The organism is Pantoea sp. FN0305, assembly GCF_050113845.1.
Classification (GTDB): Bacteria; Pseudomonadota; Gammaproteobacteria; order Enterobacterales; family Enterobacteriaceae; genus Mixta; species Mixta alhagi.
Genome location: NZ_JBNJSN010000006.1, coordinates 166,711 through 224,381, shown reverse-complemented (window position 1 = coordinate 224,381; position 57,671 = coordinate 166,711). Strand labels below are relative to the sequence as shown.

The 57,671-nt window shown below is 50.0% G+C and carries 45 protein-coding genes, 1 tRNA gene and 1 pseudogene (1 of these 47 running past the window's edge); 31 read left to right on the top strand and 16 right to left on the bottom strand.

The features are described from left to right. The first annotated feature begins 20 nt into the window (after positions 1-20). Entirely contained in the window at positions 21-659 is a 639-nt protein-coding gene (locus ACQE3Y_RS13905; protein ID WP_085069746.1) for an RpiB/LacA/LacB family sugar-phosphate isomerase, read from the top strand. A gap of 88 nt (positions 660-747) precedes the next feature. Here ACQE3Y_RS13905 and ACQE3Y_RS13900 read toward each other — a convergent pair whose 3' ends face one another. Continuing rightward, positions 748-1,617 carry a nucleoside-specific channel-forming protein Tsx gene (locus tag ACQE3Y_RS13900; RefSeq protein WP_426981910.1) on the bottom strand — a complete coding sequence of 290 codons (870 nt, stop codon included), beginning with the start codon at positions 1,615-1,617 and terminating at the stop codon, positions 748-750. A 445-nt stretch (positions 1,618-2,062) separates the two neighbouring features. On the opposite strand from ACQE3Y_RS13900, the gene ACQE3Y_RS13895 reads away from it, so the two are divergent. The 6 genes from ACQE3Y_RS13895 (at position 2,063) to ACQE3Y_RS13870 (ending at position 5,781) form a co-directional block, all read left to right on the top strand. After that, positions 2,063-2,644: a TetR family transcriptional regulator gene (locus ACQE3Y_RS13895; protein ID WP_426981909.1), complete on the top strand. Its 582-nt coding sequence runs from the start codon at positions 2,063-2,065 to the stop codon at positions 2,642-2,644. Positions 2,645-2,656: 12 nt separating this feature from the next. Then, entirely contained in the window at positions 2,657-3,013 is a 357-nt protein-coding gene (locus ACQE3Y_RS13890; protein WP_426973179.1) for a helix-turn-helix domain-containing protein, read from the top strand. Positions 3,014-3,341: 328 nt separating this feature from the next. Further along, a complete protein-coding gene (locus ACQE3Y_RS13885; protein ID WP_085069752.1) occupies positions 3,342-3,524 on the top strand; it encodes a general stress protein in 183 nt (60 codons plus the stop codon). A 323-nt stretch (positions 3,525-3,847) separates the two neighbouring features. After that, a complete protein-coding gene (locus ACQE3Y_RS13880) occupies positions 3,848-4,354 on the top strand; it encodes a ferritin-like domain-containing protein (RefSeq protein WP_352412391.1) in 507 nt (168 codons plus the stop codon). A gap of 72 nt (positions 4,355-4,426) precedes the next feature. Then, positions 4,427-5,326: a manganese catalase family protein gene (locus ACQE3Y_RS13875; protein ID WP_426973180.1), complete on the top strand. Its 900-nt coding sequence runs from the start codon at positions 4,427-4,429 to the stop codon at positions 5,324-5,326. A 107-nt stretch (positions 5,327-5,433) separates the two neighbouring features. After that, positions 5,434-5,781, top strand: a complete 348-nt coding sequence (locus ACQE3Y_RS13870; RefSeq protein ID WP_426973182.1) for a LysR family transcriptional regulator — start codon at positions 5,434-5,436, stop codon at positions 5,779-5,781. Positions 5,782-5,863: 82 nt separating this feature from the next. On the opposite strand, the gene ACQE3Y_RS13865 is transcribed toward ACQE3Y_RS13870, so the two are convergent. From ACQE3Y_RS13865 to tssF, 8 genes are all read right to left on the bottom strand, one after another. Then, entirely contained in the window at positions 5,864-8,263 is a 2,400-nt protein-coding gene (locus tag ACQE3Y_RS13865) for a glucose/quinate/shikimate family membrane-bound PQQ-dependent dehydrogenase (RefSeq protein ID WP_426981908.1), read from the bottom strand. An 808-nt stretch (positions 8,264-9,071) separates the two neighbouring features. Continuing rightward, positions 9,072-9,563 carry a DcrB-related protein gene (locus tag ACQE3Y_RS13860; protein WP_426973184.1) on the bottom strand — a complete coding sequence of 164 codons (492 nt, stop codon included), beginning with the start codon at positions 9,561-9,563 and terminating at the stop codon, positions 9,072-9,074. 20 nt (positions 9,564-9,583) lie between these two features. Beyond that, positions 9,584-11,410: an OmpA family protein gene (locus tag ACQE3Y_RS13855; protein WP_426981906.1), complete on the bottom strand. Its 1,827-nt coding sequence runs from the start codon at positions 11,408-11,410 to the stop codon at positions 9,584-9,586. Further along, positions 11,404-12,768, bottom strand: a complete 1,365-nt coding sequence (locus tag ACQE3Y_RS13850) for a GlcNAc-transferase family protein (RefSeq protein ID WP_426981905.1) — start codon at positions 12,766-12,768, stop codon at positions 11,404-11,406. Before ACQE3Y_RS13850 ends, ACQE3Y_RS13855 begins: the two co-directional genes overlap by 7 nt. Positions 12,769-12,780: 12 nt before the next feature. Beyond that, positions 12,781-13,797 (bottom strand): fimbrial protein, encoded by a 1,017-nt coding sequence (locus tag ACQE3Y_RS13845; protein ID WP_426981904.1) that lies wholly within the window; start codon positions 13,795-13,797, stop codon positions 12,781-12,783. A gap of 3 nt (positions 13,798-13,800) precedes the next feature. After that, positions 13,801-14,877, bottom strand: coding sequence for an ImpA family type VI secretion system protein (locus ACQE3Y_RS13840; RefSeq protein WP_426981902.1), 1,077 nt, complete (start codon positions 14,875-14,877; stop codon positions 13,801-13,803). 51 nt (positions 14,878-14,928) lie between these two features. Further along, positions 14,929-15,930, bottom strand: coding sequence for a type VI secretion system baseplate subunit TssG (tssG, locus tag ACQE3Y_RS13835; RefSeq protein WP_426973191.1), 1,002 nt, complete (start codon positions 15,928-15,930; stop codon positions 14,929-14,931). Further along, positions 15,927-17,807, bottom strand: a complete 1,881-nt coding sequence (gene tssF / locus ACQE3Y_RS13830) for a type VI secretion system baseplate subunit TssF (protein ID WP_426973193.1) — start codon at positions 17,805-17,807, stop codon at positions 15,927-15,929. Before tssF ends, tssG begins: the two co-directional genes overlap by 4 nt. Before the next feature lie 475 nt (positions 17,808-18,282). Here tssF and tssH point away from each other — a divergent pair. The 20 genes and pseudogenes from tssH to ACQE3Y_RS13730 form a co-directional block, all read left to right on the top strand. After that, positions 18,283-20,886 (top strand): annotated as a pseudogene (tssH, locus tag ACQE3Y_RS13825) (type VI secretion system ATPase TssH); the annotation flags it as partial. Positions 20,887-21,085: 199 nt separating this feature from the next. After that, on the top strand, positions 21,086-21,619 hold the full coding sequence (locus ACQE3Y_RS13820) for a fimbrial protein (protein WP_426973195.1): 534 nt from the start codon (positions 21,086-21,088) through the stop codon (positions 21,617-21,619). A gap of 101 nt (positions 21,620-21,720) precedes the next feature. Then, positions 21,721-22,494 (top strand): fimbria/pilus periplasmic chaperone, encoded by a 774-nt coding sequence (locus tag ACQE3Y_RS13815; RefSeq protein WP_426973197.1) that lies wholly within the window; start codon positions 21,721-21,723, stop codon positions 22,492-22,494. Between the two features lie 165 nt (positions 22,495-22,659). Next, entirely contained in the window at positions 22,660-25,227 is a 2,568-nt protein-coding gene (locus ACQE3Y_RS13810) for a fimbria/pilus outer membrane usher protein (protein ID WP_426973199.1), read from the top strand. Beyond that, positions 25,218-25,805 (top strand): fimbrial protein, encoded by a 588-nt coding sequence (locus ACQE3Y_RS13805; protein ID WP_426981901.1) that lies wholly within the window; start codon positions 25,218-25,220, stop codon positions 25,803-25,805. The genes ACQE3Y_RS13810 and ACQE3Y_RS13805 overlap by 10 nt, the downstream gene beginning before the upstream one ends. 89 nt (positions 25,806-25,894) lie before the next feature. Beyond that, on the top strand, positions 25,895-26,422 hold the full coding sequence (gene tssB, locus ACQE3Y_RS13800) for a type VI secretion system contractile sheath small subunit (RefSeq protein ID WP_426973203.1): 528 nt from the start codon (positions 25,895-25,897) through the stop codon (positions 26,420-26,422). 15 nt (positions 26,423-26,437) lie between these two features. Next, positions 26,438-27,937, top strand: a complete 1,500-nt coding sequence (gene tssC, locus ACQE3Y_RS13795; protein ID WP_426973205.1) for a type VI secretion system contractile sheath large subunit — start codon at positions 26,438-26,440, stop codon at positions 27,935-27,937. 186 nt (positions 27,938-28,123) lie between these two features. Beyond that, entirely contained in the window at positions 28,124-28,609 is a 486-nt protein-coding gene (locus tag ACQE3Y_RS13790) for an Hcp family type VI secretion system effector (protein ID WP_426973206.1), read from the top strand. A 153-nt stretch (positions 28,610-28,762) separates the two neighbouring features. Then, positions 28,763-29,248 carry a type VI secretion system lipoprotein TssJ gene (gene tssJ, locus ACQE3Y_RS13785; RefSeq protein ID WP_426981900.1) on the top strand — a complete coding sequence of 162 codons (486 nt, stop codon included), beginning with the start codon at positions 28,763-28,765 and terminating at the stop codon, positions 29,246-29,248. A 2-nt stretch (positions 29,249-29,250) separates the two neighbouring features. Continuing rightward, a complete protein-coding gene (gene tssK, locus ACQE3Y_RS13780) occupies positions 29,251-30,597 on the top strand; it encodes a type VI secretion system baseplate subunit TssK (protein WP_426973208.1) in 1,347 nt (448 codons plus the stop codon). Further along, positions 30,597-31,964, top strand: coding sequence for a type VI secretion system protein TssL, long form (gene tssL / locus ACQE3Y_RS13775; RefSeq protein WP_426981899.1), 1,368 nt, complete (start codon positions 30,597-30,599; stop codon positions 31,962-31,964). Before tssK ends, tssL begins: the two co-directional genes overlap by 1 nt. Before the next feature lie 47 nt (positions 31,965-32,011). Then, positions 32,012-35,809 carry a type VI secretion system membrane subunit TssM gene (gene tssM / locus ACQE3Y_RS13770; protein WP_426981897.1) on the top strand — a complete coding sequence of 1,266 codons (3,798 nt, stop codon included), beginning with the start codon at positions 32,012-32,014 and terminating at the stop codon, positions 35,807-35,809. 28 nt (positions 35,810-35,837) lie between these two features. Then, entirely contained in the window at positions 35,838-36,527 is a 690-nt protein-coding gene (locus ACQE3Y_RS13765) for a T6SS protein Cts1T (RefSeq protein ID WP_426973214.1), read from the top strand. 27 nt (positions 36,528-36,554) lie between these two features. Then, entirely contained in the window at positions 36,555-39,155 is a 2,601-nt protein-coding gene (locus ACQE3Y_RS13760; protein WP_426981896.1) for a type VI secretion system Vgr family protein, read from the top strand. 68 nt (positions 39,156-39,223) lie between these two features. Then, positions 39,224-39,487: a PAAR domain-containing protein gene (locus ACQE3Y_RS13755; protein ID WP_426973218.1), complete on the top strand. Its 264-nt coding sequence runs from the start codon at positions 39,224-39,226 to the stop codon at positions 39,485-39,487. A gap of 4 nt (positions 39,488-39,491) precedes the next feature. Further along, entirely contained in the window at positions 39,492-40,334 is an 843-nt protein-coding gene (locus ACQE3Y_RS13750) for a TagK domain-containing protein (RefSeq protein ID WP_426973219.1), read from the top strand. 17 nt (positions 40,335-40,351) lie between these two features. After that, the gene (locus ACQE3Y_RS13745) at positions 40,352-41,149 is read left to right on the top strand and encodes a type VI secretion system accessory protein TagJ (protein ID WP_426981895.1); all 798 of its coding nucleotides are present in this window, start codon (positions 40,352-40,354) and stop codon (positions 41,147-41,149) included. After that, positions 41,106-41,627, top strand: a complete 522-nt coding sequence (locus tag ACQE3Y_RS13740; RefSeq protein ID WP_426981894.1) for a type VI secretion system baseplate subunit TssE — start codon at positions 41,106-41,108, stop codon at positions 41,625-41,627. Before ACQE3Y_RS13745 ends, ACQE3Y_RS13740 begins: the two co-directional genes overlap by 44 nt. A gap of 1,107 nt (positions 41,628-42,734) precedes the next feature. Next, on the top strand, positions 42,735-43,343 hold the full coding sequence (locus tag ACQE3Y_RS13735; protein ID WP_426981893.1) for a helix-turn-helix transcriptional regulator: 609 nt from the start codon (positions 42,735-42,737) through the stop codon (positions 43,341-43,343). 25 nt (positions 43,344-43,368) lie between these two features. Continuing rightward, positions 43,369-46,230 carry an autotransporter outer membrane beta-barrel domain-containing protein gene (locus tag ACQE3Y_RS13730; protein ID WP_426981892.1) on the top strand — a complete coding sequence of 954 codons (2,862 nt, stop codon included), beginning with the start codon at positions 43,369-43,371 and terminating at the stop codon, positions 46,228-46,230. A gap of 199 nt (positions 46,231-46,429) precedes the next feature. Here the strand turns inward: ACQE3Y_RS13730 and ACQE3Y_RS13725 are convergent. From ACQE3Y_RS13725 to aspA, 6 genes are all read right to left on the bottom strand, one after another. Continuing rightward, positions 46,430-46,505 (bottom strand) — tRNA-Phe (locus ACQE3Y_RS13725). 109 nt (positions 46,506-46,614) lie between these two features. Next, a complete protein-coding gene (dicD, locus tag ACQE3Y_RS13720; RefSeq protein WP_426973225.1) occupies positions 46,615-47,193 on the bottom strand; it encodes a division control transcriptional repressor DicD in 579 nt (192 codons plus the stop codon). Between the two features lie 75 nt (positions 47,194-47,268). Next, on the bottom strand, positions 47,269-49,008 hold the full coding sequence (locus ACQE3Y_RS13715; protein WP_426981891.1) for a protein-disulfide reductase DsbD: 1,740 nt from the start codon (positions 49,006-49,008) through the stop codon (positions 47,269-47,271). After that, entirely contained in the window at positions 48,984-49,307 is a 324-nt protein-coding gene (gene cutA / locus ACQE3Y_RS13710) for a divalent cation tolerance protein CutA (RefSeq protein ID WP_426981890.1), read from the bottom strand. Before cutA ends, ACQE3Y_RS13715 begins: the two co-directional genes overlap by 25 nt. Before the next feature lie 106 nt (positions 49,308-49,413). Further along, positions 49,414-50,715 (bottom strand): anaerobic C4-dicarboxylate transporter, encoded by a 1,302-nt coding sequence (locus ACQE3Y_RS13705; protein WP_426981889.1) that lies wholly within the window; start codon positions 50,713-50,715, stop codon positions 49,414-49,416. A gap of 123 nt (positions 50,716-50,838) precedes the next feature. Further along, positions 50,839-52,275, bottom strand: a complete 1,437-nt coding sequence (aspA, locus tag ACQE3Y_RS13700) for an aspartate ammonia-lyase (RefSeq protein ID WP_250650988.1) — start codon at positions 52,273-52,275, stop codon at positions 50,839-50,841. A gap of 386 nt (positions 52,276-52,661) precedes the next feature. Here aspA and ACQE3Y_RS13695 point away from each other — a divergent pair, with 386 nt between their 5' ends. The 4 genes from ACQE3Y_RS13695 to ACQE3Y_RS13680 all read left to right on the top strand — a co-directional run bounded on the left by ACQE3Y_RS13695 (position 52,662) and on the right by ACQE3Y_RS13680 (position 55,866). After that, positions 52,662-53,123 carry an FxsA family protein gene (locus ACQE3Y_RS13695; RefSeq protein WP_250650987.1) on the top strand — a complete coding sequence of 154 codons (462 nt, stop codon included), beginning with the start codon at positions 52,662-52,664 and terminating at the stop codon, positions 53,121-53,123. Between the two features lie 218 nt (positions 53,124-53,341). Beyond that, positions 53,342-53,635, top strand: a complete 294-nt coding sequence (locus tag ACQE3Y_RS13690) for a co-chaperone GroES (protein WP_275555655.1) — start codon at positions 53,342-53,344, stop codon at positions 53,633-53,635. Between the two features lie 46 nt (positions 53,636-53,681). Then, positions 53,682-55,328: a chaperonin GroEL gene (groL, locus tag ACQE3Y_RS13685; RefSeq protein WP_085069825.1), complete on the top strand. Its 1,647-nt coding sequence runs from the start codon at positions 53,682-53,684 to the stop codon at positions 55,326-55,328. Between the two features lie 190 nt (positions 55,329-55,518). Beyond that, a complete protein-coding gene (locus ACQE3Y_RS13680) occupies positions 55,519-55,866 on the top strand; it encodes a DUF4156 domain-containing protein (protein ID WP_085069827.1) in 348 nt (115 codons plus the stop codon). Between the two features lie 77 nt (positions 55,867-55,943). Here ACQE3Y_RS13680 and ACQE3Y_RS13675 read toward each other — a convergent pair whose 3' ends face one another. Next, positions 55,944-57,671, bottom strand: partial view of a fimbria/pilus outer membrane usher protein gene (locus ACQE3Y_RS13675; protein WP_426981888.1) — the 3' portion only. 225 nt of this gene lie beyond the right edge of the window; 1,728 of the gene's 1,953 nt are visible here — the last part of the coding sequence; its start codon lies beyond the right edge, outside the window; the stop codon is at positions 55,944-55,946.

Below are 57,671 nucleotides of genomic sequence, written 5' to 3'. Positions count from 1 at the left end.
AGGTAATAAGAGGATAAACGATGAAAATTGCTCTGATGATGGAGAACAGCCAGGCGGCAAAAAACGCCGTGGTGCTAAAAGAACTGCAGCAGGTCGCTAACGGTCTGGATTATCCGGTATTTAACGTGGGCATGAGCGATGAGCAGGATCATCATCTGACCTATATTCACCTGGGTATTATGGCCAGCATTCTGCTGAATTCAAAAGCCGTGGATTTTGTTATTGCTGGCTGTGGCACTGGCCAGGGTGCCCTGATGTCGCTAAATATTCATCCGGGCGTCGCCTGTGGTTACTGTATCGATCCGGCGGATGCCTATCTGTTTGCCCAGATTAATAACGGTAACGCGCTGGCGCTGCCTTTCGCCAAAGGTTTCGGCTGGGGTGCGGAGCTGAACCTGCGCTTTATCTTTGAAAAAGCCTTTAGCGGCGAAAAAGGCCAGGGCTATCCGCCGGAGCGTAAAGAGCCACAGGTGCGCAACGCCGGTATCCTTAATCAGGTCAAAGCGGCAGTGGTGAAAGATAACTACCTTGATACACTGCGCGCGATCGATCCCGAACTGGTGAAAACAGCGGTCAGCGGTCAGCGTTTCCAGCAGTGTTTCTTTGAGAACTGCCAGGATAAAGAGATTGAAAACTTTGTCCGTGAAATGCTGGGCTAAGTAAACAAAAAGCCAGCCTCCGTAAAGATGGCTGGCTTTTTTGTCTTCAGGCGGCGGGGCCGGGGGTTAACTCCTGCCCTGCTTGCTATTAGAAGTTATAACCCACAACCAGATAGTAACCCCAGCCGGTTGATTTCACTTCAAACGGACCGTCGCCGAAGTTCGGATGGGCACCATCCGCCCACTGACCGCCGTTATGGAAGTAACGCGCCACCACCGAGTAGTGCCAGTGATCGTAGCCCAGCGCGAGGATATGGCTGGAGGCGATAGAGTTACTGGCGCGAGTAGCACCCGGCGTTTTATCAGCCAGATCGGAGCCCCAGTCGAAGTTGGTAAAGCCGATATAGCTCAGGTTGCCGCCCCACAGCGTGGTGATCGGCAGGAAGTATTTCACCTTGAAGCGGTAACCATCCCAGCTGTTTTCATTCGCCGCACCATAGTTTTCCCACTGATATTTGGCGTAGACGTTAAGCGACAGGCCCAGTTTGGTATGGGTATCGATATCCGTTCCCAGACCCATATACCAGGTATTCTGACGGCTGTTGCTGTCCCGGCCCATGTCGTAAACGTAGTTATTGGCGAAATACCACTCTTTGAAAGGACCGAAGCTCAGGTCGGTGCCGGTCAGCTTATCAATAGAAAAGCGTGGTTCAATTTCCAGGAACAGCGGCGAACCGTTGTCCCAAATGCCTTGCTGATAGCTGTTTGCCGCGCCGAAGAAATTAGGAATATCCAGGTAGCCATAAAAATCAAACCAGTCTTTATGGGCAAAGGCTTCATATTCCAGATAGACGTCGTTATTCAGATGCGGCCCGAAGCGGGTGTGGTTGCTGCCCACCACGTTAACGCTCTGATGCCACCAGTCAGAGACATAGGTCGCATCGCTGGTTTGCGCCTGAGAAGTGACGCTGTATGACGCTGCCAACAGCGCGCCTGCCATCAACATTTTATTTTTCATTGGTTACCACATGCTTAATGGCCTCTCTGCTGAGTCAGAGAAGGCCGCGAATCAGTGCCCATTTCTGGACGGAAAGGTGTTGTTATATGCCACTCCGGGGAGGACGTACGGGTACGTCGCGGCAGCCCGCATAGGTTGCCTGTATCCTGCGGATAGAAAATAGATATTGCTCACGTTTGTCAAAGTTTGTTTCATTTTGATTCAGCTGTTTTGTGATGCAGATCACGAACAAACGTTGTGTGTTTAAAAATTTCGTCATACAGCGCCTTTTCAATAGCAAGCAATCGCTTTCGTATGTTACGCAAACGATTAGCTGTAATGTTGTTGCTGTAAAGGATATGTAAGGATATGTCATATTGTTTTGAACGCATGTTCAGGAAAATTATTGAACATGTGTTCAAAAAGAGGCACACTGCCCGCCAGCTAAACATTACGGGACAAAGGAATGGGATACTTAAAAGCGGACGTGCGGGCAGAATTGTTACTGAATGCCGCCATAAAAGTGATGAAAAGCGAAGGATACGCTGCGGTTACTGCACGCAAAGTTGCGCAAGAGAGCGGGGCAGCTGTAGGGCATATCAACCGTCATTTCGCTTCGTTAAGTCAGCTAAAGTGTCAGGCATTCCTGGCTATTGTGCATGAGAAATCGGCGGAACATAAAGCAGCCAGCGAAGCATCAAGCGGTATCGACGCCGTACTCGCGCTGCTGGGTACCTGTGATAAAAAAACGCGCGATATAGAAATCTGGCGTGAAGTGTCGGTGCTGGCGCATCAGGATCGCGCACTGCACGAAATCTTTGTCTATGCGCTGAATCAGTGGCACAGCATGCTCAGTAGTGTCATCGAAAATAACCATTTGCGTTGCCATGATATGGCGTCTGCTACCGCCTGGCGTTTGATCGCGCTGGTTCTGGGGCAGGATTTACTGGCCATGCACGGCGTCATTGATGGTGATGAAGAGGTGCTGCGGTGCAATTTGCTTCACCTTATTCGGCTGGAGTTGCAGCCAGATGCGTCCGCACGGTAAAGGGAGAGAAACATGAGCGTAAGCGCGGCAAGTGAAAAGATGTTCACCTATGGCGTTATTCGTGAACTGATGCGCTGGATTGAAAGCAATCCACATCGACGCATTACCGTAGATGACTGCGCTGAAAAAACGGGTTATTCAAAATGGTATCTTCAGCGTTACTTTCATGCGGTAACCGGGAAAACCCTGGCAGCGTTCTGCCGCGAAAAGCGTTTGGTTGCCTCAGCTCGCATGCTGTTAGAGGCGAATGTCACCATTGAATATGTTGCGGTACAGCATGGTTTTTCTTCCCATGATACTTTCCACAAAACCTTTGTTCGTCACTATGGCATGACGCCTGGCGAATTCCGTCAAAAGTGCCGTGAATAACTCAGGTCAGTAAAGACTGGCCTGCACGGTAATTACCTTATCGTTTATTTATCTCCCATAAAATCACAGCAGAGTTAATGCTTATTACCGCTTCGCCTGTTAATAACCCTGCGTTTATTTAATATTTGCATCCGATTGTAATTAAATCTTTCAAATCTGAAGGTTTACAGGGCCGTTCTTTTTCTTTTCAATCATTTATTACCGCTGCGTTTATCATTTGCGTTCCTCAACGCGTTAGCTAAATTTATACCCGTAGTCGCGAATATTCTTTTCCATTACCCAGGTAGTGGATAAGAATATTATTTATGAAATAACGAGGAGGAATACTATGACTGAACATCGTGGCAATCCTGGTAATTTCGCAGAAGATCGTGAGAAAGCATCAGAAGCCGGTAAAAAAGGCGGTCAGCATAGCGGGGGTAATTTCAAAAATGACCGTGAAAAAGCTTCCGAAGCTGGTAAAAAAGGCGGCCAAAACAGCCACGGCGGTGGACGTCCCTCTGGCAGCTAACCGATTAGCTGGCTGATCCCATCGTTTTCAACCCCCGACACGTTTTGTATAACTGTCGGGGGTTTCTCATTTCCGTATCTCTATTTATAGCACTAATCTGAATATCACCCGTTTCTGCTTTATAGCGCATTAACAAAAACATAACGCAAATTTTTTTTGCGTTAGGGTTGTTAATTGCTGTTTCGCTGCCTACGCTTTTTAAGTATGGATTTTAAGGTTCGCCGAACTTTTATCGGTGAACAATATGAAAGAGATAATTCTGACGTTGCGTTTGTTGATTACGTTGGGCTTATTTTCTGACTCACTTATCACGAGGTGAAAGTATGACTTATCAGGAAAACTATCTCAGCTGGCTGCGTGACGCGCATGCAATGGAAAAACAAGCAGAAGAAATGCTGGAAAAAATGTCTTCGCGCCTGGAGCATTATCCCGATCTTAAAGCACGTCTTCAGCAACATATCGAAGAAACACGTCAGCAGCAGCAAATGCTGCAACAGGTTATCGATCGTCAGGATACCTCCAGCTCTACCATGAAAGACATGATGGGGAAAGTGGCGGCGATGGGCCAGGCGATGGGCGGTATGTTTGCTTCCGATGAAGTCGTGAAAGGCGCAATCAGCGGCTACGTCTTCGAACAGTTTGAAATTGCCTGCTACACCTCTCTGATTGCCGCCGCTGAACTGGCTGGCGATAGCGAGGGTGCACGCGTATTTGAGCAAATCCGCGAGCAGGAAAAAGCAATGGCTGACTGGGCACTGAACCATCTGCCTGATGTTACCGAGCAGTTCATGGTGCGTTCTGCACAGCCAGATACCGAAGCAAAAAAATAATATCAAAGCCAGCAATGGCATTTCACTGCATTGAGGTTGCCAGCGTTGGCAACCTCTATAGAGGAGTGAGCAATGTTTAGACATGTCAAACAATTGCAGTACACGGTACGTGTGGCTGAACCTAACCCAGGGTTGGCAAATCTGCTGCTTGAGCAGTTTGGTGGTCCGCAGGGTGAACTTGCCGCCGCCTGCCGTTATTTTACCCAGGGTCTGGGCGATGACGATGCCGGACGTAAAGATATGCTGCTGGATATCGCAACGGAAGAGCTGAGCCATCTTGAGATTATCGGTTCTCTGGTAGGGATGCTGAACAAAGGCGCAAAAGGCGCGCTGGCTGAAGGAACCGAACAGGAAGCTGAGCTTTATCGTTCATTAACCGGCAACGGTAACGATAGTCATACCACCGCATTGTTGTACGGTGGTGGGCCGCCGCTGACAAACTCTGCTGGCGTACCCTGGACCGCAGCCTATATTGATACCATCGGCGAAGTCACCGCCGATCTGCGCTCCAATATCGCCGCAGAAGCGCGTGCAAAAATCATCTACGAACGACTGATTAACCTGACGGATGATCCAGGCGTAAAAGATGCGCTGGGCTTCCTGATGACGCGCGAAGTCGCGCACCAGATCTCTTTTGAGAAAGCGCTCTATTCGATTCGTAACAACTTCCCGCCAGGCAAACTGCCGCCGATTGAGAAGTATGCCAACACTTACTTCAATATGTCTGAAGGCGGTGATGTACGCGGTAGCTGGAACTCGGATGAGAACTTTGATTACGTCGCGAATCCTCAGCCGGCGGTTGACGGCGGCGACGGTCTGGCATCAGTGATGCTGTCGGAGCAGGAAAAAGCCATGCTTGAAAGCATGGCGTTGCGCACCCGTTCTAACCCGGATATTGATCCTACCACCGGTGCAGAACTGGGCTCGCAGCAGTTAACTGACGACGCGCAAAACCTTACGCCGAAACAGTAAGCCTCTCCTGAGCCGCCTGCGGGCGGCTCAGTTTTACTTGTTTTTTCCCACTGGTATTTTCCCCTTCTTTTTGTCAGGCTGTCCGTCACATGCTGACGGGGAACCTTATGCAACCGCTTGAAAATATTACCGCAATGATGGTTTTTGCCCGTGTAGTGGAAACCCAGAGTTTCACCGAGGCGGCGAATAGCCTTGGCCTGTCAAAATCTTTTATCAGCAAAGAGATTGCGCAACTGGAAATCCGGCTGGGCGTTAAGCTACTGGAGCGGACAACCCGACGCATGGTGGTCACCGAAGTGGGGCGCGCCTGGTATCAATTTTGCGCCCGCGCCCTGCAGGAAGTGCAGGAGGCCGATGCGTTTATTCGCGATTATCATCAACAGCCCGCCGGTAATCTCAGCATTATTGCGCCAGTTAATTTTGGTCGACGCTGTATCGTGCGCGGCGCGCTATAGGTTGCTATGGCTTTTCTGGCGATCCGCAGGCATAAAAAAACCCCGGCGTCAGGCCGGGGTTTTGTCAGCGTTGCGGGTCAGATTATTTCTGATCCGGCAGCGCGTAGGCAATGATGTAATCACCCAGTTTGGTGCCAAAAGAGCCGTGGCCACCAGCAGAAATCACCACGTACTGTTTGCCGTTGGCTTCATAGGTCATCGGCGTTGCCTGACCACCCGCCGGCAGACGGCCTTCCCACAATTTTTCACCGGTATTGGTGCTGAAAGCGCGCAGGTAGTTATCCGCTGTCGCAGCGATAAAGAATACGTGACCTGCCGTGGTTACCGGGCCACCCAACATCGGCATACCCATTTTGAACGGCAGAGGAACCGGCGAGCTGTCGCGAACGGTACCGATACGTTTTTTCCACACCACTTCGTTGGTTTTCAGATCCAGCGCAGAGATATAACCCCAGGCTGGCTGTTTGCACGGCAGACCAATCGGAGAAAGGAACGGATTCAGTTCCACACCAAAAGGTACCCCATACTGCGGCTGAATACCGGTTTCGGTGCCTGAACCGCCTTTCGCATCGGCTGGCGGCTCCATCGGGTTACCTGGACCACGTGGAATCAGCTTAGAAACAAACGGCAGCGCCATTGGGTTAGCAATCGCGATCTGACGGTTAGGATCCACGGCGATACCACCCCATTCAAACATGCCAAGGTTGCCCGGGAATACCAGGGTACCCTGTTCAGACGGCGGCGTGAACGGGCCTTCATAGCGCAGACGATGGAAGATAACGCGGCACACCAGCTGATCGAACATGGTGGCGCCCCACATATCTTTGCCCGACAGGTTATCTTTCGGACGGAACGTCAGCTCTGAGTAAGGCTGGGTTGGCGACAGGCGATCGCCTTTCGCCGGACCTTGCGGAACCGGGGTTTCCGGCGCAGGCACAACCAGCTTACCGTTGCGGCGATCCAGCACAAAGATGTTACCGGTCTTGGCAGGCGCGTAAATAACCGGGACGGTATTGCCATCTTTATCGGTAATGTCAGCCAGCGTCGGCTGGGACGGCAGATCCATATCCCACAGGTCATGGTGAACGGTCTGATAAGACCATGCCAGCTTACCGGTCGTGGCGTTCAGAGCCAGAACGGTGTTGGCGTAACGCTCCTGTTCCGGCGTACGGTGACCACCCCAGATATCCGGCGTGGAGACGCCCATCGGCAGGTAAACCAGATCCAGTTTGGCGTCATAAACCGCAGGCGCCCAGGAGTTAGGTGAGTTCGGTACGAAGGTTTTACCGTCTGCCGGGATGGCATTTGGATCTTTCGCGCCCGGATCGAACACCCAAAGCAGCGCGCCGGTATTCACATCAAAGCCGCGGATAACGCCTGACGCTTCATGCGTGGAGTAGTTATCGGTTACCGCGCCTGCGACCACAATGACTTTATCAGTGATAACCGGCGGAGAGGTTGGCTCATAGGAACCCGGCGTGGAGACTGACTGTTTGTGCTGCAGATCCAGCTCGCCGTTGTTAGCGAAGTCCGGGCAGCGTTTGCCAGTTTCAGCATCCAGCGCGAACAGACGACCGTCGTTTACCGGCAGGATAATGCGGCGTGCGCAAAGTGCCGGCGCGGCAGTACCCGCAGCAGCAGCAGCAGCAGGAGCTTCATGATAAGAAACGCCACGGCAGGTGATGTGCTGGAAAGTTGGGTTTGACTTCAAACCTGGATCAAATTTCCATTTCTCTTTACCGGTTGTTGCATCCAGAGCAAACAGAATCTGGTGTGCAGTACACAGGTAAAGGGTGTCGCGGATTTTAATCGGCGTCACTTCATTGGTGATTTCACCCGGATCGTTCGGCGTTTTCAGGTCGCCGGTACGGAAGGTCCAGGCTACCTGCAGATCTTTTACGTTCTTCTCGTTGATTTGGGTCAGCGGAGAATAACGGGTACCTGCCTGATCGCGGCCATAGGCCGGCCAGTCGCCCGGTGGGATCGAGGTATCAGCCGCAGCCGGTGCAGTTTGTGCGGAGGCTGGCAGGGTGCCGTTGATCTCCTGCGGATCGTTAAACACAGCCCACGCCAGCACAATAACGCTGACAGCCAGGCTCAGACCCATCAGAGAAGCGCCTGCTTTGCTACCGTGAGACGGCGTAATGCCGCGATATACAAACGGCAACAGCAGCCAGATGCCAAAAATAACCCAAACGTCGGTACGCGGTGCCAGGGCCCAGAAGTCGAAACCGGCTTCCCATACTGACCAGGCTACCGTACCCAGCAGCAGCAGTGCGTAGACCACCAGCGCGGCGCTGTGACGACGATATAACAGAAAGGCCGTTACCAGCATCGCAATACCGCTAATAACGTAGTACCAGCTACCACCTATTGTGGAGAGCCAAAGCCCGCCAATCAGCAAATACGCGCCGCAAAGCACAGCGAATAATACGGTGAGAAGCCGTATCACGCGTAAAGATGATGAGGAGTCTTTCCCCATAATTTAGTCCTCTTGAGTGTTGCCATAAACCTAAGTAAACAACCAGCCTGGTTGTATACCAGCAGATAAAGTACGGGTGTTCAGTGTTCCTGATAGCGCTCTTCTGTGAGCTAAATGTTCCTGATGCGTTAAATTTTATATGAATAAGCGTTACAAGTTTCGATTTTTTTGGCAGGAATTATGATCCGCTGCTTTTTATATAGCAGCTGATCCTGATGCTGGGGCAAAAAATAGCCACGAGAATCGACTTATGGCGAAAAAAAACGCGCTATTTCCGCCACCGGATAACGATTAACCGCATAGTGAGAGGCCACGCCGGAATAAACGGCGGCGGTAAGGAAAAAAACGTTATTTATTCTTCATGAGGCGAGTAGAACGCCAACTAATAAATGAGCGCTGATCGGAAGATAAAAATGGCCCTCCAGCCACTCAGGGCGGCAGCGGACAAGATAGACCATTTGTAGCTCGGTCCCCGATAACGCGCCAAACCCGGCTGTGCCACGTAGTGATAATTAACATTGCTAATAAAAAGGCTGAAACAGCGACGATGGCTGTGAAAACAGAGCCTCAGCCATAGACTGCCCGGCACAATATCCTCATGCAGGGCATGCCGGTGCGTAATGATAATTTCGCGTTCGGCTTATAACGCGGGCCTGATATCGCGGCGGGAAATTTCAGGCGGAAAGCGTGATTGCAAGTGATAAATATAAAAACTTCCCGCGAACAATCGCTTCGCCAGGAACCAGACAAACCAGAATTTCGGTCGAAATTCTGGTTTTAGAGGCGGGATTGTTACAACAGGGCTGCGTTAGCTTTCCACAGCAAGAGGGGCGTCAGCCGGAATAAAGCTATTAATAATGCGAACATAGTGTTTACGCTGCGCTTCGGTGAAATCATTATTGGCAGCCAGAGTGAACACAATCAGTTTACGTGAGTGCGGATTAAGCCGCGGATGCCAGGGTAGCGTCACAATTGACGATACCTGCCGAACCCACGCACCATCTTCAAGAAATTTATTGGCGGTTTGCAGCACAGGCAGCTTTGCTGGGCCAATCTCATGTTTCAGGTTTTTCCCCTCCACCTCAAAACCAGGGACAAATCGTTTCATTTTATCCCATTGCTTTTCGCAAAAATCATCTACTGTCTGATCCTGTTCCAGCGTGGCGCGGTTAATCAAAATATTATAGGCATTATGATCATCGTCCATAAAGCGAAGGATATTAATTGACTGATCCTCCTGTGGGTCGAATGTCATGAAACTCCCTTCGTTAAGCGGATAGGTCACAGGTTTTTTGCTCATAGGTGACTCTCTCTTATTCCTTAATGGTGTTGTACAGGTAGCGGAATGATTTCAACGCGGCGGTTCTGTGCGCGTCCTTCCTGGGTATCGTTACTGGCTACTGGACGGGAGTTACCCGCGCCTTCAATGATAAAATGGCTGGCCGGCAAACCGGTCTGTTCTGTCAGCCAGTCCCGAATCTTCCTGGCGCGTTCGGTTGATAACGACAGGTTTATGGCGGCGGATCCGGTATTGTCCGAGTGACCGATGATGAGGTACTTCTGTTGCGTCGCGCCCTTTATTTTGGGAACCAGCCCCGCCAGTATTTCTTCACTGCCCGGCCTCAAATTGCTGCTGCCGCTTTCAAACAGCGGCACTGTGCCGGAAAGGGTGAATAAGGCCGCGTCAGCACTCTCTTCATGCTCCCTCATTAACGTTTTTAACGGCGTTATCCGGCTGAGGTAACTCTGAATTTCGTCGATGTTCCGCTTGCCGTAGTAATAAAAAACCGTCGTCAGGCAGATAAGGATCGCCAGTAGCGCGACAATACCGGGCCACTTTCTGCGGACCGGCGATAGTGCGATCGCTGGTGGACGTTCAGGCGCAGCTTCTGGTTCTTGTTCCTGTTCGATGAGCGGTAGCAACGGAATTGCAGGTAGCGGCGGCATGGCAATGCATGTCGACAAACCCGGCAGGATCCCATATTTCTCCGCGAGCCAGAGCGACCAGGCGCCATGGCGAGTGAATCCTTGTCCATAATCGGCAAGGAGAACGCCCACCAGATCGATTTGCGTGCTGTCGAACAGGTTTTGCAACACACTCATGATTCGCTTTTCCGCCAACCAGGCGATGAGTGTGCAGGCCAGGGCATGGCGCTGAATAGCGTAGAGATCGCTGCCGTCATCGCGGGCGTCAAGCTCGGTAATCAGGTTAACAAGACGCGATTCCAGCTTGAGGTGGCAGTCAGGCGACACCGTTAGTCCGCCTGTCCAGATAGCGCTGTCTGGATCATGAGGATAGCGCTGCTGGCTTAGCCGTGTATAAAGCCCAAGCAGACAAGGTAAATGCTCCGGCAATCGGTTTGATGAAAAAGCGTGTTGCCACGCCGTGATTTGTTCAATCATGACGCTGCTGTTTTCGAAACCATCTGCCAGTAGCGGAAAGAAGGCCAGCGTTGTCACCGTGCCGTGGCTTTTTTTTACATGCTCCAGTCGGCCGATCAGCGTGCTGACGTGTTCAGCAACAACCCAGACGATACTGTTGTCGCTACTGGAGGAGAGATTGGCCTGGCTAAACCACTTACCGGCGAACGGCCCAATAATAAAGACCATCAATCGGGGGGACCCTGCATCGCCGTGTTGTACGATCCACGACGCCGGTTCTCCTGCCGATGAGCGTAATGGAGCGCGCGCGCGCGAAAAATAGCGAGCCCGCCAGGCAGTACGTAGCGTAATGAGCTTTTCAGTTCGCCCTTCCATTTGTATCAGCAGCATTAAAAGCTTCCACGCGTAGCGAAATATCACTTCGCTGTCAGTGTTGAGCAGAGCGTCAAGCTGGGCGGAGAGCGTGAGGTTTTCTTGACTTTCGGTGTAACCGTAAAAGTAATGCACCAGTGAATAACGTTGCCAGGAAAGAGAGTTATGTTGCTCATTACTGGTGAGCCGTTTATCGAAATAACAACATAGCGCGCGGCAGAGCGATTCACTCTCTGCCTGTGTTTGGTCTTCCGTCAGCAGCGCCTTATTAAATTGTTCGATGAGCGAGATCAGCCTGAGCTGAAAGTCCGCAGCGGAAGGAATGATCCCGTCAAAGGAGAGAAGTGTATCGATGCCCGTCAGCCTGCAAAAAAGGGTTTCGCTTTTCACCATGCTTTCTCCGTGACGTTGCCCCAGCCTGAGGTATCTGACCACGGGCATATTCGAATAACAGAAGGCCTGTCAATGCTGGCGGTTTTAAACTCAAGTAAAAGCGTAGGGAGATTATCGGCCGATTCGGTGCGTAACGTTTCCAGCTCCTGGGGTTCCAGCGTGCGCTTATACAGCAGGATATTCTGCGCGTTATAAACACTGAGATGCAGATTGCTCATCCTGGTTTCATCGGTCTCATAATCTGATGCGTTCAGCGTGATGGATTTTTTGTAGTAGGCGAACTGCCGGTTAAGCCATTCCGTTTCGTCGGCTGGCGGTGTCGCAAAAAAGTTAATTTTTTCGCTATCCAGGACTTCAGGCAAAACCGTGCTTTTTTGCAGGCAGATACCAGCCTGATATTCAAACTGTCGCAGGGTTCTCTGATTGCCTAACGTGTAAGGGGCGAGGCTGGCGACAGATTCTTTCTCTTCCAGTCCTAACAAGGTCCTGACCCTTTTTTTCGCAATCAGGTCTCTTTCCCACCACGCTTTTTCGACTTTGCCCTGATCCTTCGCCTGATTATTGTGATCGCCCCAGACTTTGCTGTGTTCTTTACGCTGATAGTAATGCCAGAGCAGCGGCTTATGGGGATGATAAACGTCGTAGCCGTGAGTGAAGGCACGGACCGCCATGGCTATCTCTTCTCCAGCGAAGAATATCTGTGGATCGTTGGGTACCGTCTTTACAAAATCGCCGAGAGTGAAGATGAATCCGCCAGCCAGATAGCTGCCGCGTACCGGTACCTCGGCTTGAAACGGCGTAGAGCTAAACATCGGAATGCCTTGCGTGTCGTATTCACGGAAAATCAAACGGCTAACATAGGTCTTTTTACTGGCCTCTTCGTCGTCCCCTGGCTTGTAAGCCGGGGGATAAGAGGAGATTATCGGGCGGGGGGACGTCGTCTGTAGTTGTCGCAGCATGACTGTCATTTCGTTATCCCAGTCAGGAATAAAGCGGCAGTGAGAGTCTATCTGCAGGAAATAATGCTCATTTTCGAACAGCGTTTCCGCCAGGCTGCGCGCCCAGCATGCCCCCTGGCTGGTATAATAGTGGACGCTGATAACATCAATGCGGGCCTGGTTATAGCGAAACATCAATACTTCGCGTCCTTCGACGACCCGGCCTCCCTGTGGCGTAAACCCGGCCTGTTCGAAAACCTCTGGCATTTCGTTGTCTTGCCAGCAAATCGCAATATGCAGATTTTCCGGATGCGCAGCATGGCGCAGCATATCCCTGAGGGTCGGCAACAGTTCCGGATCGCGATAGCTGGCGATGCTGATAAAAATTGTCGCTGGGTTATCCATATTTCCCTGATCCATTAATTATTCCGTTTACTGAATATCAAAAATGATTTCTGCTTTTGCTGTGAAAATGCCACCAGCGGGCGTGGCGGTATTGCCTGGAATTAACGTGGCTTTCCATGAGAATTCGGCGGGCCCCTGGCTGGTGATATTGCTCTTTTGCTCGTAAGTGGTGCCGTCGACTTTCATCAACTGGTTATTACCGTTGGTGATGCGGATCCTCAGCCTGTCTTTATTGCCGGCCGCATCTTCGACCCGGATATAGCTGCCGTCTGAAGAGGGGGTATCGGTGATTATTGAGGCTTTGGCTGAATAGGTGCCATAGTCGCTCTTACACACAATGGCGAAATCCATATTGCGGGTCACGCCTGCGCTTAACAGCGTGGGCGTCACGGTATTAAAATCGATGGTTTTGGCATTATCGGTAGTACACGCCGGGGTGCTGACTATTTTCATCCCGCCAATATTTAGTTTGACAGTGAAATTGGCTGGATTGGCACTCATTATATAGTTATAGCCAATTAGCCCTGCGGGCAATACGGTATCGCCCGTTGGGCTATTCAGGCGTATTCTGCCGGTTTTAAAAAACTGGATGCGGTAGAACGATCCCGCTCCAACATCCAGCGTACCGGTTGTTGGTATCACCCATTCCCCCGTATTCTTATCCTTTACAGGAGAAAATTTCAGGTAGCTGGTGGACGGGAAGTTACCAAAGGCCTCACCATTGCTGAATAACAGCTTAACGCCAATACCGGGAATATTGGTCTGATAGATCCTCGTGCTCGGATCCTGGCCCAACAGATTTACCGCGCGCTTTCCATATTCTGTATTTGCATCACACTTGTTGAAGCCAACACCGACTCCCAGCACCGTGCTGTCGTACTGAGCGAACTCCTTCGAGGTATCGATCTCCTGATCGGCGGATAGGGTAATCACCTGTGAGCTGATAGCGAGCGGCGTCGGCTGGCCGCGCGCAAGCGTACAGACGGCCCAGGCGCCAGGCGATATCAATATCGTGGAAAGCAGAGCGATAGCGATCCTTAACATCTTTTATTCCTTCTCTTGACTCAGAATGGCGACGATTTCAGGGGGATACATCTTTAAGAGTTCGGCGAAATTTTTCCCAATGCTCTCCTCTGCGTACCTCAAAACCGGAATGAGCGGGCTACTGGGTTCGGTCATTGCGAACCAGCTGCGAACTTCTTGCAGTCGGTGCAGCGCATCGGTGCGGTTGTTAATGCCCTTGCGGACTTCCGGCGACGCCGAAGGGCGCTCGCCACTAACCGCTGGGGCTTCAACGGAAAGCGGTGCGGCATTGATTACAGGAACAGGACGTTCTTCCTGTGCGGGGATTTCCGGTAAGGTATCTGCAGGGAGGTCTGCCGCCGGCGCTGTGCTGCCGAATTCACTGGAAAACATGGCAAGAATATTTTCCAGCACGTTCAGTTCCGGCGCTTCATCCTGAAGTGTTGCGGCAAGCTCTTTTTTTATCTCCTGTAAGAAGAAATGCGCCTGAGTGAGTGGGCGGATCGCGTCTCGTGCGTTGAGATGCCATTCGTGCACTAATGCGGCGATGGCCGTCTCTGGCAGAGCGCCTTCTTCCCGGGGAACCTGGTGTGCCTTTTCAAACTCCTTTACGCTGATTTGCAGGCCAGCGGCTCGTGGAAGCGGCTGGTTACGTAAATCCGCCAGCAGACCATGAATATCCTCCAGTTCGGCGAATGCATTCGCTCGCAATATAGGGGCAAACTCCCCCTCGTCCAGCAATTGGGGATGGAGATCGTCTGGCCAGGCCTTCAGCAAGGCGTGGAGGACTTCAGTACCCTCCGCCAGCGCAGGCAGGCCAATCTTACGTAATCGACAGCGCATCAGGATAACCAACAGCCGGATATCCTTGCTTTTTTGCAGCAGGGCAAGGCAATTTTGCTCTATTTCCGTCCAGTTAATGGGTTCCGCCGCTTCGACGAAGCTGCCGTATTCGGCTCCCAGTTTTGGTTGGATCTGGGATTGCAGCATGATAAATGCCGGATCGTAATCCAGACTTGCGCCGCAGGGGGCATCCTCTGTGACTGGCTGCATGACATGCTGGTAATAATCTGAACAGGCCAGGACTGGTATATGATTCATCACGTTTTATTTTTTATCCCTGTTGTTGGTATCCTTAATTCGGAGCGATTATTAGCGATGATACGTTTCCGGTTCGAAGCTCATACCGTAAACCGGCGAGTCGCATGTCTCCCTCTCTAGCCAACTGGCGTAACCAAGCTGATGATTACCATCGAGCGTGGCGCGCGGTACTTGATCGGGTGCCAGTATTAACTGGACATCCCAGGCATACTCGAAACCGATAAAGCTGCGCACCAGTTCACGAAGTACTGACAGGTCGCGACCCCATGGGCTGAAAAGCATGTACTGAGAGAGGGAAAGTGGTCCCATTAACAATTTGAATTTGTGCTGCCTGTCCAGTACGGTGTTGCCGAGGATCGCACCGTCGCCCAGTAAAGATGCGTAGCAGTCATCGCCAAGCGCGGTTTGATCTTTGCTGTCCAGGAAAATCCATTGCAGCTCAAACTCTTTCATTCGAACAGGAACGTTGAAGTAGTACTGCATAGCGCCCAGCAGGCCGTCTGGATTACGGGCTTCACGAACCAAATGCGCAGAAGAGGCCAGCCTGGCGTGAACCGGAAGCGGTTCTGGTGCCAGTTCAGCTGGATCCAGCCCTACCAGGCTACCGACATAAAATGAAAAACGTTCGTCGTCTTTACGATCCAGCGAGGCAGTATCCTGCGATAAAAACCAGGCACGATAGAACAGGCTAAGCGCCCGATGATGGAAGATATCCACGAAGTCGATTAGCGTGTGGTCGTGTTGTTCATAGCGTGAGTAGGCCAGCTCAGAAAGATGAAGCGGCATCGCCCCTTGCGCGCCCCAAACCCCCAACCCGAACAACTGAAGCTTAATTTTGTCATCCTGTTGGCTGATGGCAGCTATCTCGCGCGGCGAGAAGACCATGCTTGCTACCTGCCCAAGGCGGAAGCGCTCCTGAGAAGGCAACGTGGCCTTACCCGGCGGTGGCAAAGCAGGTGTACGGGCGGCCATTGCGCGCATGATGCTGATGAAACCCGCCTCCCATGGAACCTGAGTATCAAACCAGGCTTCCAGCCCATCAGGTTTTGTCATAACGCCCCCCGTCTGCCCGGGCGCGCTTTCCAGCGCGCGATCAATCCGCGTTGCATGGAGTGCAGTTCAGTTTCCGTAAATACGTTAATGGAGGCATGGCGCGCCAGATAGTTTTCCATCACCAGGCCAAATAAATAGGGACTTATGCCGGAGAAACCCTCTTCGTCCACGGTCAGGCTACAGTTTACTCCGCGTCCGTAGACCAGCAATCCATCGTCCGCCAGGCGGCGTACGACTGGCTTGGTCTGGCATCCTACCAGGCTGTTAATTTGCTCAATGGGTTCAGGATCAGCGGCGCTGGTGAACAGCCTTAGCATATTGCGCAGCGACTCGCCGCCCTGAGCGTGTTCCATATCCGAGAGCGGCAGATAGTTAAAGCTCAGCTGGCGGATCAGCCTCCATGCGGACTCACCCACAGATAATGGAGGTTGTGGAGCGCTGGGCGCGCTGACAAAGCGCGCGCCATGAATAGGGACGGAATCCGACATGGTGAGATCGAAGTTGCCGGTATTGGTGAGAAGACGAGGCAAATCGCGATTAGTGACCATCGCATCGACCAACAGGTAGCGAATATGTTCGCTATAGGGCGCTTCTTGCTGGTCGACCAGCGAGATGAAAATTTCGGTGCCGCTGTAAGGTGTTCGGGTGTCATATTTGCGGCCGGTGGTCTCTTTAGCGCGCATCTCTCGCTTAACAGAGAAGTAACGCCCAAAATTGCCCATATCGCTATGACGAGTTTGATAAAGCGGATTAAATATTAACTCTTCGCTGGTTTCCGCCTGCAGACCCACTACTTTGTTTACGGAAAAAACTTCATAGTCGAGTGAGCGGCTGCGATCGGGAATGATATGGAAATAATTCAATGCCCGGTTGATCTCAATGCGGTCCACCCGTTTCGGAAACAGGTTAATGACCGGAGTACAAAAAAGTAAAAAACGTGAAGCGTCGAGATGAACAGTAAGATCCTGCGGCAATTTAGTTAGGAGAATAATGACTTCTACTTCGTTAGTATTGTTTTGTTCCAGCGCAGCGGAGAGCTGAGTGAGAGAAAAAAAGTAAAAACGCGCACGGCATGCAATATATTCCTGAATTAATGTATGACCGTGAAACATATTCCATTGCAGCGGTAACAGGCTTTGATCAGGCGCCAGACCTTCGAATTTTAGCGGTTGATGGCTGATGACATGGTGCCGTGGCTTATTTTGTTCTCCGCTACGTACTACTGTTGCAATATGGCTGCCGTGAAGCAGCTCAAAGGTATGTGAAACAATGCGTTCATCTCCCTGAATATAAACAGGAAGTTCATCCAGTCCTTTCAGGCTGGAGAAAACCAAATCGCCCTGTAGTTTCAATTTCATGCGTAGTGCGCCTTTTAACTGATGGCGCTTGATACGATAGTGTTCAAGGTCAGGAATATCGGGGGGAACCGAGGTTAGTCTGACTTCTGTAAGTTCCAGCGGCCATAATGTCACATCCTGGTTATTTCTAAATTCGCAGCGAGTCATTTCACCGGGCAGGATTTGGCTGTAAAACGCACTCTGTTTAGGAATGAGATAGCCATGCGTTAAATCGCCTTCACTCAGATCCGGCTTTAGTTGCACGACCCCCATTGAAGGTGTTGGCGAGTTATAGTTGGGATAGACGATATCAAGCAAGCGCTGGGTAAATTTAGGGAATTCAGCATCGAGCTTTATCTGCGTCCTGGCAGATAAAAAGCAAAAAGCTTCTATTAAACGTTCAACATAAGGATCGGCAATTTCAATGCCGTTCATTCCCAGGCGCCCGGCAATCTTAGGGTGGCGGGCAGCAAACTCGTGTGCCATTTCCCTGATGAAAGTCAGTTCCCGATTGTAGTAATCCAGAAAGTTGTGTTCCACTTGGCATCCTGTAATTATCGGCAAGGTAAATCTAACTAACGGTAATGCTTAGAAGCAGGAGAAGCAGGAATATCATGCGGTTCTCGTCGAACTCCTTTTCCTCTCTTTATTAACATCATTCTAAAAGTAAAAAGTATTTTTTTGCTTTGCATATTAATTGTTTTTGTTAATTTAGGAATGTCTCTCGGGCTGTATTCTGAAAAAGAAATATTTTTGTTTTGAAAAAGAATTCTTTGCCGGTCAAATGATAGGAATGTTTCTCGGGCTAAATTCTTAAAAGCCACAATTTCTTTGTTGAGGGGTTTTATTTACCAGCCAAATAAATAGAATGCCTAACAGGAATAAATAAAATGATTAATGGTTGACTTGGCAGTTGAGTTGTAAATCTTATTGACGAATATATAAAAAGTAGGGTGTTCTTATCTCTTGCCCAGGAGGGAAAGTGGATGAGCACGGCAATCAAATTTCGGATTAAATCAGGGCGGATTTTATTGTGGCAATAACCAGAAAAAATCTATTTAGCAAGCTCAACACTATCTTGTTTAAAAGTGTAGAAAGTGCAACAACACTGTGTAAATTACGTGGCAATCCTTATGTTGAGCTGGTGCATTGGTTAAATCAGTTATATCAGCAGCAAGACAGTGATATTAAGCATATTATTCGATATTTCGACATTGATGCTGAAATGCTGGAACGCGATTTTGCGCAGGCATTAACTCGTCTGCCAACGGGAGCCAGTTCTATATCTGATTTTTCTTATCATATAGAATTAGCGATTGAACGCTCTTGGGTATTCGCCAGCCTTGAATGCCACGCTGGTTGCATTCGCAGCAGCCATTTGTTGATGGCAATGCTTACCACAATGGAATTACGTCGCGCGCTTTTCGCTATTTCTCCTTTATTTGAAAAAATCCCGCTGGAACCATTAAATAAAGACCTTGGCTATATCGTTCGCGATTCTGCAGAACAAAGCGACCTGGCAGGCGATGCGGTGATAACTGGCGAAGCGGGGATTCCCGGCGAGGCCAGTAATGCCATGGGATCGCCCCTGAATGGGGGGGGGTTGGCCCAATTTTCGACAGATCTCACCGCACTGGCGCGGGAAGGAAAAATCGATCCCGTACTGGGACGCGATAAAGAGATCAATACCATGGTGGATATCCTGTTGCGTCGTCGGCAGAACAATCCATTACTGACGGGGGAGGCCGGGGTAGGTAAGACCGCTGTAGTCGAAGGTCTGGCGTTGGCTATCGCGGCAGGCGAGGTTCCCCCCTCTCTGCAGAAAGTTCGTTTGTTGACGCTTGATGTGGTGGCGCTCTCGGCGGGCGCCAGTATGAAAGGTGAATTTGAGGCGCGCCTCAAGTCAGTCCTGGAAGAGGCCGTCGGCTCCGCAGAACCGGTAATTCTGTTTATTGATGAAATTCATACGTTAGTGGGTGCGGGCGGCAATGCCGGAACGGGCGATGCGGCGAACCTGATGAAACCCATGCTGGCGCGTGGTCAATTGCGCACCATCGGCGCGACGACCTGGAGTGAATTCAAACGCCATATTGAAAAAGATCCGGCGTTGACCCGCCGCTTTCAGGTGCTGCAGGTAGAAGAACCTTCGGAAGAGTTGGCTATCGCAATGGTGCGTGGTTTGCTGCCGGTTCTTGAGAAACATCACGGCGTCTGGATCATGGATGAGGCCGTCCGGGCTGCTGTCCGGCTTTCCCATCGCTATATTCCTGCTCGTCAATTGCCTGATAAAGCGATAAGCCTGCTGGATACTGCCTGTGCCAGGGTAGCGGTGGCACAGCACACGCCTCCGACGGAGCTGCAAATACTGAAATTCCGCAGCCAGTCCGCACAGGCTGAACTGTCGCTCCTTGAAAAGGCGATTGATTTCGGAAAAGAAGACGAGCAGCGTCTTACGCCAATCCAGAGCATGATTACGGAACATGCGGAAGAGGCGAAAATTCTCGATCGCCGTTGGACGCAAGAGTCTGAACTGGTTGCCAGCATTAACGATACGCGTCAGCAACTTCTGTCCGCTACGAAAGAAGAGTCAGGCGTACCAGAGCAAGAGACCGTGGCCTCTTTACAGGCTCGACTTAACCAACTGGAGGCGGCACTGAGCGAGATACGCGGCGAACAGCCGCTGGTTCAGGCGGAGGTGAATGCCGCAGTCGTCGCCTCAATTGTGGCTAACTGGACGGGTATACCTGTAGGACAGGTACTGAAAGATGATGTCAGCACAGTCATGGAGCTGCCGCAGCGCCTGTCAGAACGGGTCATTGGCCAGCCGTATGCATTGACGTGCCTAAGTAAGAATATTCAGACTGCGCGTGCTGGCCTTGCCGACCCGCAAAAACCGTTTGGCGTCTTTTTGCTGGCGGGACCATCCGGCGTTGGTAAAACCGAAACCGCGCTGGCGATTGCAGGTCAGCTTTATGGCGGCGAACAGAATCTTATCACCATCAACATGAGTGAATATCAGGAAGCGCATACGGTTTCTTCACTGAAAGGTTCTCCACCGGGTTATGTAGGTTACGGTGAAGGTGGTGTTTTAACCGAGGCGGTACGCCGTAAACCTTATAGTGTGATTTTGCTGGATGAAGTGGAAAAAGCACATCCGGATGTTCATGAACTGTTTTTCCAGGTCTTTGATAAAGGAACGATGGAAGATGGCGAAGGCAGGCAGATAGACTTCCGTAATACCATTATTCTGCTTACCAGTAATACTGGCAGCGATATTATTAGCAGTGCTTGTGCCGATCCTGAAACCATGCCGGATGAAGAGAGCTTATTAACGATATTACAGCCTTCATTGTTAAAAGTATTTCCGGCAGCATTTTTAGGGCGGGTGACGGTGATACCTTATTTGCCGTTATCTATTTCTTCATTGCAACATATTGTCAATATTCATTTGAGTCGTATCGCAGCACGCGCGAAGGCCAATCATGACATTGCGTTAACGTTTAGTGATGAGTTGGTTCAGCATATTGTAGAACAATGTCCAGTAGCAGAAACAGGTGCAAGAATGCTGATTAGGTTTATTGAGAAAAATATTCTTCCTGAAATCGGCAGGGCTGTTCTCAATATGGCAGGGGAAAATTTTTCTAAAAATAAAAATTTTGCTATGCATGTAGTCCTGTCACATAGCAAGGATATCGAAATTATTAGAAACACGGAGGAAATGGCAACAGACTAACTGTTAAGAAAACAGGGCATAAATGGAGATGATAGCAGTCTCCTTTTACTTAACGTTTAATAATAAGCATATAAGGGATTATCACATGCGTAATGTAAAACTGACACTGTGCGCAATGGCGTTGGCGGCTACATCGGCTTCGGTGCTGGCTGAAACTCAGGGCACTGTAACCTTTAATGGTGAATTAATTACGGAAACCTGCTCTATCGCCAGCGACTCTATTGACCGTCAGGTACAGTTGCCGACAGTATCCGTTCAGACGTTGAAGACGGCCGGTGCGACCGCAGGTTCAAAAGGTTTCGACCTGAATGTTGAAGGTTGCCCGCAGGGTATCAGCAAAGTGGCAGCGCACTTCGAAGCGATCGGCTCAAGTGGCGTGGATAGCGTTACTGGTAACCTGACTAACCAATTCACTGGAAGCGCGACGAAGGCGACAAATGTAGAGGTTCGTCTGTACAACTCTGATGAACAGCCCCTGAAACTGGGCGAAATGGGTCAAGAGTTCACCGTCAATAGCGGCAAGGCAACCATGCGTTACTATGGAGGTTACTACGCAACAGGTGCCACCACTGCAGGGAAAGTATACGCGCAGGCGCGTTATACCCTGGTTTATCCATAACTGTTGGTTTTTAGCTTGAAGCAGGGCGAGTAATCGCCCTTTTATTAAAAAACTTTGTTGCTATTTAATGTGATGGGATGTCATACATGCAGGGTAGCGCTATGAAATATCAATATGCGATTATTTTAAAATTAATCACTGCTTTTGTTTCTCTGGTTTTTATAACACAGAGCGCTTTTGCAGGTATGACGATTTCCGGAACCCGTATTATTTTCCCAGGGAATACTCGCGAAAAAACCGTACGAACAACCAATAAAGGCTCGGTACCGTTGCTGGCGCAGGTATGGGTTGATGATGGCGGCAAAAATGACGATATCAATAGCATAAAAGTACCGTTCACTGTCACGCCTCCGATTTACCGCGTCGAGCCAGGTAAAGGGCAGAGTGTTCGCCTTATTTATAATGGTATGAGTCTTCCTCAAGACCGTGAATCAGTGTTTTGGTTTAATTTACTGGAAATTCCGCCGGAAAATGAAGCAGTGAAGGAGTTGGATCGTCTTGAACTGGCATTCAGAACGCGTATTAAAATTTTTTATCGCCCGTCAGCACTGAAAAGCGGGAGTATTCAGGAAGTTGAGCAGCTGAAATGGGAAATTATTAGTCCTGCCAGGGGAATTAAAGTCATCAATCCGACGCCTTATTATATTTCATTCGATTCGGCTTATATTACATCCGGTAGTACGAAATCTTCGCTGGCTGTCGATATGATTCCTCCTTTTGGCAGCAAAGAAATGTTAGTTAATAGTAAGGCATCTCGATCAGCAACTATTGACAGCGTCACGGTTCGCCTGATTAGCGATTATGGCAGCATTGCGGAATATCAATTGCTTCCGACGACAGCTAATGGATTAACGATAAGTAAGCTACTCAAATAAACGTATCAGAAATTTTTCTGCAGGCTGAAATGGTTTTTTATTTGAGGTCAGGGAACGGAATTTTCTGCTCAGGGAGGCGGGGAAGTGAAATCAAAAGAAACCAGGGTATACGCACAGCGAATAATACGCGAATCGAAGATTACGTATGCTATCCGACGTACCTTCATGGCTTCTTTAGTTTTAATCGCGAGATTTTCGATATTCGCTTACGGCAGCGCCAATGCTTTACCTGCCAAGACGGACCCGGACATACGTGCAAAAATTGTAAAATTCAACAGTGCTTTTATTCATGGGCAGAGTGTGGATGTTTCCCGATTCTATAAGGGCAATCCAACGCCTGTTGGCGAGTATGTGGTACAGGTTTCCGTTAACGGAGAAAGCCGTGGGCAGCACAAGGTGTTGTTCAGATCAATAGAGAATAGTATTAGCGCACAACCCTGCTTTACGAAGGATGAATTGACCAGCCTGGGTATAAAGTATTCCGTCGAACCATTATCGACGGCACCTGAACAGCAAGATCAAAATAAAGAAGAATATATTCAATGCGCCACGATCGATAAATGGATTGCGGGTGCCGGGGCTAACTATACGGTCGGAGATTTTTACCTTGACCTGACGATTCCCCAAGCCTGGCTTGTACGGTATCCGCGCGGTTATACCGATCCCAACTCCTGGGATTCAGGCGTAACAGCAGCGTTGTTCGACTATAACGGTAACTTTTATGTCCAGCAGAACTCAGGCAGCTTTGTCAGTAATGAGGGCCGCTCGGTCAATGGCAACCTTACAATGATGGCCGGGTTAAACTTTTACGACTGGCGTTTGCGTAAACGGCTTAATACTAACTGGAGCAGCGTTGGCTCAAAGCATACAGAGTCTTTCCTTACTTATCTTCAGCGGGATGTTACGGCGCTGAAAAGTCAGTTGACCCTGGGCGACAGCACAACCAACGGCGATCTCTTCGACAGCCTGCTCGTACGCGGCATTCAGTTGCAGTCAGACGATCGTATGCTGCCAGACGGGCTTCGTTATTATACTCCGCTGGTACGCGGCATCGCTGAAACGAATGCCAGGGTTCAGGTCACGCAGCGTGGGAGGATCCTTTATGAAACCACCGTTCCGGCGGGGCCATTTGAACTGAGCGATATTGGTGCGATGGGCTATGGCGGCGACTTGCAGGCAACAATTATCGAGGCGGATGGCCGCCAGCGAACGCAGATTGTGCCTTTCTCGGCGCCGCCCATGTTGCTGCATGATGGTGTTTTTCGTTTTGGCGTTGCCGTGGGTAAAGTGCAGGACAAACCGTTGTCTGAAAAGCCGAGCCTGGCGCAGCTCTTCTGGCAGTATGGTTTGGGTAATATGTACACGCTATACGGCGGTGGTCAGTTTTCCGAAAATTACACCGCCGCTGGAATGGGTAACGCTTTCAACACACCGTTAGGTGGCTTATCGATAGATGTTATCCGTGCGTATAGCGAACTGGAGAAGGGTAAATCCTCCTCAGGAAACAGTTACAACATTAGTTTCAGTAAGTATTTGGATACAACCTCGACAGATGTCACGCTTGCCGCCTGGCGTTATTCCTCTAAGGGATTTTACAGTTTGAGGGATGCAATGCTGGAGCGCTACGGCACAAGAATCGATGATTATATGGTGGACTATCGGACCCGCCAGCGCTTTACCGTCAGCGTAGGTCAGCCGCTCTGGAATGGCGGAAGAGTGAATTTTTCCGGTAATTTTTACCAGTACTGGAAAGATCGTTCGGCGACCAGCCAATATATGCTCTCCTATAGCAAATCCGAGCGCTATTTTTCGTGGTCGCTTTCCGCTTCGCGCGCCTATAACAGCAATGGGCACAATGTAAACAGCGTTATGTTTTCTATCAGCGCACCTCTTGGCCGCAGCAATATGATAGATAAACCGGTTTTTAACACGATGTATTCCACCGTCTATCATGATAACGATGGTCGCAGCACGTTACAGGTTAACGCTATTGGCAGCCAGGGTGAGCAAAATGAGCTGAGCTATGGCGTTGCTACCTCAGTGAGCAACGCGAAGAATAACGTAGCGCACAGCACCTTTAACGGTAACGTCAATTATAGCTCGCCGGTCGGGCAGTTTGGTTCGACAGCATCGGTGGGGAACAAATCGAGCCAGTTATCGTTTTCGGCAAACGGCAGTGTAGTGGCGCACAACGGCGGCATCACCGCCGGGCCGCGATTGGGGGATTATCCCTTTGCGTTAGTGGAAGCGCCAGGTGCCGAAGGTGCCAGGATGTTGAATGGTTATGGCTCGCAAATTGATGCCAATGGTTATGCCATCGTGCCGTCGCTGACGCCATATCGTAAGAATACCATTGCGGTAAACACACAGGGCCTTCCGGACACAGTTGACATTCTGGAGAGCGAAAGCTCTGTTATTCCTCGCATGGGCGCGGCGGTTAAGGTCAATGTAAAAACACAGGTGGGCGAACCTGTCGTGTTAATTATCAAAGATTCGAAGGGTAAACCGTTACCGATTGGCTCTGATATCTACGATGAACGCAATAACAGTCTTGGTATTATTGGCCAGGGTGGTATGGCGTTTATTCGGGGATGGCAGGCGGAGAAAAATAACCTGTATGTTAAAAACGCCTCCGGTCAGCGCCTCTGCACTATTTATTCTAATGCTACTGTTACCCGGAAAATTATGGAAGCAATGGGACTTGTTACTCAGGTAGGAGTGTTATGTCACTAATTACCATCACCACTGAGAACTATAAATATCTTCGCAACTTGTTATATGCAACCCTGGTCAGCGGTATATTCATTTTCTCGGCCCGGGCATGTTTAACCAATTGCTCGATAGATTTAAATTTTACCGGGATCTATATAGATGAAACCTGCGAAGTTGTGATAAATAATGACAGCAGTAATGAGATAATAACGTTACCCCGAATCTCAACCGCATCGCTGCAAAATAATGGCAGTGAAGCTGGCAGCGTACCGTTTGATATTACGCTAAAGAATTGCCCCGCAAGCCACACAGTGACTCTTTTCTTCGATAGCAGCGTCACTGCGGCGGATAATAAAACAGGTAATTTAGTGAACCGTACCGGATTAACATATAGCGACAATGTGCAGATCAGATTAAGAAAGGAAAATAGTTCGCAGGTTATTATTGATGATGCCGCTTCAGGACAGGATTATATTATTTCTTCTGCGGCTGATCCAATAAGCCACAGATTTACAGCGAGCTATTATGCAAATGGGGACGCGGTGGTAACTGCCGGGAAGGTTTATGCGATAGCAGGCGTCGAGCTTGTTTATAAATAAAGGGAGGTTGGGCTGGCTGATTATTTTAAGTTAACCATCAAACGAACAACAATTTATCCATGAACGGTTATTGAAGAGTATTGACTACTATGAGCAAAAGCAATTCGCAGAAATTTATCGCACGTAATCGTGCTCCGCGCGTACAAATTGAGTACGACGTGGAAATTTATGGCAGTGAAAAGAAAATTGAACTGCCATTTGTAATGGGGGTTCTGGCCGATCTGTCGGGTAAACCGTTAGAGCCATTGCCGCCGATTGCCGACAGAAAATTCCTTAGCATCGATATCGATAACTTTGATGAGCGTATGAAAGCGATGCGTCCTCGCGTGGCATTTGCAGTACCAAACACGCTAACAGGAGAAGGTCAGCTAATGGTCGATATGACTTTTGAAAGTATGGATGATTTTTCTCCAGACGCTATTGCGCGCAAAGTCGATTCTTTAGCACAGATGCTGGAGGCCCGTACTCAACTGGCTAACCTCCAGACCTATATGGATGGTAAAGCTGGTGCGGAAAATCTGGTCATGAAAGTACTGAATGACAAATCGCTGCTGAATACGTTGGCTTCGGCGCCGAAGCCGAAACAGGCTGATGAAGCCACGTCCCAAAAAAATTGATGTAGAGAGAGAACTATGGCTACCCAAGTAGAAACTTCAAAACAGACAGCCACGAAGGAAGCGTCGCATAGCGATTTCAATACGCTATTAACCCGTGAGTTTAAGCCGAAATCCGAACAGGCGAAAACGGCGGTTGAACTTGCGGTTAAAACCCTGGCGGAACAGGCGTTAACCACGTCGATCACCATGGCTGACGATGCGTATAAGAACATCGCAGCAATTATCGCAGAGATCGATCTTAAGCTTTCCGAGCAAATTAACCTGATTCTGCATCACGAAGAGTTTCAGCGTCTGGAAAGTGCGTGGCGCGGTCTGCACTATCTGGTCAACAACACAGAGACTGATGAAAAGCTGAAGCTGCGCTTTATGGATATCTCCAAAGATGATCTGCGTCGCTGCATGAAGCGTTATAAAGGCATCGCCTGGGATCAGAGTCCGCTGTTTAAGCAAATTTATGAAGAAGAATATGGTCAACTCGGCGGCGAGCCTTATGGATGCCTTGTTGCGGATTACTATTTCGATCATAGCGCGCCGGATGTGGATCTGCTCTCGTCTATTGGCAAAGTCGCGGCTTCCGCTCACATGCCATTTATTACCGGAGCTGCGCCGTCCGTGATGCAGATGGATTCCTGGCAGGAACTGGCTAATCCTCGCGATCTGACGAAAATCTTCACCCAAAACCTGGAGTATGCGGCATGGAACTCGTTGCGTCAGTCTGAAGATTCCCGTTATATCGGCCTGGCGATGCCGCGTTTCCTTGCTCGCCTGCCATATGGCATCAATACCAACCCGGTGGATGATTTTAACTTTGAGGAGACCACTGACGGTGCCGATCATAACAAATACGCCTGGGCGAATGCCGCGTATGCGATGGCAGTAAATATTAACCGTTCGTTCAAGCATTATGGCTGGTGCACCATGATTCGCGGCGTTGAAAGTGGCGGCGTGGTGGAAAATCTCCCTTGCCACACTTTCCCGACTGATGACGGCGGCGTGGATATGAAGTGTCCGACAGAGATCGCAATTTCTGACCGTCGTGAGTCCGAACTGGCGAAAAATGGTTTTATTCCGCTGGTGCATCGTAAAAATACGGATTATGCGGCGTTCATTGGTGCGCAATCGCTGCAAAAGCCAGCTGAGTACTACGATCCGGACGCCACGGCAAACGCCAATCTGTCTGCCCGTTTACCATACCTGTTCGCTTGTTCACGCTTTGCACATTATCTGAAGTGTATCGTGCGCGATAAAATTGGCTCTTTTAAAGAGCGTGAAGATATGCAGCGATGGCTGAACAACTGGATAATGAATTATGTGGATGGAGACCCTGCTAACTCTTCTCAGGAAACCAAAGCGCGTCGCCCACTGGCGGCAGCGGAAGTGGTAGTGGAAGATGTTGAAGGTAATCCGGGTTATTACCAGGCGAAATTCTTCCTGCGTCCACATTTCCAACTGGAGGGGCTGACCGTTTCTTTACGTATGGTCGCGAAATTACCTTCGCTGAAAAATGTTGCCTGATATGGGCAATTAAACCAAAGAATAATCACGTCATTATTCTTTAAAGATGCGGATGCGTCGGGGATTACTGCGCTCCGTGAAAAGTCAGGAATTAATTTTTTTATTAAATAAGTTATATTCCTGGCGAAAACTTGCTGTTACACATTGTGTAACTTTATCCAATGAGAGCTGAAAAAAGGAAATATTATGGCTCAAGATATGTTTATTAAAATCGATGGCATCGAAGGCGAATCTCTGGATGCTACCCATAAAAATGAAATCGAAGTGCTTTCATGGTATTGGGCCAGCAGTCAGCATGCTAATATGCACAGTGGCTCTGGCGGCGGTTCTGGTAAAGCGACCGTTGAAGATTTCTGCTTTGAGCATTACGTTGATAAAGCCAGTACCAACCTTCTGAGCTACTGCTTGTCTGGTAAGCATATCAAGGAAGTTCAATTTGTTATGCGTAAAGCGGGTGGCGACCCTCTGGAATACCTGACCATTAAATTCACCGATGTCATTATTACTCGAGTGGAAACCGCAGGCTCCAGTGCAGATGAAACGCGTCCGCGTGAGCGAGTAACCTTTGCGTTTACCAAAGTTACTCAGGACTATGTCATGCAGAATGCTGAAGGCGCTAAATCCGGCGTTATTTCTACAAGTTACGACGTTAAAGCTAACCAGCGCAGTTAATCCTGCCCTGGTAAGCAATGAATTTTGCCGCTTCGGCGGCAAAATTCTCATCAGCTATATCGAACAAACCGTTTCATATTATGAAAAAATAGCGTGGTCAGGGATATGTTTTGCAGAACAGACATCAACCAATATCGGCCGAGAATGCTACAGATGCTGGCAGCAATTATGTTGGCAGTGGTTCTGGTTTCCTGTAGCAGCAATAATGAGAGAAAAACAGCAGCCGGTGAAATAAAAATAAATCTAATTGCAGACAAAGATATTAACCCGAACGCCAGTGGACATCCGGCCCCGCTAAGTATTTTTATTTATAACATCAAGGAAACGGATGTTTTCAGTAACGCTGATTTTTTTGAAATTACTGATGGTAGCAGCAAACCTTTGTTGGCCGCTTCATCAAAAATCTATGAAGCGATATTACAACCAGGGGAAGCACGCAGTATTTTTATTAATCTCAATAACGATACGCGAACCCTTGGGTTTATTAGCGCATATCGCAATCTCAACGATTCGATCTGGTTAGCTACGTGGGATTTACCAAAGAAGACATCGTGGTGGGAAAAAGTCTTTAGCGACGATTCGCTTGAGTTGAATGCGCACTTTCATAAAACAGCAATGACAATTAAAAAAGTGGATTAACCATGAGAACAAATAAAGTCGTCTGGAGCGAAGGATTGTTCCTGCGCCCTCAGCTTTTTCAGCAGCAAGAACGTTACTTTGAGTATTACGCACACAAGCGAGCATCGACATTGAGTCCATTTTTCTGGGGATTCTCGCAGTACGAAATCGACCACGAAGCGCTGACTTACGGCAAACTTGTACTCCGTACCGCCCGCGGCGTTCTGCCGGACGGCACACCGTTTGACGTACCCGACCACGCCGACTTACCGGAACCGCTGACTATTCTGCCTGAACATCTTGGCAAGATGCTTTATCTGGCGGTTCCGCTGCGTCTTGATAACAGCGATGAAACCATCTTTAACCAGCACGATGCCAGTTCACTGGCGCGTTTCCGCGCCCAGGAAGCGGAGCTATGCGATACCAATGCTATTCGCCAGGGGCCGAAGCCAGTTCAACTGGCAATGCTTCGGCTGAAGTTGGTTTCGGAAACTGAGATGACAGAATCATGGATCGGTCTACCCCTGGCCCGGGTAAAGGCTATTCAGCCGGACGGCAGCATACTCTTGCATACGGATGATTATATCCCGCCTGTGACCGGATATGCCGCAAGCCTGCTGCTCAGAGAGTGGCTGACGCACCTTAACGGCCTTGTAAAAATGCGTGCTGAGATGCTGGCGAATCGCCTCTCTACCTCGGATGGCAAAGCCAGCGCCAGCGCGGAAGTCGTGGACTATCTGCTGCTACAAATTTTCAATAAATATGAGCCGATTCTGGACCATTTACGGCATATTCCTGAAATGCCGCCGATCGTTTTGTATGAAGAACTGGCAAAACTGGCGGGTGAGCTTTCAACATTTGTCCGTACCAAAACGCGTCGTCCGAAAACGGCACCCGGCTATGACCACGCCAGGCTGTATCCCTCAATTCGCCCGCTGGTGGATGACGTTCATGATTTGCTGAACCAGATCCTGGTACGGGCTGGGCAGCTTATCGACCTGCACGCTAAGGGTAATGGCGTCTGGTCCGCTTCGGTTCTGCCCAATGAACTGCAGTCGTTCTCAAACCTGGTGCTGGCGGTGCATGCTCAGCTGCCAATGGATGTCCTGCACCAGCAGTTCCAGGCTCAGACCAAAATCAGCGCTCCGCAACAACTCCATGAACTGGTTCGCTCGCACTTGCCGGGGTTGGTATTGCAGGGACTGCCGGTACCGCCGCGCCAGATCCCTTACAGCACAGGTTATGTCTATTACGAACTGCTTAAAAGCGGCCCTTTTTGGGACAAAATCTCGACGACCGGAGCGCTGGCGTTACATGTTGCCGGTGACTTCCCGGGCCTGAAAATGGAACTTTGGGGTATCCGGAGCTGATGAAAGACGATATCAACCCGCAGGGAGCGAATGCTTCAGAGAATGTTCACGACGAGAATGCTTCGCCGCAGGCGATGGGGAAATTTCTGCTGGATGATCAGGGCGACTGGATTCAGGATTCTGAAGCAGCGCCCATCAGTCGTAGCGATATGGCCGGTATGCACCAGCAGCCATTTAAAGATGACCGCTCCCTGCGAAGCGAAAGCGTACAGCAACGTGTATTAAAGATAAAAGCCGCCAGGAACTCATTACTGGAAGCCGCTCAGCCTTTGTTGCGCGCACTGAGTGATATGCCTGAACAGATTAGCGACATTTCCCAAGTTGAACTCCTGAAAAACATGCTCAAAAGCCAGATTAATCTTTTCAGCATTGTCTGCGATGAGGTCAATATCCCCTGGAAAAAAATGGCTATTGTTCGCTATTGCCTTTGTACCGCGCTTGATGAAGCCGCTCACGCAACACCGTGGGGCCTTGAGGCTGGCTGGTCACAGAGCAACCTGTTGAACTACTTTGAAGGGGACAACGACGGCGGAAATAAATTCTTCCTGTTGATTGGGCGTCTATCGATGAATCCCAATGAGTTCGCTGACGTGCTGGAGGTGCTGTTACGCATTCTCGGCCTTGGTTTTGAGGGGCGCTACAGCATTATTGAAGACGGCGATCGACAGCTGACCAAAATTCGTCAACGTTTACTGACGCTGATTCAAAGTACGCGCAATACCACGCAATCGATCTTATCACCGCATGGGCTACAGCCTCCAGGTCCGGTGTTACGTGAAAAAAACATCATCCCGGTTCGGCTGACAGCCCTGTGCGCGGGCGTGCTGATTGCATCTACTTTTATCTGGTTTAAGTACTCGCTATTGAAACGCCTCGACGGTATCACCAGTGAGATCTACGCCATGCACAATATCAAAGTCACCACACCACAGCTCAAAATACGTCTCAGACTGGCTGTCTTGCTACGCAATGAAATCAAGAAACAACTGCTCAGCGTTGATGAAACCCAGAAGCAAAGCAAAGTGGTATTCAAAGGAGATTCGTTGTTCCTCTCCGGCTCCACCTCGGTGCAACCAGAGATGGCGGAGATAATTAAACGTGTCGCCCACGAAGTTCGCCGCGTGAATGGTGAAGTACTGATTGTTGGCCATACCGATGCTACGCCTATTCATCGTCCGGAATTGCCCAATAACATCGTACTGTCGCAAAAACGTGCAGCAGAAGTGGCTCGCTATTTTGTTGCCGCAGGCCTGCCAGAGGACAAAGTAAAAGTCGAAGGGGCGGGCAGCAGTCAGCCGCTGGCATCTAATGATACTGCTCAGGGACGGGCGAAGAATCGCCGCGTAGAGTTTTTTGTCACGTATTAACGAGAACAACAATGCCTTATTTTAATAGAATCTTTGCGGCACGATTTTTGAAAACGCTGCTGATTGTATGTTGTATCGGGTTATTAATCGCTGCTATCTGGTTTCTTGGACCCTTTTTTGGTTTTGGCGATTCTCGTCCGTTACAGAGTGTTGAATCGCGCATAGTTTTTATCCTGCTGGCCGTGCTGTGTCTGGTTATTTTCTGGTTACGCTGGCCACTATTTATCGCGATAACCGCAACGCTGTGCGTGATGGTTTGGGTCTTTGGCCCGTTCCTGCTTGCGGGTGAAAACCATCCACTGGCGCCGGTGAGCGTCAGGCTAGCGATTATTGCGATTTTTTTGGCCGGTGCACTACTGTATGGCCTGTGGTTGCTTCTGCTGGCGTTAAAAGATAATCCGGCGCTGTTGGATAAGTTTGCCCGCCGCAAGACCCCTGCTGCGGAAAGCGATACGTCCGAAATCTCTGCGGTTATTGCCAGCGCTATAGATTATGTGAATAAAAGTTGCAGCAATCTCTCTTTCTTTCAGCGTGTAATTTTAGCGCGTAAGCCCCTGGATCTTTTGCCGTGGTATATGGTTCTCGGTACACAAGGTGCAGGTAAGACTTCTGCAATTCTGGGGGCAGGGCAGAACTTCCCGTTGCCCGAGCAACTGAATCAGGTTGGAAAACCGGCGCAGCAAACACGTAACTGCGAATGCTGGTTTACTAATGACGCGGTCTATGTTGATACCTCCGGGAAATACGTTAGCGAGCCGGAAGCAAATATCAACGAATGGCACGCAATACTCAAAGCCCTGAAAAAATATCGGCCTGTGAAAGCGTTAAACGGAGCGGTAGTGACATTTACTGCCGCTGATGTGCTGGGGCGAAGCCAGGCTGAGCTGTTTGAACTGGCGGCAAGCCTGCGTGCCAGAGTGGATGAACTGCGCCAGACGCTGGGCGTACGTTTCCCTGTGTATGTCATGGTGACCAAGCTGGACCAACTGCCGGGGTTTGCTGAGTATTTCAGGATTTTAACTGAGCAGGAACGCGAGCAGGTCTGGGGAGTAACTTTTCCCTATGGCGATGCCAGAACGGCGTCAGTCGGCGAACTGAACGATCAGATAAAAGAAGAATTTTCTTTGCTTGAGGATCGTATTGAGCGGGACATGATCGTTCGCCTGCAGGAAGAGTATGACAACCGCGATCGCAAGAAGATGTATGCACTGCCGCAGGATTTCCTTCTGTTGTCAGAGCGGGTAGCCGAGGTTGTTCACAATATCTTTTTTGCTTCCCGCTACGATGAAACGCAAAGCTATACTCTGTTGCGCGGTATCTATTTTTCCAGCAGTCATCAGCCTGTAGGATTAAGTCTGCTGAATAACCAGAGCATCATACATAAATGGTCAAACTACGTTGAGGGCAAAACGCCAACGGCGGTGGCTTCGTTAACTGCCCAGCCGGAAGAGAGTAATTTTTTAATCAATAACGTGTCGTACGGTCGTCAGTATTTCCTCAAACAGCTGTTTAGCGAAGTGATCGTCAAAGATCTGGGGCTGGCGCGGTATAACCTGGCGAATGAATCGAAATATCGCCTGCAGCGTTTTTTGGGGCATACGTTCTCTATTTTGCTGGCTTTCATACTACTGAACGGTTTCTGGAATAGTTACCAGTATAACAACGATTATCTGGACGCTGTGGATACGAAAGTCAGTACGCTGGGTGGCGAAGTAAAACGTTTTGCCGATACCACAGCGGACAACTTGTTGCCGCGCCTGCTTACGCTTTCGCAATACCTTCCGGAATATCGCTCGCTGGATATATTCAATCCGCCGCTCAATTGGCGCTACGGCCTTTATACCGGTGACGAAGTTGCCAGGGCTTCTGATTCGTTATATCAGTTTTTCCTGCAACGACTATTATTGCCGCAGATTGAACACCAGGTTGCTCTGGCGCTTCAGGAGACGATTGATAACGGTAATTCCGAACAAATTTATCGTCAATTGAAAATTTATTTGCAGGTATACGGCCAGGGTGAATTCGATAAGCAGTACATGATCGCCAGTATTACCCATTTGTGGGAAATGACGAATAAGCTTCAGCCCTACGAAGAGCGTCGAATTTTTATCTCACACCTGAATAATCTTTTTGATTCTCCTGAGTGGCGACGCTTCGGGCAGGAGCCGGATGAAGGATTAGTGAAGTACGCTCGAGCCATGCTCGAACGTAAGGATCTGGCCAGCCGTTTGTACGAACGTATTAAAGACTCGGTGGCGCAGGATGTGCCTGCTGATTTGACGTTAAGTGCGATGGCTAAATCACGCGGCGGAGAGTTATTTTCGCCGCTCGACGAAAATGGAACAACGGTTATCCCCGGTCTTTTTACCCATGCCGGTTATTACGAGGCGTTTAAAAAAAAAATGGGTCCTAACCTGATTCCGCTGGTTCGTGAGGATGCCTGGGTGTTGGGTAAAACGGAACCTGACAATGCAGTCGCGCCCGTTATGCAGGTCAAAATGACTAACAGCGGCGCCTTGGTTAACCCCGTACAACAACAGATCCTGACGCTCTATTTGGATGAGTATACGCGGCACTGGCAGGATTTTCTGGGCAATATCCGCATCAAAATGCATGCGTTGTCTTTAGACTATGGTCATACAGGTATGACGGCGGATATCTATATGCTGCGACAGTTGAGCGCATCGGACTCGCCGTTGGTTAACTTCATTACCCGCGCAGTCAGCGAAACCACGCTGATTAGTAAAGAGAATAAATCGCTGCTCGATAATGTCAGCAACAAGGGGCAAATCTTAAATGCGGCCGCCAAAGTAAATCTGGCCTATGCGGCGATGGAAAAGAAGTTGCTTCAGGAACGGGTAGATAATCATTTTGCTCCGCTGCGTGAGTTTGTGACCGGAGCCCGCGAGTCGGCGGGCGGAGCCTCTGCAATGGGGGGCGGCGCGGAGCTGAGCAAGCTGATGGGTGCGCTCAGTGAGCAATACACGTTGTTCGTTATCTATAACGATGCGCTGAAAAATGGCAATGCGATGGCACTTTCTGATTCCATGCGTCAGCTAAGTGCAGAATCGCAAACCTGGCCCGACCCGCTGCCAAACTTGATTGTGCCGTTACTGGAAGGCGTGTGGCATCGGGCGAGTGAGGGGGCTGTTGTCAGAAGTAATCGAGATATTGATGAGAAACTTGGCCGGGTATGTCGTGCTACTTTGCAGGGGCGCTATCCCTTTGCGAATAGCCAGCGAGAGGCGAAGCTCGCTGATTTCGAACGTTTCTTTGCCTCTGGCGGGCTGGTGGATGAGTACTTTAAAACTCATCTGACGAACATCGTGGATACCTCATCACGACCATGGGGCTACAAAGGCGATGTGGCGGATAGCGCAAACACCCTGGATATGTTCGAAAGAGCGGCGGAAATTCGAAATGCTTTTTTTCAGGACGAAGGAGGGCGTCGTTTTTCGCTCACTTTTGATATCTCGGTGCCTTATTTAGCGCCAGAAATTACGCAGTTGAATATGAATTTCGACGGTAAGCAGGTGAATTATGCGCACTGGCCTGTTTCTCCAGTTTCGGTTATTTGGCCTGCGTCGCGTATGACCTCAAGAGTGACGCTTAATGCCACGCCGCGTGTTGCGTCAGGAAATTCATCGTTAATGTTTACCGGCCCGTGGTCCCTGTTTCGCTGGATAGACAGCGCCAGTGATATTGTGGCGAACCATTCCGACGATATGCAGCTGGTATTTGATTTAGATTCACGACGGGCAAATATCGAAGTCACGGGGTTAACTTATAAAGACCGGCCTGTAATGGAACTGTTGAAAAATTTCCGCTGCCCCAGCGATTATTAAAAAGTGGCGACTATATATAGAGGGAACTATGTCGATACGCCTGTGTTTACTTGTCGATGAATCGTGTGCAGGTCAGTTTCGCAGGTTGAGTAAAACGCAGCGCGAAGTGCGCTCGATTATTACGCAGCAAATACTGCCAAGCATCGGATCCTCAATACTTGATAAATATTTACCGGAACATTATCCATGGTGCTTTGTTATTTCCGCTGCCTCACTTCGACAAAGGCATTCCTGCGTCGGCGCGTTTATGGTACTGCCGGATAAGCAAGGGAAAAAATTACTTGTTGTTGTTTATAGCCCGGTCTCTTATTCATGGTTGCAAAAAAATATGCATGTTGAATTTCCTCTGACATTCTGGGCTTCAAGAATTTTAAACATGGCACGGAAAAATGATCTGGTGAAAAAAGACTGGCAGCTGTTATGGCAATGGGTGAGGGCGCTCGGACGAAGTTATTCCCCCTGGTGGGAAAGGGTGCTGACACCAGCCTGGCAATTTAAAAATCAATCTCAGGTGTTACTCAGGGAGGGATCGCAGGAAGACTATTGCATTCGAAATAACGATGGTGTCGAGATTATGCCGTGGAAAAACTGGCCTGACTGTATTCAACAGGATGCAGGCATCTGGATTTGGCGGCAAAGCCGACACGGGAAAATATTAGATTCGCGGAGAATTCCGTTACAGCGCGCTGAGGCTAAATTGCCTGACGCATCATTTTAAGCTACTCACAACGCATCAGGTGATCGTATGTCACGAACCATTAAATTAAGTAGCCCGGCGATGCCACTGCTGCTTGGAGAGCCAGCGTTGATAATTTCAAAGCTGGATGGTGAAGAATCGCTTTCTTCGCTCTATTCTTACCTGATTACTGTCAGGACACCTTCTAATCCGCTTATTCCCTGGCAGGAGGCGTCGAATGTTGATTTGAAGTCATTAATCGGCAAAGAGATGACTGTTGAAATTGAGCTTGATGGTAATGGGCTTGGGGATTTTACTGGCATTGGCAAAGGTATCCGTGAAATATCCGGTATAGTGCAAAGAGCGCGATATATTGGTCGCGATGGCTACCAGGCGCTTTATGAAATTATCCTGCGGCCCTGGCTTCATCTTGCGGAATTAACTACCGACTTTAAAATATTTCAGCAGAAATCGGTGGTAAATATTATCGATGAGGTATTAGGCGATTATAACTTCCCCTTTGAGAAACGACTGTCAGGAAGCTATCCACTGCTTGATTTTCAGGTGCAGTATGGCGAGACGGACTTCGCTTTTATTGAACGACTGATGGAAGAGTGGGGGATTTACTGGTTCTTTGAACACAGTGAAAAAAGTCACAAGCTAATTCTGGTTGATAATGTCGGTGCGCATAAGCGTTTCCCAAGCGAAGCCTACCACGTTATTCAATATGCTTCCGACAATCCGAAGATGGATGAAGAATACATCAACCAATTCCATTTACAGGAAACGATTACCTCTGGAAAGTGGGTAACAAATGATTATGACTTTACTAAATCCCGAGCCGATATTATGGCGCTCGACAGTAAACCGCGGAAGACCAGTTTTAACCAGATGGAGATTTTTCACTGGCCAGGAGATTACGAGCAACCTGCTGTCGGTGAGCATCTGGCACGGGTGCGGATGGAAGAACGTGGAGCGTTAGGTTCGCGCTGCGAAGGTTCTGGCGAGTTGCGTGGTATAGCCTGTGGTTGCAGTTTTGAACTCGTGAATTACCCCGTAGAAAAAGCTAATCGTGAATATATGATAATGCGCAGTCATCTGTTGGTGGAGGAAATTAATCAGCTTTCTTCACAGGATGAATTTCGCTACAGCTGTGATTTTACCGTTCATCCAATGACCAAGATTTACCGACATCCGGTGACGGTAGCAAAACCAAAAACCAGTGGCCCACAGACAGCAATCGTCGTTGGGCCTCCGGGTGAGGAAATTTGGACAGATAAATATGGCCGCGTCAAAGTCCGTTTTCTTTGGGATCGCTACGGTAAGAATCGTGAATCTGATTCCTGCTGGCTGCGCGTCAGCCAGGCATGGGCAGGGAATAAATTTGGCGGGATCTATATTCCTCGTATTGGTCACGAAGTGATTGTCGACTTTATTAATGGCGATCCAGACAGACCCTTAATCACAGGCAGCCTTTATAACAACGTGACGATGCCGCCGTGGGATTTGCCAGCTAACGCGACACAAAGCGGGCTTATCACTCGTACCGTTGGCGGCGGGCTCAGTAACTACAATGGCATTCGTTACGAAGATAAACCGGGGCAGGAGCATTACTGGGAGCAGGCTGAACGGGATATGTCCCGTCTGACTAAGCAAAACGAAGTACAGACCATTGGTATGAACTCTGACGTCAATGTTGGCCAGTCGCGCAATCTGTTTGTTGGCGGGGACTATAAGTCTGATGTTGTCGGTAATAGCAGCGCTATGATTGGCGCTGCGTTGGCGATTCAGGTTGGTGGAAATCAGGACGACAATGTTATAGGAGCGAAAGGGATCAATGTCGGCGGCGCCTTTATGACTGCCGTCGGAGGATATCACTCGCTTTCCGTTGGCGGCGCTCATCAGGTGAATGTGGGAGGCTATCACTCCCTTGCCGTAGGCGGCGCGAGCACCATGGTAGCAGGCGGCGCAATGACACTCACAGCGGGGGGCGAGTTGGTTATTGCGGCTAAAAAAATAAAAATCATCGGTTCCAGTCAGGTGGTTATCCAGGGAGGACAAGTTGATATTAATCCCGGTGATAACTCTGATGGCGGCGGCGGCGGTGGCGGTGGCGGTGGTGGCGGGATGATAGGTTTACCGGGATTACCGGCCGTTTCCGCGCTGTTTGGCGTAATTATCCCATTACCGCCTATACCAACACCAACGCCGACCGTGTCGCCGACCGTGACGCCAACCGTGACGCCGACCGTGACGCCAACCGTGACGCCGACCGTGACGCCGACCGTGACGCCAACCGTGTCGCCGACCGTGACGCCAACCGTGACGCCAACCGTGACGCCGACCGTGACGCCAACCGTGACGCCGACCGTGACGCCGACCGTGACGCCGACCGTGACGCCGACCGTGACGCCGACCGAGACGCCGACCGAGACGCCGACCGTGACGCCAACCGTGACGCCGACCGTGACGCCGACCGTGACGCCAACGGAGACGCCGACCGAAACGCCGACCGTGACGCCAACCGTGACGCCGACCGTGACGCCGACCGTGACGCCAACCGTGATGCCGACCGTGATGCCGACCGTGATGCCGACCGTGATGCCGACCGAGACGCCGACCGAGACGCCGACCGAGACGCCGACCGGGAGTGAAACCATCGAACCTTAATTGTTTATTGAACTTAGTGGCGAGTCGCTTGCGCCCTCGCCATATTATTCCAACAAGGAGAATTAATAATGCAAAACGCAGGACGAGTAGGTGATGCCACCTCGCATGGTGGTGCGTTATGTTCTGGATCTGGAAATGTCTATATTAATGGCCTGCCCGCCGCAGTTGCCGGAGCAAGCGTAGCACCCTGCGCGCTGGGACACGGAGCCGCGCCAGTCGCGACAGGGGCTGTCACGGTTTTTATTAATGGTTTACCGGCAGCTCGCCTTGGTGATGTCACGGGTTGCGGTGCCGTTGTTGTGTCGGGGTCTGCTAATGTTTATATAGGCTGATGTCGTGAATATTCAATTTGAATGGCCCGCGTCGCGGGAAGCGATGAGTATTTCCAGAAATCTGACTGCTGACAATGCTGTCACGTTTGATGCGGTCAATGGAAACTTTAACGATCATAATAGTCATTTGGGTCATGATGCCGTTATTTTCTACTGGCGCATGGCCAGGCCCGTAATGCTGAGTTTGTGCGCGAGTCATGTCTGTTATCTGGATGGTATTGAGGTGTCATACGGAAGTGTTCATCCGTTGCGTGAGGCAAGCAAAATTCAGGTCGGGCACTTCAAGTTAGTTATAGTCGGCGAGGGCAATGACGAGATCGATGATCAGTCGTTCTTTCGGCTCATTTATCCCAATGGCGTTTGGCAGACGAGTGATAAACTTCCTGAGGTTGAAAACATTCTTCCTAACGGCGGGAGTTACGTTAATGATCTGCGCTATTTCAATGACGTCATACTCGCTCAGAATAAAGGCGACGATATTCTGAAAATGCTGGAATTAGAATATAAGCGATTTCTGATCTGGCAGGAGCAGGATAGCGGTTGCTTTGACGGAACTTCTCATCAGACTAATCACATTTTTAAAAAGGACTATCGTTTTGAAAGAATTAGAGAGCAGCTCAAAGACAAAACGCTGACTGAATGTGTTGTCGACAGAACTTTTCTGATGGAGAAAGTATGGCCGGAGCTGGAGCAGGGTGAACAGTGGGATGAACTTTTCGGGGAAGAAGAGAAATCCGATCTGCTTCGCTCTTTGTCTCCTGAACACATTGTTGCGAAAAGCAGATATCAGGTCCCTGAACTGGTATTTCAGGACTTCTATAAAGTGGGTCTGGACACTTATTATTAATCGAAGGAATCGATACTATGCAAAATTTTACATCTCTTACTCAAATGCTCAAAACTTCATCGTTGAATGAGCTGCAGAAACAGATACTGGAGCAAGTTAAATCGCAGCCCCAGGATCTGAAAGCACGAGAAATACTGTTCAAACTCTATTGTGTTGATGGTGCCTGGGATAAAGCGTTACTGCAGCTACAAACGCTGGCTCTGATAGATGATGGATTGAAAACACAGACTGAACTCTACAAAAACCTGGTATTCAGTGAAATGCAGCGTCAACAGGTATTAACCGGCGGGCGTCTGGCCACAACCTTGCAGGATGATATGCCGGCGTGGATGTTGAAATTACATGAAGCGAACGCGGAGCATTATCAGGGCAACACCGAGCAGGCAGTTATATTGCGGGAAGAAGCGTTTGGCCTGGCACCCGAAAGCGCCGGGAAAAGCGACACCTTAGGGAACTTTTCATGGATAGCCGACAGTGATGGTCGTCTTGGTCCGATATGTGAGTTTATTTGTGCAGGCGGATACCGTTGGCTGCCTTACTCTTCCATCCAACAATTGAGCGTATCCAAACCTGAAGATCTTCTGGATTTACTATGGCTGCCTGCAACGATAAATGCAGATGGTGAAACATACTCCGGTTATATCCCGGCACGTTATCCCGTGGAAAACGCAGATCCCCAGGATAATAAATTAGGATTAAAAACGGAGTGGCAGCAATGGTCTGAAGTACTTTCTACAGGGAGCGGTAGGAAAGTTGTCATTACCGATATCAGTGAGCACTCAATTATGGAAGTTGGCGAAATTGTTTTCGGATAATAAGCGACAATATCTTCCCATCTTACTGGAGCGTCTTCAGGATGATGAGCCCAGAAGTCCTCACGATCGTGTCAGATCAATTGATATCAGAAAGATGCGCAGCATTGTTCAAAAGGATATTACCGATCTGATTAACCATACTAATATTGAGGATACACTGAATGAACGCCAACATAAGTTAGTTATGGAGTCGGTACTCAATTATGGCGTTTCGCCTTTGATCGGTAACATGGAGAATCATCGTAACTGGAATGTAATAGAGAAAACTATTCGTGATGCAATTTTACGTTTTGAGCCTCGGATAATTCCTGAGACGTTTCTTGTTCGCTCTTTACAGGACAAAGATGGGCTGGCCCGGCATGCTGTGGTTCTTTTTGAAATCAGAGCGATGATTTATTGGCAACCCAGACCCATTGATCTATGTATGAATGGTCATTATGACTTTGAGTCCGAAAAAGTAGATCTGAAACTGCTGTGATTATTTTTTATTTTCTCTTTTAACAGACTATTTCTGATTTTTGGGGAATACCATTAAGATTTTTCTTGATTATTTATCCCAAAATGGCTCTAAATTATATTTTAAGGAGGGGTTATATTCCGAAAGAAATTTTTTCGGAATACACCCTTAAAAATTTTTAACTAATTATATGCTTGTTGTTTATTTTATTGGTTATAATTTAATATATAGTTATTTTTTTAGATATATTTTATCGTTATATATATATAAGATGTAAAAGGAGAACCGTTGGATAAAATTCCAGGTAGTGAGAGTAAAAACAAAAATGTATTTTAAGCCTTTTCTTATAGTCTTTCTTTATCTGTTTTATTATAATTCTCCTCCGTCTGTTATACATCGCTTCTGATCGTTCATTTTTTTGCTGGCTGGCTTTTGCTGTGCATGGAGTAATTGCAAGTGTATGGAAATCACGATGTATGGGTGTGATGTATGTTAAATATACTATTGATGGATTGAAACTTTTATCAGATATCAGGATTAATTTTCTTAATCTTTAACCAGTTCGCTGATGATCGTAAAGGGCAGGTTATTTTTTATTGTCATTAGAGGAAAAAAACGTGATATTGCGTGTGTCATTTTTAGCGATGACATAGTGACAATTTGTACTGTTAATAAAAGAACTGTCGCAATCTGAATGTTGCTTATTTTATAGACTGTAATTTTCGGGGTTTTATTTTTTCTGATATTTTCTATTACTTTCTATGCCAAATGTAAACAGAGGACTATTGGACAGGATGTCAGGTAGTGAGTGTGAAGAGGAATTTTGAGCCTTTTCTTATGATTTTTCTCTGTCTATCTCCATGTAATTTATGTCTCTGGTTTATTTAATTCAATAGGTATCTTTCTGTCTGATCTGTAGTCTGTCTTAACTATTTTAATATAGATGGTGCACCATGATGCGGGAGGGTAGCGTTTAAAAGACCATTATATTGTGACCCAAACAGGTTGCGCCTGAATGGCCTGGCTTAGTAAGCCATTTCTGTTCGTTTGTTTTGTTTGCACTGTCTGGTGTTCGCTGTACTTGAGTAATTGTAAGTGGGTTGAAATTACAACGCATGGATGTGATGTATGTTGAATATATTATTGATGGATTCAAACTTTTACCTGATGTCAGGATTGAGCGCCTTAATTTTCAACCAGTGCACCGATGTCCATAAAGAGGAAGTTCTTTTTTTATTGCCATCACAAGAAAAAAACCATGATATTGCGGATATTATTTTCCGCGATGACATGGTGACGATTCGGATTTTTAATCAAAGAAGTATCTGCACTAGCCATGGATCAGGCCGGAGAGGGGATGAAGGGATGACAATTCACGTTCCATTTATAACCAAAAACCTGACCCTGGATGAAATTTCCATAAAGATCGGCAAAATACTTTCAATAGCCAGAGCCGATTATAACGTGTTGGTCAACAGGGAAGAGGCGTACTGGAATTTTGGCTTAAAAAAATATGCTCAGCTTTCAGATACTGAAAATGATGTAATGATTTTGGTTGGACGGGGTTACGACAGCACGGACATATCAAGAATTCTGAATCGTTCACGGAAAACAATCAGTACTCATTACCGTAATGCCAGCCGCAAGATGGGAGCGGTTAATCGGGCGGAATTTTACCGATATGCCTCATTTATTGCAAATTGCCGTCGGGATGAAAGAAATACGCTTTGCCTGTAGCTGAACAACTTAAAAGGAATTGACTATGAATAAGGACTTACATAATAAACGGCATTTGTATCTTTCTTCGCATTGCCAACTGTATATTTTACCCGTTTATCTTGTTTCATGTTCATACGTATGGGCAGTGAATACTGATGCAATTATAGCTAATGGGACTGTACGCACAATTGAAAATATAACCCTTGCCAATGGCACTAACGGCAATTTTATTATTGAGGCAAAAAACGGCGCAGATTTAACTGCCACAAATGTTGAACTGAATAGTTCCAGCATTCATGGAGGCGGAGCCTGGGTTGATAATAGCAAGCTCACGGCTCAAGGGTTGCAAATCAATGTCACCGGTCATCGGGGTGCCGGATTATATCTGGCAAACAGCAGTGTTGCCGCGATTGATAATATGACCATCACAGGCCAGGGAAGCGCGAATGGATTGGTGCTTGATGGTAGCTGGTCTGGCATGGGTAGCCTGGCAAAGGCAGACGTCACTGATGGAACGATTACGATCGATTCTGGCGAAGCCATTCGAGTCAGCGCGGGCGAACTGACCTTAAAGAATGTATCGGCCAGTACCCAGGGCAATAGCAGCTATGCAGTCAATGTTAACTCAAATGCAAAAGTCGTTATTGAGGGAGGAGATTATTTTACGCAGGGCGCATATAGCGATGCAGTTTGGGTCGCCTCATCGGATTCCTCCGTTACGGTGGACAACGCTACCATTACTACTCAGGGTGACCGATCTATTGCGGTTAATGCTCAGCGAGGAAGAGCAAGCGTCACGAATAGTACTCTTGAAGCGCAAGGTGAAAACGCCTACGGATTGTATACCGAAAGCCAGATCCAGGGGGATGGACTGGCGGTCACAACCACGGGAACAGGTGGCGCGGGGATGTTTACGGCGTCTGGAGGGCAAGGGAGGCTGAATAACAGCACAATTGCAACGTACGGTAAGCTGGCTCCCGGCCTGCTGGCTTACCCTGGCTCGAAAATCACCGCCAATAATGTGGAGGTCAATACCGCAGGCAATAAAAGCTTCGGGGTATGGAGCCATGCCGGCACGCTGGATATCAGCAATAGTCTTATCTCCACTTCTGGCTATGGGGCTAGTGGATTGTTTGTGAATGGCTATTCCTCATCGCTGAAAAATGATGTATCGCTGGACAATGTGATGCTTCACGCAGATCAGGCACAGGCGATTCAAGTTGATACCACCAATCTGGTGCTGGAAGTAAAAAACTCCGTACTGACAGGAGGGAATGGTCAATTGATGACAGTCAGCAATTATGAAGATGCGCTCGATCCTGCCAATAACCTCTACAGCGACGTAACGTTTAGCGCAGTAAATAGTACGCTAAATGGCGATATCTCTGTGTCAGATCCAGGTAACGCGGTAGTGGTGAATCTTGCATCTGGCTCGGTGCTGATGGGAGCGGTTACTCATACAACTTCTCTCGTGCTTGATGACAGTAGTCGCTGGAACATGAGCAACAGCTCAAGCGTCGGGCAACTGATAAATAACGGCACTATTACATTTTCTGACGTAAACAAGTTCGACACCCTAACCGTAACGGGCAATTACTTGGGTGATGGTGGTCTGTTGGTGATGAATAGTGTATTAGGCGATGACGGTTCACCGTCAAACAAACTGATTGTCGGAGGGGACGTTCTCCAGGGAACAACCCGTATTTCCATTAATAATCTTGGTGGATATGGCGCAAAAACCGTTGAAGGTATTGAAATTGTTGATGTTGGCGGTACTTCCATCGGCAACTTTGTTAAGTCGGGCCGTATTGTTGCCGGGGCATATGATTACGATCTCGTTCGTAAGGGGGAAAGCTGGTATCTGACCAGCCAGTTAACGCCGGTTGACCCCGCGCCGACACCCGATTTCGGGTCGACGGCTGTTGTTCGCCCAGAAGGCGGAAGCTACATCGCAAATCTGGCGGCGGGAAATACCCTGTTTATGATGACGCTGCACGATCGACTTGGAGAGCCGCAATTTAGCGATACGCTCCTGAGTCAGAGGGAAATCACCAGCCTGTGGCTACGACAGGTCGGCGGGCATAACGTGTGGCGCGACGGTAGCGGGCAGTTAAAAACCCAAAGCAATCGTTATGTGGCACAGCTAGGAGGAGATGTCGCGCGCTGGAGTACCGATGGTACAGATCGCTGGCATGTCGGGTTTATGGCAGGCTATGCCAATAGCCACAGCACGACAGATAATCGCGTAAACGGTTATCACTCGAAGGGCTCTGTTAAAGGGTATAGCGTCGGGGGTTATGCAACATGGTATGCGAACCAAGAAAACCATACCGGGGCCTGGCTGGATAGCTGGTTGCAATATAGCTGGTTTAATAATGAAGTGAGCGGCGAAAAACTGGCGGCTGAAATTTATAAGTCGCACGGATTTACCGCTTCGCTGGAAGGCGGTTACACCTGGAAAACCGGCCAGTTCTGGGGCAGTCATGGCACACTTAATGAGTGGTTTGTTCAACCGCAGATTCAGGCGGTGTGGATGGGTGTACGCGCCGATGATCATCAGGAAGCAAATGGCACCCGAATACAGGGCAAGGGCGACGGGAACTGGATGACCCGAATGGGCATTAAAACCTGGCTTAACGGTCACCACATGCGCGATAACGTTAAGCAGCGTGAATTTCAGCCTTATATCGCGTTGAACTGGTTACATAACACGCGAAATTTCGCCACGAAAATGGATGGTATACGGGTAAGCCAGAATGGCGCGACGAATCTGGCTGAAGTGAAGATCGGGCTAGAAGGAAAAATTAATCCACGCTTGAATGTCTGGGGTAATGTCGGCGTACAGATAGGCGATGCTGGCTATAACGACACTGCCGCGATAGTAGGAATGAAATATAACTTTTAACAACCAGCTCTTGTCATGCAACAATTTGATGACGATGAAGCGGATAAACATGGTCCGGGACTTGCCTTCCTGCTGACACAGCGCTTGCGCTGGCCCTGTAGGATCAGCCTCAGGAGAGGGCGAATAATCGAATGCGTTCGATGAAGAGTCCGTACGCAGGAAAGCAAAAACCCGCCTTGTGGGCGGGTTCTTTAAATAGTGGTGCCCGGACTCGGAATCGAACCAAGGACACGGGGATTTTCAATCCCCTGCTCTACCGACTGAGCTATCCGGGCAACGGGGCGCATTAAACCGTAAAGGCTAACAGGGGTCAACGGCTTTCTGTGAAAAAGTTACGGAAATGCGGCCGATCGCCTGCTTTTCGCGCAGAGTGACGAAAAATTGTCAGGTTAGCGCGCCGTTTCGACGACAAAGCGCGATATGCAATACATCTTCCGCCAGCTGACGAGCAATAGCCACATCCTGCTGATTGCGTTTCACCAGCAGCTTGCTCAGACAGCCTTCCAGCACCAGCTCCATCTGATCGGCTATCAGCGTTGGATTATCCGTGCCCAGCATTGTTAACAGCTCATGGGTGTATTGCCAGGAGGCGCGTTTTTGCTGCTCGGCCAGCTGATGCACCGGGTGATCGGCCTGCGGGTAAAAACTACAGGCGGCAATAAACAAACAGCCCGGAAAGCGACCATTGCCGACGGATTCTTCCAGCACTTTATAACGTGCCAGCAGTTTTTCCTCGGCGCTGAGGGTGTCATCCAGCAGGAGCTGACGACGCCAGCTATCGATCTGTTGACCATGATAGCGCAACGCGTCATACAGCAACGCCTCACGGTCGGGCCAGAAACGTTTTAGTTGATCATAAGGGACCGCAACCTGACCAGCCAGCTCCTCCAGCGAGACGGTGCCCGCAAGACCATTTTGTTCCAGTACGTTTAGTGCGTGGTCGAGTACCTGTTCACGTTGCACGTAAAACCTCTCCTGTAAGCGTTTTTCTGTCGGTAAATCGGCAGTCACGTTCATTGAACCAGACTCCAGTGTCGTTTACCGCGCCAGTTTCTGCAAATGCGCCTGAAATGCGGCGGCGTTCAGATAACCTGTTATACGCGAGCCAGGGATCTCTTTGCCCTGTGCATCAAAAAACAGAATAGTGGGCAGCCCCAGCACCTGTAAATGCTGCAACAGCGCGCTATCCTGCTGGCTGTTGGCAGTGACATCCGCCTGCAGCAGCACCATCGACATCAACGCCTGCCGCACTCCGGCATCGCTGAAGGTATATTTGCTGAACTCTTTGCAGGCAACGCACCAGTCGGCATAGAAATCCAGCATAGTTATTTTGCCGTGCGCCTGCTGTAGCCGGGCATCCAGCTGCGCGACGCTGCTCACGCGAGTGAAGTTCAACTCCGTATGCGCAGCGGCAGACGTCTGCGTGCCGAAGGCCCACTGCTGCAAAGGCTGTGCGCTGACCAGCGCCGCCGCCAGCAGCAGTACCTGCGCCACGCGTAACCAGCCACGCCGCGCCTGCAGGCTGATAATAAAGGCCCAGGCAAAAAAGCTGACTGCCAGCAGGCTCCAGAGCCGCAGCCCCCAGCTATCGCCAAGGATACGCTCCAGCAGAAACACCGGCAGTGCCAGAATCACAAAGCCAAATCCTTCTTTAACCGTCTGCATCCACGGGCCGCTTTTCGGCAGCAGGCGATTGCCAAACAGCGTAACGGCAATCAGCGGCAGACCCATGCCAAAAGCGTACAGCCACAGCGTGCCAGCGCCCGCCAACATATTGCCGCTTTGGGCAATATAAAGCAGGATGGCGCTGAGCGGCGCGGTGGTGCAGGGGGAACAAATCAAGCCCGCCAGCGCGCCCATCAAAAATACGCCGGGCAGCGAACCACCGCGTTGACGGTTGCTCCAGAGCGTCAGTCGCGTTTGCAGGCTGGCAGGCAGCTGCAGAGTAAAGAGGCCGAACATTGATAACGCCAGCAGCACAAACAGCAGCGAGAGCGCGATCAGCACATACGGATGCTGCAGCGCCGCCTGAAAGCGTAAGCCTGCGGCGGCAACCACCACGCCCAACAGCGTATAGGTCAGCGCCATGCCCTGTACGTAGACCATAGACAGCGCCAGCAGGCGGCCGCTCGATAGCTGACGGTTGCCGCCAAGAATGATGCCGGAAATCAATGGATACATTGGCAATACGCAGGGCGTGAAGGCAACGCCGATACCAATCAGCAATGCCCACAAGGGTGAGAAGGGCAGCGGCGTGCTCTCCGTTAGCGGCTTCTTGGCGGCGGAAGAGGTAACCGGCGCTGCAGCGTCGAAAGCGGGGGCTGGCTTCGTGAATGCCGCCGCGACCGCCGACAGCGGGATTTCACGCGTTTCCGGCGGATAGCAAAAGCCCGCTGCGGCGCAGCCCTGATAGCGCAGCGTCACGCTGGCATTATCGCCAGCTTCCGCAATGGTTACCGGGATGGTGAGATCCTGCGGATAGATTTCACTCTTGCCGTAAAACTCATCCTCATGCGGCTGGCCTGTCGGCAACTGCAGCGGAGCCAGCTTCGCCTGCCTGGCGGTCAGGCTGATTTGCTGCCGGTAGAGGTAATAGCCGGGTTTGACCTGCCAGCGCAGCGTTAAACGATCGCCCTGCTGACTGAAATCAAAGGAGAAGGCCTCATTAACCGGCACAAAGCCGCTTTGTGAATCTTTATCAAACAGTCCGGCTTGCGCGGGCAAACAAAGAATGGCGCTAATGAATAATAATATTATCGAAGCGATGCGCTGAGCCATGACAGGTAATCACTCTCTCCATGTTGTACCGGCAGCACCAGCAGTTCGGGCGTATCGTAGGGATGTTCCGCTTTCAGCAATTCGATTAGCGCCTGCTGATGAGTGACATCGCTTTTAAGCAGCATCTGCACTTCGCTGGCGCTTTCGCGCTGCCCCTGCCAGACATAATAAGAGGTCGCGCCTGGTAAAACGGTTACGCAGCCAGCCAGCCGCGCCGAGAGCGCTTTATCAGCCAGCTGTTGGGCGGTGGCGCTGTCGGGGACGGTACAAAGAACAATGACGGCGGTAGATAAAGTCATGGCTCGCTCCTGAGACTAAAAGTGCAATCATAGCACGGGCCGATGCGGATATTTTTGACTGGCGGTAAGCAGAGGTAACCCGGCGTGCACCGGGTTACCGGGGATGCTACAAAAACAGCTGTCCGAACAGAAAACCAAACGCCACCGACAGCACAATCGCGAGCGTGCCGGGGATCAGAAACGAGTGGTTAAAAACAAACTTGCCGATGCGCGTGGAGCCGGTGTCATCCATCTCAACCGCAGCCAGCAGCGTTGGGTAGGTAGGCAACACAAACAGCGCGGAAACGGCAGCGAAAGAGGCCACGGCAGTGATCGGCGAGACGCCCAGCATCAGCGCAGCAGGCATCAGTGCTTTCGTGGTTGCCGCCTGGGAATAGAGCAGGGTGGAAGCAAAAAACAGCACCAGCGCCAGCATCCACGGATGATTATTCAGCAGCTCTCCGGCCAGCATCTGAATATCATTGATATGCCCTTTTACAAAGGTATCCCCCAGCCAGGCGACCCCCATCACACAGATACAGGCGCTCATGCCCGATTTAAATGTGCTGGCGCTGAGGATAGCGCTGGTATCCACTTTACAGCTCAGGCAAATCAGCGTGGCGATGGTCAGCATAAACACCACAATCGCTTCGTTGCGCGGCAGCAGCGGATTCTGGATCAGACCGACATTTTCGCTGATTGCGGTGGCATAAAGCATGACGGCCACAATACCGATCAGAAACAGCAGCACCGAGCGTTTTGCGCCCGGCTTCTCTTCGAAAACCTGCGAGCCGCGCAGCGTCACTTCCCCTTTTGCCAGACGCGCCTGGTAAATTGGATCGTCCTGCAACTCTTTGCCGAGAAAGTTCGTTACCAGCGCCGCCACGAAAATCGCCGCCATGGTAGAAGGAATTGCCACGCCCAACAGCGCCAGATAGCCGATACCGCGCGGCTCAAGAATCCCGGCGAAATAGACCACGGCGGCAGAGATCGGTGAGGCGGTAATGGCAATCTGCGACGCGACAACAGCGATAGATAGCGGGCGTGACGGACGCACGCCTTGCTCTTTGGCGACTTCGGCAATAACCGGCAGCGTAGAGAACGCAGTATGGCCGGTGCCTGCCAGCAGCGTCATACAATAGGTCACCAGCGGCGCGAGGAAAGTAACGTAGCGGGGATGCTTACGCAGCAGCCGCTCAGCAAGGCTCACCAGGTAATCCATACCGCCCGCCACCTGCATAGCGGCAATAGCGGAAATCACGGCCATAATAATTTCGATAACATCGAAAGGAATGGCCCCCGGCTTCATTTGGCACAATAGCGTCAATACCAGCACGCCCAGACCGCCTGCAAAGCCGATGCCGATACCCCCCAGCCTGGCACCCAAATAGATTGCCAGCAGGACGATAACCAGCTCTACTCCCACCATAATATGACCCCTTATAAAGATGATAAAAATAATAAAAAGAAGTTAAAAATTTGTATGCTGCGGCAATAAAAAAGGCACGTTGTTCAGCGAACAGACGTGCCTGCAATGCGTTAAGAGTCGGGCTTAATTTTCATTTTCATCGGTATAGCGTTTTGCTTTATAAACAGGACGCATCAGGTTAGGAACGGAAAAGATATCGTCCAGTTCGGCTTCGGTCAGCAGACCGCGCTCCAGCACCACGTCTCTGACGCTTTTGCCGGTTTCAGCACAGATTTTTCCGACAATATCACCGTTATGGTGACCAATGTAAGGGTTGAGATAGGTCACGATACCGATAGAGTTAAACACGTACGCTTCACAAACCGCTTTATTGGCGGTAATGCCGTCAACGCATTTTTCCAGCAGGTTATAGCAGGCATTGGTCAGGATCTGAATAGATTCAAACATCGCCTGGCCGATTACCGGTTCCATCACGTTAAGCTGAAGCTGGCCTGCCTCGGAGGCCATGGTCACGGTAGTGTCATTGCCGATCACTTTAAAGCAAACCTGGTTTACTACTTCCGGCACCACTGGGTTCACTTTGGCTGGCATAATAGAAGAACCTGCCTGCAGCTCCGGCAGGTTGATTTCGTTCAGGCCGGCGCGCGGACCCGAAGAGAGCAGACGTAAATCGTTGCAGATTTTCGACAGCTTGACCGCAAGGCGTTTCAACGCGGAATGCACCATCACATAGGCGCCGCAGTCGGACGTTGCTTCGATCAGATCTTCAGCAGGCGTAACCGGCAGGTTGGTGACCTCGGCCAGTTTTTCTACCGCCAGTTGCTGATAGCCCTCCGGCGTATTCAGACGCGTGCCGATGGCCGTAGCGCCAAGGTTAACCTCCAGCAGCAGCTCGGCGGTTCGGGTAATGTTTTTAATCTCTTCTTTCAGCAGGACGTTAAAGGCGTGGAATTCCTGGCCCAACGTCATCGGCACGGCATCCTGTAGCTGCGTGCGACCCATCTTCAGAATCGTTTCAAACTCGATGGCTTTACGCTCAAAACCATCGCCCAACTGGGCGATCGCATCCAGCAGTTTCAGAATGGAGGCGTAAACCGCGATACGAAAGCCGGTAGGATAAGCGTCGTTGGTGGACTGGCATTTATTGACATGGTCATTCGGGTTCAGAAACTGATATTCCCCTTTCTGGTGCCCCATCAGTTCAAGCCCGATATTAGCCAACACCTCATTGGTGTTCATATTTACCGAGGTGCCTGCGCCCCCCTGATAGACATCAACCGGGAACTGGTCCATGCATTTGCCGTTATTCAATACCTCATCACACGCCTGGATAATGGTATTGGCAATATGACGAGGGATGGTCTGCAGCTCTTTATTGGCCAGCGCTGCCGCTTTCTTCACCATTACCATGCCGCGCACAAACTCAGGAATGTCGCTGATTTTATGGCTGCTGATACAGAAATTCTCAATCGCACGCAAAGTATGAACGCCGTAATACGCATCCGCCGGAACTTCACGCATGCCTAGCAGGTCTTCTTCGATACGAATGTTATTTGCCATGGGAACCTTCTTGTTAGAGCTACCGGTTACATCATTACAGGTGATGTGGTTATCGTGTCGGATTAAGCCCGGCAGATAAATTGTCCCTTATCGGCCTGGCCGCACGATCATAGGCTTAAGCGACACAAATATCTGAGTCCAGATCGCGATTCGAAGAAAAGCTGACGCAGAGCCAGCTTTAGGCTGTGATCATAATCCCAAAATCGCCGCAGGTGGGAAAAATCCAGCACCCTGGTTGAAAATTAACGTGCGCGCACCCATCTCTGTAGCTTATCTGCGCCATAGTTTGCTATGACGTTAACGCGACAACGCAGGTTGATCGCGTTTGAACTAAAGAATATCGCCGCTGCGCCGCAGGCGTGGCAGCCCGACTAAAGGAGAATACGGTGCGCTGGTTACCGTTACTAATACTGTTTTTATTCGCCTGGATTGAGATCACCCTGTTTATTCAGGTGGCGCACGTAATGGGCGTTTTACTGACGATGCTGCTGGTGATCTTTACCTCCGCCATCGGCGTGTCGCTGGTAAAAAATCAGGGCGTGAAGAACTTTCTGCTGATGCAGCAGAAGCTGGCGCAGGGAGAAAGCCCGGCGGAAGAGATGATCAAAAGCGTTTCGCTGATTATCGCTGGTTTCCTGCTGCTGCTGCCGGGATTTTTTACCGACTTCCTTGGCCTGCTGTTACTGCTGCCGCCGGTACAAAAACATCTGACCCTGAAGCTGATGCCGCACCTGCGCGTCTGGCGCGGGCCAGGGGCTGGCCCGGACAGCGGCTACACCATGGAAGGCGAATACGAGCGCAAAGACAGCGATCGTATTGGCCACGATAAAGATCATCAGGATCGTTAAAATTTTCACTCTGAACATGGCGGCAATGAGCCGCCATGTTTTTTTCTGCAGCCGCTTAGCCGGGTCGGCAAATTGATCCCAAACAAAAATTTTTTTTGTGTTGCCCCTTGAAAGCGATAACGGCTGTCCCTATCTCTTGAGCCACGAGGCCGGAAGCCCATAAGCCCGGCATTCATCCCTAAAATGACTGATTGGACTTCTCAAAGGAGAGCTATCAAATGAACATTCGTCCATTGCACGATCGCGTAATCGTCAAGCGTAAAGAAGTTGAATCCAAATCTGCTGGCGGCATCGTTCTGACCGGCTCCGCTGCGGCTAAATCTACCCGTGGCGAAGTGTTGGCTGTGGGCAATGGTCGCATCCTGGAAAACGGCAGCGTGAAGCCGCTGGATGTGAAAGTGGGCGACGTTGTGATTTTTAACGAAGGTTACGGCGCGAAAACCGAGAAGATCGATAACGAAGAGGTGTTGATCATCTCTGAAAGCGACATTCTGGCAATCGTTGAAGCCTGATTAGGCAAAAACCACATCGAACATACGAATTTAAGGGAAATTTCAAATGGCAGCTAAAGACGTAAAATTCGGTAATGACGCGCGTGTAAAAATGCTGCGCGGCGTGAACATCCTGGCAGACGCAGTTAAAGTTACCCTGGGCCCGAAAGGCCGTAACGTAGTGCTGGATAAATCTTTCGGTTCGCCGACCATCACCAAAGATGGCGTCTCCGTTGCACGTGAAATCGAACTGGAAGACAAGTTCGAGAATATGGGCGCGCAGATGGTGAAAGAAGTCGCCTCTAAAGCAAATGACACTGCAGGCGACGGTACCACCACCGCAACCGTACTGGCTCAGTCTATCGTTAACGAAGGCCTGAAAGCTGTTGCTGCGGGCATGAACCCGATGGACCTGAAACGCGGTATCGATAAAGCCGTTATCGCCGCTGTTGAAGAGCTGAAAGCGCTGTCCGTACCTTGCTCTGACTCTAAAGCCATCGCCCAGGTTGGTACCATCTCCGCTAACTCTGATGAGTCTGTCGGTACCCTGATTGCTCAGGCAATGGAAAAAGTGGGTAAAGAAGGCGTTATCACCGTTGAAGAAGGCACCGGTCTGCAGGACGAGCTGGACGTAGTTGAAGGTATGCAGTTCGATCGCGGCTACCTCTCTCCTTACTTCATCAACAAGCCGGAAACGGGCGCAGTAGAACTGGACAGCCCGTTCATCCTGCTGGTTGATAAAAAAGTTTCTAACATTCGTGAACTGCTGCCGGTACTGGAAGCAGTAGCGAAAGCCAGCAAGCCGCTGCTGATCGTTGCTGAAGACGTTGAAGGGGAAGCGCTGGCTACCCTGGTAGTGAACACCATGCGCGGCATCGTGAAAGTAGCTGCGGTGAAAGCGCCGGGCTTCGGCGACCGTCGTAAGGCGATGCTGCAGGATATCGCTATCCTGACCGGCGGTACCGTTATCTCTGAAGAGATCGGTATGGAGCTGGAAAAAGCAACGCTGGAAGACCTGGGTCAGGCTAAACGCGTTGTGATCAACAAAGACACCACCACCATCATCGATGGCGTGGGTGAAGAAGGCGCTATCCAGGGCCGCGTTTCTCAGATCCGTCAGCAGATCGAAGAAGCAACCTCTGACTACGATAAAGAAAAACTGCAGGAGCGCGTAGCGAAACTGGCAGGCGGCGTAGCCGTACTGAAAGTTGGTGCAGCAACTGAAGTTGAAATGAAAGAGAAAAAAGCACGCGTTGAAGACGCCCTGCACGCGACCCGTGCTGCGGTGGAAGAAGGCGTGGTAGCTGGCGGTGGTGTTGCTCTGGTTCGCGTTGCAGCGAAACTGTCTGAGCTGACTGGCCAGAACGAAGACCAGAACGTGGGTATCAAAGTTGCGCTGCGCGCAATGGAAGCTCCGCTGCGTCAGATCGTTTCCAACGCCGGTGAAGAGCCGTCCGTTGTGGCTAACATGGTTAAAGCTGGCGACGGTAACTACGGTTACAACGCGGCTACCGAAGAGTACGGCAACATGATCGACTTCGGTATCCTGGATCCGACCAAAGTAACCCGTTCTGCGCTGCAGTACGCAGCTTCTGTCGCTGGTCTGATGATCACCACCGAATGTATGGTGACTGACCTGCCGAAAGACGACAAAGGCGACTTAGGTGCTGCTGGTGGTATGGGCGGCATGGGCGGTATGGGCGGCATGATGTAATTGCCCCCAACGGCTTAGATTGTCTTAACCCCCTGTCAGAAATGGCAGGGGGTTTTTCTTTTGCCGCTGAAAAAGGTATAAGTAAACGCGCAGGTTTATACTGAACGTTTGTGGCAAGGGATGTTTAAGAAAACGCTCTCTTTTCTGATACGCTCAGACCGGATACTGACGATAATAAATGAGGAATCACATGCGGATTAAAGTCTTGCTGGGGCTTTCTGCAGCAGCGTTGCTGCTGGCGGGTTGTAGCACCTCCAAAGATCTAAGTGCGGCTGGCCAGCGCGTCACCTTTACCGATCAGCAACCGGGCAGTACCTGCCAGCTCCTGGGTGAGCTTACCGGTAGCCAGAGCAACTGGCTGAGCGGCGCTGGTGGTGAAAACAGTTCGCTGCGCGGCGCGGCAAATGATCTACGCAACCGGGCGGCGGAGATGGGCGGCAATGTGATTTATGGCGCAACCAGTCCTACGCAAAATATCTGGTCCAGCTTCGCTCCGCTCGATAGCAAAATGACCGGCCAGGTCTATAAGTGCCCGTAAGCCTTTTTTACCAGCCATAATCTGTAGCGTTATGCCGGTGCCTGTTGTGATATTTCCGGCTTAACGCTGTTATAAACTTATCTCCCTTCACCTCTCTCCGCCGGTAAAAAAACCGCCTTTACAATTGCGCCTTTGCTCGGCATCACGCTGTATTCCGTTTCAGGTAAAGAGACATTGTCCGGTAGCTGCCAACTGTTCAGCACTAACGGGTTAGCGCGCCAGGGCACCAGATAACCCACCAGCGCTTCACCTTTGGCGTTAGTGGTTACGCCGAATTGTTGATAGTTACCGATTCCCGGAGAATTCGGCACCACGATAAGCGCCATGGTATCGCTCATTGCCTGACCGAAGGTCACACCCTCTGAATGCAGTAAAACCGAACCGCTAATATCAAGATGATATTCGCTGGCCTGATTATCCTGCACAAAGCGCAAGGTGCTTTCTCCTGCATTGTACTGGTAACCCAGAGAAGCATCATACCGGCTGGCGTTGCGCGCAAAGTGCATCGCAGTTAGCTGGTAACGCAGGCTGTAATCAGGAAACATCGCGCCACTCAGGCCAATCTCCTGACTGGATAGCGAACCCCGGCTACGATTATGGCTGTAACTCAGACTGGGCGAACTGCCACCGGGGAGCGCTGGCAGCGACAGGCTAAAGGTTAATCCCAGCGTGGTTTCACTGCGGCTGTATCGCTCACGGCTGTGACCCAGCCACAAACTGATATCGAAATTATCCCGCGTCAGCAGGTAGCTCAGTGACAGCTCGCGTCGCTCTCCCGCCAGCCGCCGCCAGGTTTGTTGGGTATAGCGTAAGCTCAGGCTCTGATCTTCGTCTAGATAGCGGTTGATCCAAAATTCCTGCGTCAGCAAACGATACGGGAGGTCATCACTCCACCAGGCGCGCTCTTCTCCGACGTAGGTAATCTTTTCTTCCAGCGAACGATACTGCTGGCCGGATGGATAATAACGAAACAGGGTATTAAAGCTGGTGGCGCTGTCAAAAAACGCTTTAGCGTAGCGTAAACGCCAGACGCTGCCCTCCTGGCTTTGCGCGGAGGAACGATAGCGTGCCCAGGTGACATCGGTTGAAAATGCGCCCAGTCTGTGCAAATTAACACCTGCGCCTGCGAGATAGCTGGCATATCTTTCACTATGTTGTACACCGGCATAGAGTGTGATATCTGAGGCTACTCCCCGCGCCAGGCTGGCCTGAACAAAAACAGGGCGCGGCAGCGCGCTGCCTCGCCATGGCCGGTATTGTCCGGCCACCAGTTCATAACTGCTATGGTTCTGTTGAACCAGAGCGGGCATATCAGTCCAGGGCAGATAACGGTTTGATTCGCTGCCGTCGCTCTCTTTTACCGTAAGCACCAGCGTTCCATCACGGGTGGAGGGGTAAAAATCCTGAATAACAAAGGAGCCAGGCGGAACGCGCCGCCGGTACAGGATCAGGCCATTCTGGCTAAGGGTTACTTCAGCATGATTTTTAGCGTAACCCTTTATCCAGGGAGAATAAGGACGCCATCTGTCGGGAAACATCGCCTCACTGGTCGCCAGGGTTATGCCGCGAAAAGGAAGAGAATCAAACAAGGTGTGGGTTGTTTCACTATCGCCTGCCAGCAGTTCTGCTCGCCAGGAAGTAATACTGCGCCAAAGGGTGGCCGAGCGGGTATATATGCCATGTTGGCCGGTGGGGCCCCGCCAGAGGGTATTTTGATAACGCAGTCGCCACGGACCGTAATTAAGGCCGTTATCAAGTTCTATTTCCAGCTCAGCGCCGGAGACAGTACAGCAACGTCCGCTCTG

Bases quoted from the DNA above. Each gene is read 5' to 3' on its own strand.
- ACQE3Y_RS13790 (WP_426973206.1), top strand. From the start codon at position 28,124: ATGGCTCAAGATATGTTTATTAAAATCGATGGCATCGAAGGCGAATCT.
- aspA (WP_250650988.1), bottom strand. From the start codon at position 52,275: ATGGCAAATAACATTCGTATCGAAGAAGACCTGCTAGGCATGCGTGAA.
- ACQE3Y_RS13865 (WP_426981908.1), bottom strand. From the start codon at position 8,263: ATGGGGAAAGACTCCTCATCATCTTTACGCGTGATACGGCTTCTCACC.
- cutA (WP_426981890.1), bottom strand. From the start codon at position 49,307: ATGACTTTATCTACCGCCGTCATTGTTCTTTGTACCGTCCCCGACAGC.
- ACQE3Y_RS13760 (WP_426981896.1), top strand. From the start codon at position 36,555: ATGTCACGAACCATTAAATTAAGTAGCCCGGCGATGCCACTGCTGCTT.
- ACQE3Y_RS13715 (WP_426981891.1), bottom strand. From the start codon at position 49,008: ATGGCTCAGCGCATCGCTTCGATAATATTATTATTCATTAGCGCCATT.
- ACQE3Y_RS13745 (WP_426981895.1), top strand. From the start codon at position 40,352: ATGCAAAATTTTACATCTCTTACTCAAATGCTCAAAACTTCATCGTTG.
- groL (WP_085069825.1), top strand. From the start codon at position 53,682: ATGGCAGCTAAAGACGTAAAATTCGGTAATGACGCGCGTGTAAAAATG.
- ACQE3Y_RS13895 (WP_426981909.1), top strand. From the start codon at position 2,063: ATGGGATACTTAAAAGCGGACGTGCGGGCAGAATTGTTACTGAATGCC.
- ACQE3Y_RS13755 (WP_426973218.1), top strand. From the start codon at position 39,224: ATGCAAAACGCAGGACGAGTAGGTGATGCCACCTCGCATGGTGGTGCG.
- ACQE3Y_RS13735 (WP_426981893.1), top strand. From the start codon at position 42,735: ATGTTGAATATATTATTGATGGATTCAAACTTTTACCTGATGTCAGGA.
- ACQE3Y_RS13850 (WP_426981905.1), bottom strand. From the start codon at position 12,768: ATGGATCAGGGAAATATGGATAACCCAGCGACAATTTTTATCAGCATC.
- ACQE3Y_RS13875 (WP_426973180.1), top strand. From the start codon at position 4,427: ATGTTTAGACATGTCAAACAATTGCAGTACACGGTACGTGTGGCTGAA.
- ACQE3Y_RS13885 (WP_085069752.1), top strand. From the start codon at position 3,342: ATGACTGAACATCGTGGCAATCCTGGTAATTTCGCAGAAGATCGTGAG.
- ACQE3Y_RS13870 (WP_426973182.1), top strand. From the start codon at position 5,434: ATGCAACCGCTTGAAAATATTACCGCAATGATGGTTTTTGCCCGTGTA.
- ACQE3Y_RS13680 (WP_085069827.1), top strand. From the start codon at position 55,519: ATGCGGATTAAAGTCTTGCTGGGGCTTTCTGCAGCAGCGTTGCTGCTG.
- ACQE3Y_RS13730 (WP_426981892.1), top strand. From the start codon at position 43,369: ATGAATAAGGACTTACATAATAAACGGCATTTGTATCTTTCTTCGCAT.
- ACQE3Y_RS13860 (WP_426973184.1), bottom strand. From the start codon at position 9,563: ATGAGCAAAAAACCTGTGACCTATCCGCTTAACGAAGGGAGTTTCATG.
- ACQE3Y_RS13765 (WP_426973214.1), top strand. From the start codon at position 35,838: ATGTCGATACGCCTGTGTTTACTTGTCGATGAATCGTGTGCAGGTCAG.
- ACQE3Y_RS13810 (WP_426973199.1), top strand. From the start codon at position 22,660: ATGGCTTCTTTAGTTTTAATCGCGAGATTTTCGATATTCGCTTACGGC.
- ACQE3Y_RS13705 (WP_426981889.1), bottom strand. From the start codon at position 50,715: ATGGTGGGAGTAGAGCTGGTTATCGTCCTGCTGGCAATCTATTTGGGT.
- ACQE3Y_RS13900 (WP_426981910.1), bottom strand. From the start codon at position 1,617: ATGAAAAATAAAATGTTGATGGCAGGCGCGCTGTTGGCAGCGTCATAC.
- tssG (WP_426973191.1), bottom strand. From the start codon at position 15,930: ATGACAAAACCTGATGGGCTGGAAGCCTGGTTTGATACTCAGGTTCCA.
- ACQE3Y_RS13890 (WP_426973179.1), top strand. From the start codon at position 2,657: ATGAGCGTAAGCGCGGCAAGTGAAAAGATGTTCACCTATGGCGTTATT.
- ACQE3Y_RS13855 (WP_426981906.1), bottom strand. From the start codon at position 11,410: ATGGTGAAAAGCGAAACCCTTTTTTGCAGGCTGACGGGCATCGATACA.
- ACQE3Y_RS13880 (WP_352412391.1), top strand. From the start codon at position 3,848: ATGACTTATCAGGAAAACTATCTCAGCTGGCTGCGTGACGCGCATGCA.
- ACQE3Y_RS13820 (WP_426973195.1), top strand. From the start codon at position 21,086: ATGCGTAATGTAAAACTGACACTGTGCGCAATGGCGTTGGCGGCTACA.
- ACQE3Y_RS13690 (WP_275555655.1), top strand. From the start codon at position 53,342: ATGAACATTCGTCCATTGCACGATCGCGTAATCGTCAAGCGTAAAGAA.
- ACQE3Y_RS13845 (WP_426981904.1), bottom strand. From the start codon at position 13,797: ATGTTAAGGATCGCTATCGCTCTGCTTTCCACGATATTGATATCGCCT.
- ACQE3Y_RS13905 (WP_085069746.1), top strand. From the start codon at position 21: ATGAAAATTGCTCTGATGATGGAGAACAGCCAGGCGGCAAAAAACGCC.
- ACQE3Y_RS13805 (WP_426981901.1), top strand. From the start codon at position 25,218: ATGTCACTAATTACCATCACCACTGAGAACTATAAATATCTTCGCAAC.
- tssB (WP_426973203.1), top strand. From the start codon at position 25,895: ATGAGCAAAAGCAATTCGCAGAAATTTATCGCACGTAATCGTGCTCCG.
- tssC (WP_426973205.1), top strand. From the start codon at position 26,438: ATGGCTACCCAAGTAGAAACTTCAAAACAGACAGCCACGAAGGAAGCG.
- ACQE3Y_RS13815 (WP_426973197.1), top strand. From the start codon at position 21,721: ATGAAATATCAATATGCGATTATTTTAAAATTAATCACTGCTTTTGTT.
- tssJ (WP_426981900.1), top strand. From the start codon at position 28,763: ATGCTGGCAGCAATTATGTTGGCAGTGGTTCTGGTTTCCTGTAGCAGC.
- tssL (WP_426981899.1), top strand. From the start codon at position 30,597: ATGAAAGACGATATCAACCCGCAGGGAGCGAATGCTTCAGAGAATGTT.
- tssK (WP_426973208.1), top strand. From the start codon at position 29,251: ATGAGAACAAATAAAGTCGTCTGGAGCGAAGGATTGTTCCTGCGCCCT.
- ACQE3Y_RS13840 (WP_426981902.1), bottom strand. From the start codon at position 14,877: ATGAATCATATACCAGTCCTGGCCTGTTCAGATTATTACCAGCATGTC.